Origin of the sequence: Rhizobacter sp. Root1221 (assembly GCF_001425785.1) — a bacterium.
GTDB lineage: Bacteria > Pseudomonadota > Gammaproteobacteria > Burkholderiales > Burkholderiaceae_C > Rhizobacter.
The window spans coordinates 1-57,671 of sequence record NZ_LMDI01000001.1 but is presented as its reverse complement, the minus strand read 5'-3'; the positions used below and the strand labels follow the sequence as shown (position 1 = coordinate 57,671).

The 57,671-nt window shown below is 65.4% G+C and carries 37 protein-coding genes, 2 tRNA genes and 1 riboswitch (1 of these 40 running past the window's edge); of the genes, 17 read left to right on the top strand and 22 right to left on the bottom strand.

Annotation, left to right across the window (positions count from 1 at the left end; genetic code table 11):
* Both ASC87_RS00195 and ASC87_RS32920 read right to left on the bottom strand, forming a co-directional pair.
* On the bottom strand, positions 1-41 hold the 5' portion of the coding sequence (locus tag ASC87_RS00195; RefSeq protein WP_056654859.1) for a PRTRC system protein B. The gene continues 688 nt to the left of window position 1, outside the view; only the first 41 of its 729 coding nucleotides appear in the window; its start codon is at positions 39-41; the stop codon falls past the left edge of the window.
* Positions 38-1,006 carry a PRTRC system protein F gene (locus ASC87_RS32920; protein ID WP_056654856.1) on the bottom strand — a complete coding sequence of 323 codons (969 nt, stop codon included), beginning with the start codon at positions 1,004-1,006 and terminating at the stop codon, positions 38-40. Before ASC87_RS32920 ends, ASC87_RS00195 begins: the two co-directional genes overlap by 4 nt.
* A 30-nt stretch (positions 1,007-1,036) precedes the next feature.
* On the opposite strand from ASC87_RS32920, the gene radC reads away from it, so the two are divergent.
* Positions 1,037-1,561 carry a DNA repair protein RadC gene (gene radC / locus ASC87_RS32915; RefSeq protein ID WP_056654854.1) on the top strand — a complete coding sequence of 175 codons (525 nt, stop codon included), beginning with the start codon at positions 1,037-1,039 and terminating at the stop codon, positions 1,559-1,561.
* A gap of 1,035 nt (positions 1,562-2,596) precedes the next feature.
* Here the strand turns inward: radC and ASC87_RS00175 are convergent.
* Entirely contained in the window at positions 2,597-3,070 is a 474-nt protein-coding gene (locus ASC87_RS00175) for a hypothetical protein (RefSeq protein WP_056654850.1), read from the bottom strand.
* A 491-nt stretch (positions 3,071-3,561) separates the two neighbouring features.
* Here ASC87_RS00175 and ASC87_RS00170 point away from each other — a divergent pair, with 491 nt between their 5' ends.
* A complete protein-coding gene (locus ASC87_RS00170; RefSeq protein ID WP_056654848.1) occupies positions 3,562-5,802 on the top strand; it encodes a hypothetical protein in 2,241 nt (746 codons plus the stop codon).
* A 338-nt stretch (positions 5,803-6,140) separates the two neighbouring features.
* On the top strand, positions 6,141-6,902 hold the full coding sequence (locus ASC87_RS00165) for a hypothetical protein (RefSeq protein ID WP_056654846.1): 762 nt from the start codon (positions 6,141-6,143) through the stop codon (positions 6,900-6,902).
* 239 nt (positions 6,903-7,141) lie between these two features.
* Here ASC87_RS00165 and ASC87_RS00160 read toward each other — a convergent pair whose 3' ends face one another.
* From ASC87_RS00160 to ASC87_RS00150, 3 genes are all read right to left on the bottom strand, one after another.
* Positions 7,142-9,643: a hypothetical protein gene (locus ASC87_RS00160; RefSeq protein WP_056654844.1), complete on the bottom strand. Its 2,502-nt coding sequence runs from the start codon at positions 9,641-9,643 to the stop codon at positions 7,142-7,144.
* Positions 9,644-9,955: 312 nt separating this feature from the next.
* Positions 9,956-10,714, bottom strand: coding sequence for a hypothetical protein (locus tag ASC87_RS00155; RefSeq protein ID WP_056654842.1), 759 nt, complete (start codon positions 10,712-10,714; stop codon positions 9,956-9,958).
* A complete protein-coding gene (locus ASC87_RS00150; RefSeq protein WP_200954269.1) occupies positions 10,711-12,312 on the bottom strand; it encodes an RNA-directed DNA polymerase in 1,602 nt (533 codons plus the stop codon). The genes ASC87_RS00155 and ASC87_RS00150 overlap by 4 nt, the downstream gene beginning before the upstream one ends.
* Before the next feature lie 241 nt (positions 12,313-12,553).
* Here ASC87_RS00150 and ASC87_RS00145 point away from each other — a divergent pair, with 241 nt between their 5' ends.
* On the top strand, positions 12,554-14,245 hold the full coding sequence (locus tag ASC87_RS00145; protein WP_056654841.1) for an IS1634 family transposase: 1,692 nt from the start codon (positions 12,554-12,556) through the stop codon (positions 14,243-14,245).
* Between the two features lie 349 nt (positions 14,246-14,594).
* Positions 14,595-16,283 carry an AIPR family protein gene (locus tag ASC87_RS00140; protein WP_056654838.1) on the top strand — a complete coding sequence of 563 codons (1,689 nt, stop codon included), beginning with the start codon at positions 14,595-14,597 and terminating at the stop codon, positions 16,281-16,283.
* Between the two features lie 350 nt (positions 16,284-16,633).
* Here ASC87_RS00140 and ASC87_RS00135 read toward each other — a convergent pair whose 3' ends face one another.
* Both ASC87_RS00135 and ASC87_RS00130 read right to left on the bottom strand, forming a co-directional pair.
* Complete coding sequence (locus ASC87_RS00135) at positions 16,634-17,947, bottom strand: metallophosphoesterase family protein (RefSeq protein ID WP_157603753.1); 1,314 nt, start codon at positions 17,945-17,947, stop codon at positions 16,634-16,636.
* Positions 17,948-18,026: 79 nt separating this feature from the next.
* A complete protein-coding gene (locus ASC87_RS00130; RefSeq protein ID WP_056654836.1) occupies positions 18,027-19,499 on the bottom strand; it encodes a hypothetical protein in 1,473 nt (490 codons plus the stop codon).
* 778 nt (positions 19,500-20,277) lie between these two features.
* Here ASC87_RS00130 and ASC87_RS00125 point away from each other — a divergent pair.
* On the top strand, positions 20,278-20,535 hold the full coding sequence (locus ASC87_RS00125; RefSeq protein WP_056654834.1) for a hypothetical protein: 258 nt from the start codon (positions 20,278-20,280) through the stop codon (positions 20,533-20,535).
* Between the two features lie 597 nt (positions 20,536-21,132).
* Here ASC87_RS00125 and ASC87_RS00120 read toward each other — a convergent pair.
* The 7 genes from ASC87_RS00120 to ASC87_RS00090 form a co-directional block, all read right to left on the bottom strand.
* The gene (locus ASC87_RS00120) at positions 21,133-26,442 is read right to left on the bottom strand and encodes a hypothetical protein (protein ID WP_056654832.1); all 5,310 of its coding nucleotides are present in this window, start codon (positions 26,440-26,442) and stop codon (positions 21,133-21,135) included.
* Positions 26,439-27,278: a DUF5677 domain-containing protein gene (locus ASC87_RS00115; protein ID WP_056654831.1), complete on the bottom strand. Its 840-nt coding sequence runs from the start codon at positions 27,276-27,278 to the stop codon at positions 26,439-26,441. The genes ASC87_RS00120 and ASC87_RS00115 overlap by 4 nt, the downstream gene beginning before the upstream one ends.
* Positions 27,279-27,625: 347 nt before the next feature.
* Positions 27,626-29,746 carry an ATP-dependent DNA helicase DinG gene (dinG, locus tag ASC87_RS00110; RefSeq protein WP_056654828.1) on the bottom strand — a complete coding sequence of 707 codons (2,121 nt, stop codon included), beginning with the start codon at positions 29,744-29,746 and terminating at the stop codon, positions 27,626-27,628.
* Positions 29,747-29,762: 16 nt separating this feature from the next.
* Entirely contained in the window at positions 29,763-31,955 is a 2,193-nt protein-coding gene (locus tag ASC87_RS00105; protein WP_056654827.1) for a DEAD/DEAH box helicase, read from the bottom strand.
* Positions 31,956-32,095: 140 nt separating this feature from the next.
* A complete protein-coding gene (locus ASC87_RS00100) occupies positions 32,096-33,466 on the bottom strand; it encodes a DUF1173 family protein (RefSeq protein WP_082568246.1) in 1,371 nt (456 codons plus the stop codon).
* Positions 33,467-33,494: 28 nt separating this feature from the next.
* Positions 33,495-34,406, bottom strand: coding sequence for a site-specific integrase (locus ASC87_RS00095; protein ID WP_157603750.1), 912 nt, complete (start codon positions 34,404-34,406; stop codon positions 33,495-33,497).
* A gap of 647 nt (positions 34,407-35,053) precedes the next feature.
* Positions 35,054-35,710: a hypothetical protein gene (locus ASC87_RS00090; RefSeq protein ID WP_056654823.1), complete on the bottom strand. Its 657-nt coding sequence runs from the start codon at positions 35,708-35,710 to the stop codon at positions 35,054-35,056.
* Positions 35,711-36,606: 896 nt separating this feature from the next.
* Between ASC87_RS00090 and ASC87_RS00085 the strand changes: the two genes are divergently transcribed.
* Together ASC87_RS00085 and ASC87_RS00080 are read left to right on the top strand one after the other, a co-directional pair.
* A complete protein-coding gene (locus tag ASC87_RS00085) occupies positions 36,607-37,029 on the top strand; it encodes a hypothetical protein (RefSeq protein ID WP_056654822.1) in 423 nt (140 codons plus the stop codon).
* Positions 37,026-37,211: an AlpA family transcriptional regulator gene (locus ASC87_RS00080; protein ID WP_056654820.1), complete on the top strand. Its 186-nt coding sequence runs from the start codon at positions 37,026-37,028 to the stop codon at positions 37,209-37,211. The genes ASC87_RS00085 and ASC87_RS00080 overlap by 4 nt, the downstream gene beginning before the upstream one ends.
* Here ASC87_RS00080 and ASC87_RS00075 read toward each other — a convergent pair.
* On the bottom strand, positions 37,208-38,197 hold the full coding sequence (locus tag ASC87_RS00075) for a site-specific integrase (RefSeq protein ID WP_056654817.1): 990 nt from the start codon (positions 38,195-38,197) through the stop codon (positions 37,208-37,210). The two genes, ASC87_RS00080 and ASC87_RS00075, sit on opposite strands and share 4 nt — an antisense overlap.
* Before the next feature lie 158 nt (positions 38,198-38,355).
* Positions 38,356-38,437 (bottom strand) — tRNA-Leu (locus ASC87_RS00070).
* A gap of 60 nt (positions 38,438-38,497) precedes the next feature.
* Positions 38,498-38,602, top strand: a riboswitch (TPP riboswitch).
* A gap of 60 nt (positions 38,603-38,662) precedes the next feature.
* On the opposite strand from ASC87_RS00070, the gene ASC87_RS00065 reads away from it, so the two are divergent.
* Together ASC87_RS00065 and ASC87_RS00060 are read left to right on the top strand one after the other, a co-directional pair.
* A complete protein-coding gene (locus ASC87_RS00065; RefSeq protein WP_056654815.1) occupies positions 38,663-40,816 on the top strand; it encodes a TonB-dependent siderophore receptor in 2,154 nt (717 codons plus the stop codon).
* Positions 40,817-40,867: 51 nt separating this feature from the next.
* Positions 40,868-40,943, top strand: a tRNA-Asn gene (locus tag ASC87_RS00060).
* A gap of 114 nt (positions 40,944-41,057) precedes the next feature.
* Here ASC87_RS00060 and ASC87_RS00055 read toward each other — a convergent pair.
* Positions 41,058-41,975 (bottom strand): nucleoside hydrolase, encoded by a 918-nt coding sequence (locus ASC87_RS00055; protein ID WP_056654813.1) that lies wholly within the window; start codon positions 41,973-41,975, stop codon positions 41,058-41,060.
* 540 nt (positions 41,976-42,515) lie between these two features.
* Here ASC87_RS00055 and ASC87_RS00050 point away from each other — a divergent pair.
* Together ASC87_RS00050 and ASC87_RS00045 are read left to right on the top strand one after the other, a co-directional pair.
* Entirely contained in the window at positions 42,516-46,418 is a 3,903-nt protein-coding gene (locus ASC87_RS00050) for a galactose oxidase-like domain-containing protein (protein ID WP_056654811.1), read from the top strand.
* Between the two features lie 43 nt (positions 46,419-46,461).
* The gene (locus ASC87_RS00045) at positions 46,462-47,040 is read left to right on the top strand and encodes an SCO family protein (RefSeq protein WP_056654808.1); all 579 of its coding nucleotides are present in this window, start codon (positions 46,462-46,464) and stop codon (positions 47,038-47,040) included.
* A gap of 27 nt (positions 47,041-47,067) precedes the next feature.
* Here the strand turns inward: ASC87_RS00045 and ASC87_RS00040 are convergent, their stop codons facing one another.
* Entirely contained in the window at positions 47,068-47,613 is a 546-nt protein-coding gene (locus ASC87_RS00040; protein WP_056654807.1) for a hypothetical protein, read from the bottom strand.
* Positions 47,614-47,923: 310 nt separating this feature from the next.
* Between ASC87_RS00040 and ASC87_RS33570 the strand changes: the two genes are divergently transcribed.
* The 3 genes from ASC87_RS33570 to ASC87_RS00025 all read left to right on the top strand — a co-directional run bounded on the left by ASC87_RS33570 (position 47,924) and on the right by ASC87_RS00025 (position 51,136).
* Positions 47,924-49,507, top strand: a complete 1,584-nt coding sequence (locus ASC87_RS33570) for a methyl-accepting chemotaxis protein (protein WP_056654805.1) — start codon at positions 47,924-47,926, stop codon at positions 49,505-49,507.
* A 204-nt stretch (positions 49,508-49,711) separates the two neighbouring features.
* On the top strand, positions 49,712-50,065 hold the full coding sequence (locus tag ASC87_RS00030; protein WP_056654802.1) for a hypothetical protein: 354 nt from the start codon (positions 49,712-49,714) through the stop codon (positions 50,063-50,065).
* 99 nt (positions 50,066-50,164) lie between these two features.
* Entirely contained in the window at positions 50,165-51,136 is a 972-nt protein-coding gene (locus tag ASC87_RS00025) for a hypothetical protein (RefSeq protein WP_056654800.1), read from the top strand.
* Between the two features lie 45 nt (positions 51,137-51,181).
* On the opposite strand, the gene ASC87_RS31420 is transcribed toward ASC87_RS00025, so the two are convergent.
* On the bottom strand, positions 51,182-51,340 hold the full coding sequence (locus tag ASC87_RS31420; protein WP_157603749.1) for a hypothetical protein: 159 nt from the start codon (positions 51,338-51,340) through the stop codon (positions 51,182-51,184).
* 112 nt (positions 51,341-51,452) lie between these two features.
* Positions 51,453-52,439: a LysR family transcriptional regulator gene (locus ASC87_RS00020; protein ID WP_056654798.1), complete on the bottom strand. Its 987-nt coding sequence runs from the start codon at positions 52,437-52,439 to the stop codon at positions 51,453-51,455.
* A 136-nt stretch (positions 52,440-52,575) separates the two neighbouring features.
* On the opposite strand from ASC87_RS00020, the gene ASC87_RS00015 reads away from it, so the two are divergent.
* Complete coding sequence (locus ASC87_RS00015) at positions 52,576-53,409, top strand: alpha/beta hydrolase (RefSeq protein WP_056654795.1); 834 nt, start codon at positions 52,576-52,578, stop codon at positions 53,407-53,409.
* On the opposite strand, the gene ASC87_RS00010 is transcribed toward ASC87_RS00015, so the two are convergent.
* Positions 53,396-54,826: an NAD-dependent succinate-semialdehyde dehydrogenase gene (locus ASC87_RS00010; protein WP_056654793.1), complete on the bottom strand. Its 1,431-nt coding sequence runs from the start codon at positions 54,824-54,826 to the stop codon at positions 53,396-53,398. The genes ASC87_RS00015 and ASC87_RS00010 overlap by 14 nt on opposite strands.
* Positions 54,827-55,179: 353 nt before the next feature.
* On the opposite strand from ASC87_RS00010, the gene ASC87_RS00005 reads away from it, so the two are divergent.
* The gene (locus ASC87_RS00005; protein WP_056654791.1) at positions 55,180-57,159 is read left to right on the top strand and encodes a 3'-5' exonuclease; all 1,980 of its coding nucleotides are present in this window, start codon (positions 55,180-55,182) and stop codon (positions 57,157-57,159) included.
* The last annotated feature ends 512 nt before the right edge of the window (positions 57,160-57,671 follow it).

Genomic DNA, 57,671 nt, shown 5'->3' with positions numbered 1-57,671 from the left:
GCCTCCTTGCCCGCGGTGATGTCGAACGAAACCTTCTTCATCGGAATCCCTTCGGTATGCGCAGCCAGTCTCCGGCCGACAGCTCGAAGATCAAGTTGTCCAAGAGGCGGATCCCTTCGAGACGCGGCTTCATCAGCTTCATCCACGCATTCACGGACGCATCCTCCTCCAGGTCGAAGCGATGCTCGCCGCACCAGTCGACGTACTCGGCTTGGCAAGCGTCGTTGCAAAAGTCGTCGAAGATGCGCGCGACAACGTCACCGTCCCGCCACACGAGCACCGGTCCGAAACCGATGAACGAGCCGTCTCCTTGAGGGCGGCACTCATCCTTCAGACGCAGGTGCTTGAGCGCGAGCACAAGCTGCGCTACCCGCCTTGCCTTTTGGCTGCGCGCCGTCTCGGCGACGCCGGCCAGCACACGCTGCGACACCTTCTTGCGGCGCTTCGGCCATGTTGTGGCCCACGCAGGGAAGGCCTCATCGATCATCTTGCGGGTCACCATGCCGTCGCGCATGGCCTCGCGTTCGGCCTCATCGGCTGCGCACATTTCGTCGAGCGCCACCTCCTCGTTCTGCTCGCCGTACCAGTAGTGCTCCTGGGCCACGCCCATCGCATCCCATGCGGTGAACGCCGGCACCAGCAGCACGCCGATCAAGTCGATGGTGGTGAGCACCGTCTGGCCCAGCCCCGGCAGCAGCGCCTCCAGCGCGTCCAGGGCGGGGCCTACCGTGAACGGCTCGCACTCGCTGGACCACAACGCCGTGACCATGCCCGGACCGGCCGGCCGGCCGCTGAACTCCTCGTCGGCCTTTCCCACCATCAGCCGCAGATGCAGGGTCAGGCACTGCATCCCCTCCACCTGCTCTTCGATCCAGTGCTCCAGGTGCTTCCTCGCCGTCTGGAGCGGCTCCTGCGCCGCGCGGGCTGGCGCTGCCTGGGGAATGACCTTCGCTTCGTACAGGCGTCGCGCCAGCAGCGCGGTGCTCGCGTTGGTGGACGTCAGCAACTGGAGGACATCCTTCTCGACCCGCCCCGGGTGGAGGTGCTTGCGCTCCCGTGTTCTGACAGCATCACGCTCGACTGCCTGCCATCCGGCCCGGCCGTTCGCTCAATCCGGATCCGGCACGCTCTCGCCGCCGCCCACGAACTGCTGGTCCGTTCGGCCAACACGGCGCTCGCTGGCCGCTGCGTGCTCGACAGCCCGACCCTGGTGAAGGACTACTTCAAGGTCCACTTCGCCGGCGTCGAGCGCGAGACCTTCGTCGTCGTCTTCCTCGATTCGCAGATGCGAGTCATTGCGACCGAGGAACTCTTCGCAGGCACCCTGAACCAGACCAGCGTCTATCCCCGCGAAGTCGTCAGACGCGCGATGCACCACAACGCTGGCGGCGTCATCCTCGGCCATCCGCACCCCAGCGGCCAGCCCCAGCCCTCCAGCGCCGACGAGTTCCTGACTCGGACTCTCAAGTCCGCGTTGAGTCTCGTGGATGTGCGCGTCCTCGACCACATGGTTGTTGCCGGGTCGAGTTGCATCAGCTTTGCGGAAATGGGCCTGCTGTGAAGGCCGAGACGACGCCGCAGCCGGAATGGATTGCGGCATGCGGCGGCACTGAGGCGCCGTTCACGACTCGCACAGGACGACGCCTGCTTTACATGTGGAACCCATTCACGGGTGAGCATGCGTACTACGACGTCGGCAACGACGTTTTCCTGTCCAACGACGAGGCCACCGCCGCCCTGGCGATGTGCTGATTCGACCGGGGCGCCACGGCGCCCCTTCTTTTCACAGAGGCTGTGAGGCTCAATCTCGCCGCCCTGAATCCCGAAGGAGCACCCCATGCCCCGTGCATTCGAAGCGCATCAAGTTCAGAAGAACGGAGACTATCATCAACGCCGCCGCGCTCTGGCGCCCGTAGTCGATGTCCTGCAGGGCGCACGATAGAGGTCCGTAAAGCGGCCACTCGTGGGCACCGGCAACGGCCATCAGCAGTCGACCGATGGAGGCGAGCGAGTGGCTGTTCAAGACTGGGTGCAGCCAGTCAGGATTCGCGGGCGAATGACCGCGGGCACCGATACTTGACTTTGGCCGGTTCGTCGGGCGGCTGACCGCTGTACCTCGGAACTTGCCCTTCTGCGGCGGCTGGTCGGACGGGCAAGTCAACCATCTGGTCGCGATGCCCGGCCAACGACTGCTCCCGTTGACGGCGAACTGGGACTTTCGATCCATCTGCGACATTCGTCGCGCGATTCTCAACGCCCGCAAGCAGTCACCGAACAAGGTACGGCGACGAGCTAGGCAGCTCAGTCGCGGTGCGCGCCTAAAGCCGCCTCAGTGCCCCGTGAGGCGCTAACCATTCATGCGCATCTGCGCGTACTCCTCAACCCGCTGCATCTTACGGTGGGCTGCGATGATGCTCCGCCCTCTTCAGAACTCATCGCGCAGGCGCCGATGCGCGTTTCGCCCTGACGACAACGCAGCGTTTTGCTTGCTCATCGGCCTTCGCATGCCGTCGTGAATCATCACCATGTTGAAGCCCCCGAGTCCCCGATCACAGTAAGCAGCCCGGCAACACTGCTTGGCGGACTGGCCACTAGTCTAGAAGCGATTCGGGAAAGGATCGTCCGGTAGCCTTTCTGGCATGCCCTCGGGCGGCGGCGGCGGCGGAGGCAGACCGTTCTTGCGCCAGTCCTGGTACGCAGAGTGAACGCGTGCGTACATGTCCATGATCTCGACCCAGATCGGGTTGACGGATTGCTCGTTGCCGCGAGCAATCGGCACCAGTCTGAAGTTGATGATCGCCACACCGACGAGGCAGGGGCCAAGTTTGTCGGCTACGCGGACGTGAATCGATCCAGCGCCATACGCGCTGATCTTCTTGGCGCCGGACCACTTACCGCGTGAGCCTCTAGGCCGTCCGAACGAGAACATGCCGGAGCCGAACTCGCAGACACGGTCAGCTGGACACAACAGGCTGAAGTCAGCCGAAAGCATCACGTACTCTTGGATCCATCGCCACTTGTCCCCTGGCTCTACTCGCAGCCATCGGTAGCCGCCGTACTCCATCGCCATGATCGCCTCCGCAGCCTAGCGGGGCACAGAATAGGATCAGCGGCAAGGACGCGCAAGTCGTAAACGGCAATGAAAGCTCGGCCGCAGACAAGCGGATGACTGGTCTGCTGCCAACGAGAGACGTTCGAAGCGATCGGCCGCGGCCGACCCGTTGCAGACGCAAACGCTACGCCAAACCGCGCTCTAAAGAATGCCGTTTAGCCCTTTAGTGCGCAAGCCAAAGGTTCGCCATGAACGCGCCGCCCGATACCTTATTGCGAAATCTCGCAGCTCTTGCCTGTCCACTTGAGCTTGATATGGCGCGGGAGAACTTCCAACTTCTTGAGCGGCACGGTGTCAAACGAACCGCCCCGACCTCACCCGGAGCGCTTACCGCGCGAGCGGTTTAGTCCTATGGAGTCGAAGGCGACCCCTACGTCTGTGGATTGCGCTCGGTACCCGCGTCTGGTCTACTGCATGGCGCTCCGATTTCTGCGTCCAGGGGAGGACCGATGGCGACCAACAAGCCGAGTGAGCCCGCAGGCGAGGCCCATGAAGGCGTTAAGCCGCTTCGCTCCGGAAGGGGGTCACTTGATACCCGCATCGACGCATGGGCGGCCCGCGCGATTCTGCGCCTTCCGAAGTGGTTGCAGCTCGTGTGGAAAAAGCTGCCCGGGACGGCGCCGCTGAAGCTTGGGGCTGCCGGCTGCACTGTGCTGGTCGTCGTGCTCCTGGCCGTCTTGTTCGTGTTCAGGCAGGACCCGCTGACGAAGTACCTGAACGCCAAATGGCCTCCGGTCACTCCGGACTCCATCCGAGCTGAATCGCTGAAGGCGAATGCTTCCGCCCTGAGTCGCCTGACGGGGCCGACGATTGCGTTGAGCGTGCAGCTGGGCGACGTGGAGAGCGCACTGTCGACCAAGGCCGCAACCGACCTCGGTCTCAAGAGCGCGAAGTTCACCGCCGACGACCAGGTGCTGCTTGTCGAAGTGGCCTTCGACCGCAAGTTCACAGAGAAGGATGCTGACAAGGACGACGAGAAGGCTCGCAAGCTGCTCAAGGAGTACGAACCGCACATCGCTGGCGTCATCAAGGTCTATGGGAGCATCGCCGGCGCCATGGCTGAGGACGCCGGCCAACCGAAGCTGGTCCTCAGGAACCAAGTAGGCTTGACGCATTTGACGGTTCAGAAGGTTGAAGTCGCCAAGTACGACGTGAAGCTTCTCGGCGAGGCGCTTGCCGGCGTGCTCAACCACTACCGCGACAACGTTGGAGGCTGGTTTGCGCAACAACCGATGGCCGAAGCCCACATCCCGCTGCTCTCCGCGGACCAGTACGACCCGAAGCGCATCTTCAAGCTCACAGGCGCCGGCTTGTCGGGCGCTATCGTCACGGAGGGCAACGCCCTGACGGTCCCTTTCCGGTTCGAAGGTCTGGCAGTGGTGATTGGTGACAGCAGGATGCGCGTCGTGGCCCAGATAGTGCCCATCACTCCTGATACTGCGATGCCGGCGGCGGGGCCGCTGCCCGTCGAGCCGACTTATGACGGCATCGGCAACCAGGTGTCGACCCTCGTGTCCGAGCGATTCGGGCTGGATCCGGACGAGGCGCAGAGCTTCGTCGCGATTCGCAAGGACGCCCTGGCGTTCGCGCTCAATCACGCGGTCAACCAGGTCGGCTTGTGCGTCGGCGCCCGCAACGCCAAAGCTGTTCTGCCGGAAGTTCACCAGACCTTGCGCGTGGAGCAGGACGCAGGCATCAAGTGCACCATGTCCCCCGACAGCTGCAGGTTCGACGCGGACGCTTGCAAGAACAACGCCGCGCAGGAGGACCCGTCCAAGTGCAATCAGTGCGTCCTCAAATCAGCGGGAATCTGCGGGCGCAATCCTCTCAACGGCAAGAAGACCTGCATCGGCGGAGGAAAGTGCATTCTGTCCGCGCCGGATGCCACCTGCGTCGCTTCAGTGGCCACGCGAAACAGCTTCAACCTCGCCGTCGCGACAACTCGTACCACGGCCTGCATGACCGAGAAGACCACGAAGAGCGCTTCCTGTGTGGCTGAGCAGTCGGCCAAGCGCCTGGAGTGCGAGACACGGCGCGAAACCGTGAAGGGCTTGCTAGGCGACGGAAAGCTGGCCCGCATCGGCGCTGCCGTGACCGTGTCGAGCGATGACGCCAAGATCTGCCTGACGGGGCTGCAGCTGTCGCCGGCGCTCGACACCGTGGCGGTGTCGGCTTCGGTCGAGGGGAACGTCGACGTCAGCCTGAAGTACAGCATCACGCCGATGGGGCTCGGACACCTTGCCTGCAAGTTTGCTGTCAGCGACTCGATGAAGGTCAAGGCATCGCTCGGCAAGCGCACCCTGGCGAGCTCGGGGACGCTGGAGTTCGTGCCCGACCCCGACGGCAAGAGCGGGGAGATGCGCGCGCGTATGAGCTCGCTGAAGTTTCATCCAACGCTCAAGCCTGGGCTTGCCGAACTCATGCTTAAGAGTCCGGCGCTGAACCTGTCGTGCACCGGCGTTGCTGAAATCACGGGCACGACCGTCGGCATGGCACCGTTCGCGCAGGAGCTGCGCGGCGATTTCGACTTCGAGGTCGAGAACCCGAGCATTGCGTACAGGCTGGACCCGTGGACACTTTCTGTCAAAGGGCAGGGCCTCCTGCTGACTACGCAGGTCGTGCCGACAACGAAGGCTCTGGCCGTGATGGCAAAGGTGCGTAGGTCCGCGAACGCCGCCTCCGCACCATAGGAATACGCGGGTGGGGGGCAACCGATGGCCCGGCACCCGGCGGACTAAGGTGAGTTCTGCCGCCTGGTACTTATCACCCGTGCAAGTCAAGCACCCGAAAGCTGCCAGCCGCCGAGAGCCGCTTCTGGCCGAGACTGTGAGTGCGAGGCCGTGCCAGGAAGCTGACTTTCGAATGGTGCGCGCGGCCGGCCAAGGTCAGCTGTCTGGCGCGGCCGTGAACTGGAAGTCCCGGCCATGAGCAGTCGTTCGAACGGTCGCGCGTCTGGAAGCGTGTCGACCTGGCGGGGTAGCATTGGCTGTCATTTACAACATGCCGTACGCGCAACGGCGCCCGCCCCATGGACACTCAACAACTGTTCGAGGAAGAGCTGCAGCGGCGCGGCATCGATTTCAGCATCGATCCCGAGTCAGGTCGTCATTCGTTGGACATCGGTGGCACCCGGATTCTGATCAACCTCACAATTCTGGACAGAGACCTTGCCAAGAGCGGTGACGTTGGTTGTGTGGCTCGCTTCGTGGATACCGTGATCGAATCGCGATCCGGCGCTATCGCCGATCTTTCCGCCGAGCAGCTTTACTGGGCGATGGAACCCAACAACTACGAAGAGCCGGCGGACTTTCGCGTTCCGCTGAGCGATCGGGTTGATCGTGTTCTCGTTCACCAGTCGTCCGATGGCTGTGCAATTAGCTGGGTCAGTCACGACATGTTGCAGAGACTGGGCCTGAGCGAAGCAGAAGCGGGAGGCAAGGCATTTACCAATCTGGCGCGGACCGTGCAGGAGGCCACTGTCGAATGGGAGGACATCGACGGTGTCCGGCTGGGTTATCTGGTCACCTCGTTACCCTTCAAGGCTTCGCTGTTGCTTGCGCCCAACCTTCGAGAGGTCGTGGAAAGCGTGACCGGATGGCCGGTCCTGGCCGTTGCTCCCGATCGCGACTTCCTCTATTTTTGGGCGGCCGAACACGCTGATTTCGTCGGGCGGCTTGGCGGCGTCGTGGTGCGCGAATACCAGGAAGCCGCCTACCCGATCTCAACAGAAGTCTTTGAAATCTCCGAGAGCCTATTTCGTGCCATCGGCGAATTTCCAATTCCGGCTTGATATCAATGTCGGCTCCGGGTCGTTGGCAGCCAACGTACCAAATGAACTCGCCGCCAGCAAGCCGTCATTGCTACTGATGATGCCGCTCAGCCGCCGCACCGCAGCCGACGGCCCGGGGCAGGCAGGAGCCGTCGATGCCATGGTGGGGAATCCCAGCGCTGATGGCCATCGACATTGCAATTCCGTGGCGAACTCCGCGTCAAGAGGTGACGGTGGCCTGCGCGCGGGTTGGATCCCCCTCATGTGCCCTCCTTCTCATGCTGCTTGGCCAATGCGTCGAGGTCGATGACCACGTCCGCCATCGCCGTGAGCTCCGGCGTCTGAGACACGTAGAACTCGCGCTCGTAGCCTCCGAGCCTGAGCACCTCGCGCTTCATCTCCATGAACATGCGCTTGTGCTCGGGATCCAGCGGCCCATCGGCCTCGTCTGAGAACAGCGCGCCGAATCGGCGTCCGGTATTGCCTGCCAGGTACAGCGCGATCGCCCGCGTCAGGCACTCGTTGATCCAAACCCGTTCGCCGCCGCTGACGAGCTTCAGGCTCTTCGACTCACCGCGAAGGCCATCGTGCACGATGATGTCGAAGTCCTCCCGCAGCTCGCCCTTGGCCGTCGCCGTCTGCGTGCAAACCTCCAGCGTGAAACGGGGCCCGTAACATGCCAGCAGCAGATCGTTGGCCAGCGCCGCGAACGTCGGTCCGGCGTCGTCGATGTCCAGCGCAATCACCCCGTCGTTGCTGAGGCACTTGGCAAGCAGGGACCACTGGCTCAGCGCCTGCTCGATCCGAGCCGCCCGGTCGTCGCACTGTGCCTGCTCGCGCTGCGCAGTTTGCAGCTGCAAGCGAAGTGCCGCGAGTTGCTCCTGCCTTCGGATCGCGTCTTGATGGCGCCGCTCGGCCGACTGCACCGCGCCCGCGGCGCTCGCCGCGGTGTTGCGTGCGGTCGCCAGCGCACGGGTGTCGAACGGCGCCGGTAGCTCTGCCAGCGCGCGATTCGCTGCTTCCAGCCGTGTGTTCGCGTCCGCTTGGGAGGCGGTTGCCTCGCCATGCAGGCGCAGCCGCGCCTCTTCGATCTCCCGCCGCTCCGCGCGCTCCTCTTCGGTCTCTTGGACCGGCTCGGCACCCATGCCGCACAGCTCCTCGTCGACCGCGGCCAAGCTCGACCGGGCCTGTTCGAGTTCGCCCTCGCGGGCCGCAGCGAGTCGCAGCTTGGTCAGCGTTGCTTCCGCTCGCTCGAGCCGTAGCTCCGCCAGGTTGCGTTGGTCTGCAGCACCCGAGAGACGGCCCAGCGCGGACTCGGACTCGGCCTTGTGCGCCAGCGCGTCCCGTTTGCGATCCGCGAGCTGGCCGAGTTGCCCGTCGACGCTCGGCAGCAAGGCTTGCGCCTCGCGGGCATCGCCGAGCAGTTGGCATCGCCCCTGGAGGTCGGTACCGGCGCACGGCACGCTGAGCGCCAGGCCATACCGCCGCTGCAGGTCGGACTGCCGAAGAGCCAGTTGTCCCGCTTCGCGCTCGATACCCGCCACGTCTTGGCTGCACCGACGCACCTGTTCCTTGAGGCGCTCTGCGTTATCCACAACGGCTTGCGCCTGAACCAGGCGCGCCCGCCGCTGCTCGACGACACGAACGGCGAGATCCTGCCTGCGCACCGCGCGGTCGATCGCACCCGCAAGCTCCCTGGTTCGCACCAGGCCAGCCCGCCGCACCTCCAGCTGCCGCACCCGCTCACGGTGCTGGCGCTTGCGAGCATCAGCGCGCTGGCGCAGCAGCGCTTGCCGTTGGTCCAGCCGGGCGCCCTCCTCTTGGGTGCGCTTCGCAGTGGCTTGGACTTGGCCCCTTGCCTTCGCGCGCTCGGCATGGAGATCCGCCCGCCGTCGCTCCGTACCTTCCGCGCTGACTGCATTCGCCTCCAGCTGCGTGATTCGTGTCTGCGCGTCGACCAGTTCGGCGGCTGCGGCCGCCTTGTTTGCCTCCGCCTCTGCAACGACCGCGGACGGATCGCCCGATGCTTCGACCTGCCGATTCAACCGAACCACCGTGTCGGCCACCTGGCCCTGCTCGGTGCGGACCACCGTCAGCCCCGCCTTGAGCAGGCGCGTCGTCTCCGCTGCGCGGGCGCCCTGCTCGCGGATCTTTTCGAGGCCCAACAGATCGCCGAGCAGCGTTTTGATCTCGGAGTTCTTGAAGGCCGATAGCGGCCGCTTGCCCTGCGCGGAGAACACGGATGTGAAGAACGTGTCGGCCGGGCCCAGGATGGCCGCCACGGCCTGCTCATAGGTGTCCACCTTGCCGTCGACCACCGTCCCATCCGCGAGCTGCACGGGCCGCCATGAGTCCGCGGCCTCGATGAACAGAAACGCCTCGGTCTTGCGCCGTCCGTTCAGGCGGAAGACCAAGTGGGACTTGTACCGCGCACCCGCATGACGCCACACCAGGATCTTCTCGCTTTCGGGCAGATACAGGTGGTCGTAGTACGAGAACGCACCAAGCCCGTCAGCGCTGGCCCGCGACGGCATCACGAGGTACGGGTGCAGGTTGTCGATGATGGTCGACTTGCCCCGGCCGTTGGCCCCAGAGAGCGCGACCAGGGTTGCGTCCGTGCACAGTGCTTCCAGGTCCAGCATCAGCGAATCCCGGCCGAGACCGCTTCGGATGCCCTTGAACCCCGTCAGCGTGATGTGCAGTGGGACGTAACCCGTACGATCACGGTCGGCCGCGATGACTGTCGTCAGTTCCGCTTTCATGTCCTGATCCAATCTGAGAGGATGAGCACTTGCTCAATCAGTCAACTCTCCGTCACCATCGAGAGGAATCAAGTCATCGCCGCATCGCGGCTTCACCGAGCCACGGTCCGGCTGCGGGATCCGCTTGCTCCTTGCTCGCACGGTTGGTGGCGTTCGAACCGGCGCATCGGCCGGACAGCATTGTGCGGTGGGGCGGTCAATCAGGTGAAGCATTCCAGTGGCCCTGAACGGCCAGGAGCGGAAATTCGGTCCGATGCTGGAAAGCCGCTGCTCGAAACGCACAGGGTGACCAGCAAGTCAGAGGGCGGATGCCTAGAAGGTTTGGTTGTTTACGAATTCGGTTGCCTGGACGAATTCAATCAACTCCCCGAGTACGTCGACGCGAGGCTTCCCACCGGAGATCCGAAGTAGCAGTGCATAGGCTTCGGCACGGTGACACGTTCCGCGTCGGGGGTTAAAGATCGAGACGTAAGTCCAGCGATGATGCCCGGCTGCCGCATCTAGTGCGAGGTAGGTAATGAGCTGCCTCAGGTCCTTACCTGCGACCTTGCGGGTCGTCGTCTTGACTTCCACCAACGTTCCATCGATGCCCAAATCGCCCTCAGCCGCGTTCAGGAATCCGCAGCCTTGAAACCTCGGGCCGAAGTCGATGTGCGCGTTGGGATCGCAGGCACGGTAGAGCGACGCGTAGTTCCTCGCCAGTGCTTGACCTTCGCGGAGCTCGCTGGCCGATAGCGGTCGGACTACGTCAGGCTTCACGCCTTCGTACTTCTGCACTACCTCAAATGCCCTTCGGCTCGCCTCTTGGACAATCGCTGAGTCATCGAGCAGGCCGCCCGCAGCCATGCCCCTATCGTGCAACAAGCGGGCACCCCAGAATGCGAACTCCGCGACAATATCAGTTCTGGTGCCGGGCCCGATCGGCACGGCCTGGAGCGGGATTCCTGCCTCGTCGACGAGGGCCTGCTCATAGGCCTCGTTGAAAAGACCCACAAACCGCGGCGTGAGTAGCGGCACTAGCTCCTGCCAGAACGAGGCGAACGACTTCGCGAAGGCGCGTTCGGAAATCACACCGGTACGCTCCTGTTGGTCTGGAATCGAGTAGAAAACCAATCGCGGGTCAGTAGTTCCGCTTCGGACCAACTACTCTTGACGTGATCGCGCCAGTGTTTGCCTTCGTCACCTAGGAAGTAGGACGCGATGATGAACGCACGTCGCTCGAAGATCGACATTCCACCGTATTTCAACTTCGCATCAGACAGCCAGTAGTGGCACGACCACTTGGCCATCACCAAGATAACCATGCGGCGAATCATCGGATTGGCGCTATCTTCGAAGATCTTGATAAGGATCTCTTCTTTCTGCTGGATTTGGTCCCCCGCCAACGCGCGGATGAAGTAGGACAGGTTGACTTCAACCGACAGCAGCGGAGATCGCTCGGTCCATAGCTTGCAAAGAGCTTCATCGATTCGCGCCCGAGCGTCGGCGGCCGAACTCGCGTATACATCGCGCACGACACGCATAACCGCCACAAACACCGGTGCGAGTGTCATGACGTTGTCGCCATCGAGCAGCATGCCCACCGCCTGCTGCTGTTGCGCCGGATCGAGGACGAGGATTGCCTGAACGGCCTGCTTGGCCACGGCCGAGTCGATCGTTGTCTTGGCGATCTCGCGACCGAGGATGCCGATGATGTCGAGATCCTGGATGGCGCCCTTGAGTTCCTCGTAATCCTCTTCGGCCGTCGGCGAATAGGGATCAAATCGCAGCGAGATGCTCAGCAGCTTTTGCTCTTCGGACGCAAGCGCGTTCGCCGCCTCGGCAGGATCCAATAGCTGAGCCGTCTCCCGAAACTCTTGTGCTGAGAGGATCCGCGTTTTCTTCTTCTGAAGAACCAGGCCTTCATTCGCCAGCTTCTCGGACAGGAAGACCAGTGTGCGATAGGCCTCGGCCTTGTCGGAGCAGAAGATGGCGTAGTCATCGGCGTATCGGCAGAAGCGCACGCCGCGCCGAATCAGCAGCTTGTCAACGCCGTCGAGAGACAGTTCTGCCAGGATCCTCGAAGCGGGTCCACCCACCGGCAAGCCGTAGGACACGTTCTGCGAGAACTGTTTGAGCAGGTCCATGACTCGCTTCGGCTGATCTCCCACGCCAGGTAGGCGCTGAAGTGCGTTTTCTATGCGGTGGTGGTAGATGCGGGGATAGAAGTCAGAAATGTCTGTCTGGACGACCACCGGGTAGGTCTCACTGAGCGTCAGGCACTGCTTCCTGAAGTCAACCCAGGTGCTGTCCTTGAAAATCTTGGCGTCGGCGTTCTGCCAGTGAAAGCGATAGGAGAACACCGTGCTAGCGGCTTCCGAGACGCGGACTGATTCGATCTTGTCCGCGATCGAGAGCACCAGCGACAAGTAGTACGCGTTCCAGAAGGGATCGACCAGCGTCGCCCAACGAAACCCGGCGTAGCCGACCTGGGTCAGGCTGCGGATGGTTTCGGGTGGATAGGTCGAAAGCCAGTGATCGGGTTTTGAGTGAATGGCTTTGATCAGGCCGGCTGCATACGACAGTCGGTCGCGGAACAGCAGGTTCTCGAACGGGAACGGGAAGATGTCCGTATCGCCGTGCTCGGCCACATTGCGAAGTGCTGCGGTGATCGCGTCGTCGATGTGCATTCAATCTCTGCCAGAGCATGGGGCGCTGGCGCCATGATACTGGCGTCAACAAGGTGGCACCCAGGGTTGCCGGGATACGTGATCGCCCGAGTTCGACACCAAATCGCTGTTTTCAGCGATTTCCGGTCGCCGGCGTCAATAAAATCAATGACTTAGGCGTGCATTTCTGGGTTTTCTGTAGTGGCACGTTTACATATGTGCGCGTGTTGGCATCTATCGATGTCTTGGCTACACTTGCCTCATGTTCATCAAGCTCACCCGATCCGGCGAACGCACCTATGCGCAACTGGTCGAGTCCTTCCGCGATGAACACGGCAAGCCCCGCCAGCGCACGGTGGCCACCTTGGGTCGCATCGACGAGAACGGAGGCCAGGTCGACTCTCTGCTCAACGGCTTGCTTCGCGCCAAGGGGCGTCCTGTAGCAGAGGGTGCTGATCCTCAGGTGCGCTTCGAGTCGGCGCTCTCCCTGGGCGATGTCTGGGCGCTCGACGCGCTCTGGCATGAGCTCGGCTTGGACGGCTTGGGGTCTGTCTTCCGGCGTGCTCGGTTCACCACCGCGGTCGAGCACGCGATCCGCGTGATGGTCTTCAACCGGCTGTGTGACCTGGAGTCCAAGTTGGGCGTGCTTCGCTGGCTGCAGACCGTCAGCATGCCCGGCATCGACGTGGCCAAGCTGAACCATCAGCACCTGCTGCGCAGCATGGATGCGTTGATGGACCACCAGGAAGCCGTCGACAACTGCGTGGCCCGGTTGCTGCGCCCGCTCATCGACGAAGACCTCTCGGTGGTGTTCTATGACCTCACCACCATCCGCGCCGCGGGCCACAGCCAGCAAGATGGCGACGTGCGCCACTTCGGCATGTCCAAGGAAGGGATCATCGCGCGTCAGTTCATGCTGGGCGTCGTTCAGACCGCCGACGGCATGCCGATCTACCACGAGGTCTTCGACGGCAACACGGCCGAGGCGCCGACGCTGGAGCCCACGCTCAAGAAGGTGCTGTCGCGCTACCCGCATATCCGTCGCCTGGTCGTGGTGGCTGATCGTGGTTTGCTCTCGCTCGACAATATCGAGGCGTTGGCCAAGTTGCACGTCGCCGGCGATCGAGCGCTGGAGTTCATCCTGGCAGTGCCCGGGCGGCGCTACGGCGAGTTCGTCGATCTCCTGGAGCCTATGAGCGAGCGTGCCGCCCAGGCCAGCGAAGAGATCGTCGAGGAGGCGCAGTGGCAAGGCCATCGTCTGATGGTGGCGCACAACCCGCTGCGCGCGGCCGAGCAGACCCAGGAACGCCTCGCACGCATCCATACCTTGCAGCAACGTGCCGACCAGTTGGCTGGCAAGCTCGATGCCCAGGACGAGGGCAAAGCCCAGCGTGGCCGCAAGCTCTCAGATTCCGGCGCCAAGGCCCGCTTCTTCCACGAGGTCAGCGACGCCCATCTGGCGCGCATCATCAAGGTTGACCTGAAGTCCGATCTGTTCACCTATGCGATCGATGAGACCGCACTCGCGCGAGCGCAACTCATGGACGGCAAGCTGATGCTGGTCACCAACGTCAAAGACATGACCCCGGCCGAGGTGGTCAAACGCTACAAGTCGCTGGCTGACATCGAGCGCGGCTTCCGGGTGCTGAAGTCCGAGATCGAGATCGCCCCGGTCTTCCATCGCCTGCCCGAACGCATCAAGGCCCACGCCAGCATCTGCTTCATGGCGCTGATCCTGTACCGCGTCATGCGCCAGCGTCTCAAGCTCGCCGGCAGCGACCTGTCCCCGGAATCCGCCCTGGCCGACCTGCGCCGCATCCAACGGCACACCGTCAGCATCAACAACACAGCGCCCATCCACGGCGTCTCCACCGTCCACCCACGCCAAGCCCAAGTCTTGGCCGCACTCCACATCAAGAAACCCGCCCACGACGCCCAAATGAGCCTGCTGTAGTGGCAATTTCAAGTCGCCACTTCAAGCAAATCAACCACTTGCGTCGGTTGGTGTCGAACTCGGGTGATCGAGCCGCGTTGCGCAACGGTCGGTGCGAACTTGGACTCAATGATGCCTGAACGTCTGCTCGGCGCCTTCCGGCGGCCTCCTCTGGGTCGAATTGGCCGTTGGTTTCGGCCAGCTGCGGCCATTGGCAGCGGTGGGACGAACCCCTGCGTACTCCTTGCTGCCCTTCATCGTCTCCGCGACAGCAGCAGCCAACCCGAACTGTGCCCTTCCCTGACTTAATTAGCCGCGACACACGGGTGGCGCTGCTGCAGAATCAATGACTCGCCAACAAGGATGACTGATGAAGGCCGTCGATCTCAATCACAACGCATTTTCCGAACACCATCTCAAGGCATATGAGAAACGAGCCCCAGATTTCTCAGGTCGCTTCATCAGATGGTTTTTGGAGCACATCTATCGACTGGAGGAGATAGACGCTGATGATGCTTGCGTGGATGCAAAGCATGACAAGGGCGTGGATGCCATCTATGTCGACGATGTTTCTGAAGTCGTTTTCATCGTCCAAGCGAAAACGAAGACCAAGGACGGCGCTGAGTTTGGCGATACCGATTTGAAAGAGTTCTTCGGGACTCTTCAGCAGTTCGATAGCAAGGAGAAGATCGCCGAAGTTCTCGCGGAGACAAAGAACGAAAAGCTGAAGCAGACGATTCTAAGAACCGGACTGGCAGCAAAAGTCGATGCGTACGACGTACGTGGCATCTTCATTAGCAATGCCCGAGCAAACGATGACGCAAAGGCAATTCTGACCAAGTTATCGAACATCGAGCTTTATGACGCAGACGCAATCGCAAGAGATTACGTCGATCTCAATGTCGATGGCGGTATCAAGGACGTCTATTACTTCGATGTCTCGGACACAGATGTCATCGAATACGACGCTGGCGGTGCAGCTGCCAGGATCTTTCTGGCGCCGGCCCTGAACCTCCTAAAGATGGATGGGATCATCGATGGTCGACTCTTCGAGCAAAACGTACGATTTGCCCTAGGCAACACTAAAGTCAACAAGGGGCTGAGGGCAAGCATCAAGGATAAGGGTGAGCATAAGAATTTTCCGCTGTACCACAATGGTATCAACGTTCTTTGCAGGAAGATCACCTCCGAAACGGAGGAGCGAATTGAGGTTGAGGACTATGTTGTGGTCAACGGTGCTCAAAGCCTCACATCGTTGATGGCGGAGAAATCGAAAATCACCGAGGACCTAAAGATTCTTGTAAAGCTCATCGAAACAAAGGGCAACACGCCTCTTTCCCAGGCGATCACGACCAACAGCAACAACCAGAATGCAATCAAGGCGCGGGATCTGAAGTCCAACCACAAGATTCAGCAGCGCCTGCAGGCTGAGGTTGCCGCGGTCAGCGAGGACTCTGTCGCCTATGAGATCAAGCAAGGCGAGGCCAACAAGGGTAAATCCGTACTGAGCAACGAGTCTGCAGGACTGATCCTGCTTGCAATGGATTTGGCGCAGCCGTGGAGCTGTCATCAGAAGTACAAAGTAATGGATGAACTCCACTCTCAAATATTCGGCAGGCCTGATGTGACGGGCGCCCGAATCTTTGGATATTGGGAAATTTTCAAGACTATTGAGTCGGCGCTTGAGGCGATCGACAACAAGCAATTTGCATATTACAACTTGACGAAGTACTTCTTGGCTTATGCAGTCGTCAGCCTTCTTCGAACTGATTCGGTAGGTGTGGCGATGCTTCAGAACATGGAGAAGATCATCGCGTCGAAAAAAATGAATGAACTTCTAGAGATCATCGAGAGCTTGGCAAAGTCGCTTGCGCTCGACCTAAACGCCGAGGTTGTTGGCGATGAAGGGGAAGCGTTCGACTACAAGAACGAACTAAAGAGTCCAACATGGTGCAAGAAGTTGTCGGCGAAGTTGGTCGCACAGTACTCCAAGGATGTGATGCGCAAGAAGGCCGATCCGATTGATGTGCTGTGTGCTGAACTAGCTTCGGCAAAGTGACATTTGTTCGACAGGCCGAAGTTCGCTCTGGGCGGGTCCGGCGGCTGCCTCAATGGCCAACGAGCGCCACCGCGCCTTAGCGATCGCTTGAGAAGCAACGCGAGCGACCGCAAAGGGTCGTCAATGGCCGCCGAAGCTGCCATCCCGGCCGACAGCAGTGCGGTTCTCAGCAGCCCTTCGGAAACGCGGGCGGCTCCTGTGTAGCAGCGCTCGCTTGCCCTGAAGCTGCGACCGGCAGCAGGTCGGGTGCGGCTTGCCCACGGTGCTGGCAGTGCTGGGTCCACGACCTGTATCGGTCGGAAATCAGGCGCGCAACCGGGCAGTGCCGCCCCGTGTGCCTCCGTCTCAGGTCAGAAGAGTTCCAGCGCCGCGGTCGCGCCGCCGCGCTCGGATGCAGGCGGCAGTTGCTGGTCGAGGTCCATGCAAACGCGTTGCTCGATCGCAGACAAAGGTGCCCGCATCGCCAAGACGTTCGCGGCGATGAAGCTTGGGTCGTGGCAATCCAATTCCGTGATGCAGTCAAGCAGTGGTTCCGCCTTCACCCCGGCCACCTTGCACCAGGCGCGAACCTTGTCCGCCAGGCTCGCGCTCTTGGAGATTCCCGCTGCCCGGCTGCGCACGATCGGCACCACGCGACCTTCGAGCTGGATGTCAGCCGCCCCATTCAGCGCCCGCCGGATCGCCTCGCGGTCCACTTGGTGCCTGTCCTCATCCGCGACGGTCCAGCGCACGCGCACGTGGGCACCCGCGATGGCCTGCGCCTCGACCGCGACCGTGATCTGCGCCAGGTCAGGCACTCCCTCGAAGACGAGGTCCAGCGTCCGGCGTGCCGGCGTGGCCACCAACTCGCACCGGGCGAGGGACGCGCCGACATCCCACAACAGGAACCCCTTGTCGCCGATCTCGCCGTGGTGGAAGCGCCCGATGGAGCCGGCATACGCCACGAGCCGCCCGCCATCCTCCCAGCTCTGGTGGCGGTGGATGTGACCTAGCAGGAACGCTTGCGCGCCAGCGCTGAATAGCGACCCAGTGGTGAACTCGTGATCGAAGCCGGCCATCGGCACGCCGTGCTCTGTGACGCAGCCGTTCACCGTGCCGTGCGACACCGCGATCGTCGGGATCAGCGACTGCCGCGCAGCGCCGTTGACGGGCGCGTAGCCCGCCAGCAGCGCCGTGAGTTCCTCGCCGTGGGCGATCGCCGCGTCCGCCGCGCCCACCGCGGCCGCGACGTTGGCCTTGTTCACGGTGGGCACGCAGGTGAAAAGCGCGCGGACTGCGGGGACCGTATCGAATCGCCAGCCCTCGCTTTCGGCCCAACTGCCGTCGTCGAGCAGGGCAAGCTGGCAGATGCGCTGGACCACCTTGATGGGCCACCGACCGCGCAGCATGCCGAAGGTGGCCAGCGTGCCGGGTGGCTCGTGCGAGAACGTACCCTGCAGCATCAGCACCGGGCAGTGGTCGGCCAGCCTGGCGACTTGGCGCTCCAGCCGCTCAACGGCCGGGTTATGCATTTCCAGCGCGTGGTCCGTCGCGTCGCCTGACAGCACCGCGACGTCGATGCCGCGGCGGATCGCCTCGTTGACCGCGAAGCCGAAGCAGCGGTCGGCCTCCTCGAGGTTCTTGGCGCTGTAGTGAAGGTCGGAGAAGTGACCGATTCGAATCATGGTTCGTCCTTTCGTGATGGGATGCTCGGGATGCCGCCGGCTGAGTAAGGATCCCGCCGGTGACGTTGCTCTCAACGGCTCAGCTGAACACTTCGAGCTCGGCCTTCACCTTCTCCTGGAAGCCGCCCGCGTCGTCCGCGAACGCGGTCACCTCGTCGAGCGCACGCTTGCGCCCGCCCGTGGCCAGCTTCCAGCCCTTGCCCCAGCGCTTCTCGGCGTACTGCTCGAAGCGATCCGCGGGGACTCCCAGGGCCACGGCGGCGTCGAGGATCCACGCGACATCGGCTTGCGCTACCACCTTGGCGCCCGCGACGGACTGCTTGGCGGCCGCGGGCGCCTCAGTTGGGCTCGCAGTACACCTCGCGTGTGGCTCACTGGCCTGCCGCGCGTCCGAGGCCGCGCGTGCCGCCCGCGGGGCCGTCGCCGCCTCGGGCATCGCAGACCTGCTTCCTGCATCCGAGCCCTTGCTCGCCGGCTCGTCCATGTCGATCACGCCGTCCTCGCTGACCTTGGGATCCGATGTCGGTCGCCCCTCGAGCAGCGCCGTCGCCTCTGCAGCCCGCTGCTCTAGCGCCTCCAGGCCGTCGTCGGGGCGCAGCAGCGCAGTGACGTCCGCCGGCGCCTCCAGCTCGATCAGCCACTGCGAGACGCGCGTCGGCCTGCCGTCGTCGCCGATGCGGGAAACCTCGACCAGCCGCTTGGTGATGAAAAACGGCGTGCGCTTGCCGTCGAGGAAGCCGGAGATCCGCCCGCCGCGCATGAAGCCGATGGCCTGGAACTTCTCGATCGCGGACTGCATCGCGTAGAAGCTGTTGGTCGGCAGATCGAACGCATCCAGCGTCCTGATGCCCGGGATGAAGAAAATGAAGCGTCCCGAGAGGTTGCACTTCTTCGACTGGTACTCGGGGCACGCCTCGGGCTCGCACAGGCCGTTGTTCTCCGGCCGCGGCATGGACTTGCGTCCACCGAAGATGCGGATCGTGCGCTGGCCGTTGCTCACCGGGATGGGCTGGTGGGTCATGCAGTAGCGCGTCTGGCCGTCCTCCGAGTATTCGGACCAGAACCTACGCTCGCTGGCGGTCCAGGTGACCAGTTCATGCGGCATCACGTTCTGCCACGCGTCGGCCGGGAAGATCACGGGAAAGCGGTAGAGGCACCGCACGCCGTCGCCGCGGTCCTCCGCGTACAGGTCCATGATCTGGCGCGCGATCTCGGGATTGGGGAAGTCCTCGCCACGCACCGTGAAGTACGGGACGTTCTTCGGCGTGAGTGGATTGCTCAATCCGTCGCACTTCGCGACGATGTCGCGCTCGATCGTCTCGAAGCCGCGGCCTTGCGCCACGCCTTCGTCGTAGATCCGCTTGGCCTCCGCGACCTCGATGGCCTTGCGCGTCAGGACCTTGATGCCGGCGCGGATGCGGCCGCCGATCGGGATGCGGGGTGCGGTCCGCCCCAGCAACGTCGGTGTGATCAGGGCACCGCCGCCCGGCCCCGTCGCGAGCGCGCGCCCGTTCGTGCCATTCGCGTCCTTCCAAATCGTGGTCGCAACCATCTAGAGGCTCCTTCGTGCCGTTGCCGGTGTGGAGCACTCATGATTTCACTGGCGTCGCCCGCATCAACCCTGCGTCTCGGCTTCGCGCTGGCGCACCCAACGCGCTCTCTAACCGCCGCGCGCCAGCTGTTGCGACCGGCCTACTGCCCACTTGCGTGAGGCCTTGGCGGGCAGCGCAATGGTCAATGAGGCTGGATCGCACAGCAACTGCGGTGCCCTCTAGCCGGTCGGCAACCTAACGGACAGCGGTCAGTGGGCGAGCGAGGTCGAATGTTGTCCGAACCCAAGCGGTCTTTCGACTCGCGTGTATTGGCGCCACAAAGCTGTTCGACCCGAGTACTTGACTAAACCGACGCCGGTCAGTCCGCGAAGGGCGCAGTAGGCGCACAATTCGACACATTGGCGAGCCCACAGGTTCATCAACGGCGCCTTTGGCGCGCGTGTCGCGCCTTCGGGCTCGGCAAGACGCACCCGCTCTTTCACAACTTAGCCTGTTGCAGGGAGTGACGCTTTGCTGCGTCATGGGCCCCTGCGCGCGCGGTGTCTCCCTCGACCGTCCCCTTCGGTTGGACCGGCTGACAGGCAGTGCGAAATTCCGCCCTTCCTTCACCCTCCGAACCCGGCACAGCCCGAAAGGAAGATTCCCATGAAACGAAAACAGAGATCAGCTTCGAAGCCAAAGAGAATGTCCTCGAAGCGCAAGAAGCGCTCTCACAGTCAGAGGCCTGTACGGACGCAAGCACGCCGTACTGGCCACGTTAAAAGCGCGCGCCACCCCATGCTGAAAGATGGTGGCGAAGTTGCAATCAACCTCTACATCTCGAACTCGGAGATCCATTTCTCACCTGCGCGCCCCATCGGCGAGCGTGCAATGAGGCCCACCGAGCGACGACCGCCCTGGACAGAAGTCCTACTAGCGATCGTCGATGCGATCAAGCACGTCACGAATGTTGCCATCCACGCCATGACGTGGCACCTGGCAATCAAGGTTGTCGGTGCGATTCTCTTGTCCGTCCTGCTGCTGGTGATCTGTTGAGATCTCCGGCGGGACGAAGGCGAAATCCAAAGCTGTCCCACCTGGGTTCTCGCATCCAATCCCCACTTGAGCAGTAAGAGCTAGCGGAGAGGCTTTGACCCTCTGAATTCCGAACAACAAGCGCAACGTGCGCCGAGATCCATCGCCTCCTTTGAGGTGGCTCTCCCTGGGCCACCTCATTTTTTTTTGCCGAAGTCACCACGACAGTTCCCGTTATCTGGGGCGCGTTGAACGATGGATCAAGATCCAGATCTGAGGGCAGCAGACCCACGAGGAAGAACCGGAACGCAGGAGAGCGGCCCTTCGTTGCCGACTGCTCTAGGCCGGCAAGAGTAGGCTGTCCAACGCGCTCGAGCGGCAGGTGATGATCACATAGCCGTCGCCCGCGTTTTGACGGGCTGCTCAGAGCCGCAATGCTGTCGGTCGGGATGGTAGCTTCGGCGGTCGTTGACGACCCACAAGCGACATCCACTGTACTGATCCAGCGGCCGCAAAGCCGCCAGTCGGACCCAAATGCCGCCCCTGAAATTCACCTTCAAGCCGCGGCCGCGGCCCATCCGCATGAAGTGCGAGGGACCAAGCTTGCGAGCGCAACGGTCAGCGCCGGGACTGGTCGCAGTATCCCTTTCGGCAGTCTGCGAGGCGCTCCTCGAGCGCCCTCGCCAACGGCGTACCGCATTGCAGCAAGGTGTCCACGATCGAGGTGAGTTCCGCGCTGTCAAGTACCGCCGGCGAGACAGGCGCAGCAAGTAACGCCTTATCGATCCAATCGCACAGGCGCCGCCCGATCCCTTGGTCGCTCCAGAACTCGGCATTCGCGCCCTGCACCCGCCACCACGCCGCCACCGCACGGGCCATGAACATCAGCCGCTCCGCGTGCGGCTCCACCTCCAGCAGTCCGAGGAACGCCATGCCGACGAACGCGGACCCGGCTGCCTGCTCGGCCAATGGCGTGAGCATTGGCAGGAGAAAATCAACACGCGCCGCTCCAGGGGGAAGCACATAGCAGCGGGACCCTCGCCCCATCTCATGCCGTCCCATGAACATCGCGGCGACCGCTCCGGCAACGTGAATGCCGATTCCAGAGGAGCGCTCGGACGCCAAGCGGCGCCATGCCCTGGTCGCCACGAGTCGCTTCGCCAGCGCCTCGCGGATCGACACGGCCGTGCTGTCGGACACCACGCCGCCGTTCAGCCACAGTCGATCCAGCTCATGCAGCACGGCGTCGGCGGCATTGAGGAATCGCTCTTCCGGCAATTGAGCGAGGGGCTGGAGCACGTACTCCTCAATGCCCGCGTCCCCGGCTGCGAGCGCGGCTGCGAGCGCGGCCACGAAATAGGCATCGTTCCATTCGAACGCGATTTCGCCGGGCTCCTCATCGAGCCCACAATCCACGCCATTCGCGCCGGCGGTCCAGTGCCAGCAATGCCCCACCAGCGCCCCCAGCAATTCGGAGCGAGCCGCGCGCCACAGTTCGACCGCAAGCGACAACCATTGGGCCGCTGTCGCCGCATCTAGCCCGAACTCGCGGGGCGGCACGGGTCGGCGTTTCGGCCTCTGCCGCGGCTTGCCCAGTGAGATGGCGTGTCGCTCCTTGGGCGGGTTCGGGTCGGGAAGCGCAGGCCAGCCCGGCTCCCGACCTTCGCCGGCGAGCCAGCGCAGTTCTTCTTCCACCGCGCCCTGCAGCCTCGCATTCTCGGCCTTCTTGCGCGCCTCCTCTAGCGCTTGCTTTCGTGCTCGATAGTCGTCAATGCTGCCGGAGTCATCGTCGTCGCGTTGCGGCACGGCATAGATGGCGGATGCCAAGCCGAGGCGAACCAACGACAGTTCGAGCTCGGGGCGCAATGAATGCCTTGCAGCTAGTTCTGCGCGCAGCACCGATGCCATGCCGGTATCCCGCCTAGCGGCCAGCTGAAGCAGGCTCCGCAAATCGGCATGTGCTCGATCGTCGCGGTATGCCGCCAGGAACCCGACCGCCGCGATCGCGGCTGAGTTGCACGGCAACTGCTGCGCGAACCCTCTGTCGTCTGATTCGCGCATCACGGCTTGGGTTAGTTGTGCCCGTGCCCACTCGCCATGTGCCGCTTTCACCTCCGGGGAGCCATCGCGCATCACCAGCGCGGCGACGGTGAACCGGGTGCGCTCGATCCAGCCCTGCTCGTCCTTATCCGCACCCTGCGACACTGACGCGTCGCCTGTCGCCCAACGCAAGCCCTGCTCGAGAAGTTGCGCCGGACAGCACGGTTCGGTGAGGGCTTGCATGAGTTGCCCGCGAATCGCAACTTCCGCGCCACCGCGCTGCGCCTTCTCCCGGAACTCGGCGACGAGCCGCGCTTCGTCGGCGGGGGGCACATACTCGATGATTGGTTGGCCACCCTCGTCCGCGCCCGCGGGCACATAGTTCGCTGCATCGAGCCGATTCAACGCGCTCATCGCGGCAAATCTCGGATCGGCCATGCCGCGGCTCTCAGCATCCGGCGCTCCGATTCGTGCCGCTTCGCCCCGCAGCGCCTGTCGCATTGCTTCGCGCATATCTGCGGGTCCGTGCAACCCGAATTCGAAGAGCACGGCATCGAGCGCCGTGCGGCGCGAAAGTCGACGCCGCAGATTATCCAGCCTGACCGCCCCGGCCGGCTCGGGGTGCACCCAGGCGGTGAAGATGCCGTTGCCGTTCACCTTGTCGTTGGCAATCCGCTGACGATCCAGCGCCAGCAACTCGGCCGATGCCGCGAACGGCCACAGGCACTCTCGCGACTTGGGCCAGTGCGACAGCATCACGTCGACCGCAACAAGCAGGTAGGCCGCGGGGTATCCTTCAGGGCCCAGCACGTCATCGATCACATCCTGCACGGGCTCCCCGCGCTCGATGCGCAGATGCGCCCACGCTTCCAAGGCCATCAGAGCCGACGCGACGATGTGGCTGTCCTGGGCGCGAGACCACGTGTAGGACTGGCGCCAGGGGAACGAGCGCGGCCCGCTGTGAAGCAGAACCTCGATGCGGCTGTCGCCTGGCTCGCGGCCGCGAGAGCGCCGTCGCACGGCATGCGCGACAATGCCGTGCACCAGCCGCAGCCCCTGCTCCTTGTTCGCCTGCAGCAGATCGAGGAACGGCGCGCGCGCCGGCGACGCGGGGAAGTACTCCAGGTCCCATGCCACGAAGGCATCTCGCATCCGCGAGCGCCGATCGTCTTCTTCAGAGTCCCCTTCGGGCAGTGCCTGCAGGAACAGGTCTGCCACAGCCTGCGGCGCCGCATAGGGCGCGGTGCCAACGAACGACAACAGCTGGCGGAACAGAACGTGCCGATGCGGATGGGCAGCCACCCCGCGCAGGTACGCCTCTGCGTCGGCCGGGCGGAGCTTGCACCACAGGAGAAAGACCGTTCGCAGCTCACTCTCCTGCGCTGTCGTCATCGACAACCCGGGCGCTTCCTTGGCGGCCATCCACGCTTGGAAGCCCGACGCCTTCGGGTGGTTCTTCGCCTCGACCTCGACCAGCCAGGCATGCAGGCGCGCTACCAGCAGAGGTGACAACGCGTCCTGCCCCGCAAACGCGCTGCACCAGCGGCCGTAGAGATCGACGAACTGCGGCACGGCGCCGTCATGCAGGCGGTCCCCGATGGCAAGCGACCAGGCAATCAGGTTGAACCATGCCGGTCCGCGCGGCGCGACGAAGTCATCGGTGAGCTTGCTCGTGTCGGCACCGAGCGCCGCCCAGAGCGGCGCAGCTGGCTGGGAGTCGACGGTGATGGCCGCACGGACGAGGTCCGAAAGCAGTTCTGCGTCGTCGGCGGCCAGGGTCGGCAAGCAACGATAAAGCGCTTCTTGCGCGCGCTCCGAACGAGCGAGGGCGAGCAGCACAGCGCGACGCCACGAGCCGTGTGCGCCGGGCAGGCTCACTCGATCAAGCAGTGCTCGCCATGCCGCCGCATCGTTGCCGGACTCCGCGTGCAACCGCGCAGCCAGCTCCACACCGCGCACCAGGCGCATCGGCGCCGGGCTCTCCAGCGCGAACGCAGCGAAATGCCCGGGCTCTTCATAGAGGAGGCATCCGATCGCCCAATCACGCAGCACGTCGTGCGTGGGCTCGACGCGGACCGAACTGACCGCTCGCAGCGAACCGCTCTCGGTCAGTGCAGCGATCGCCTCCGCCGACAAGGCGCTGCTGTCCATCGGCGCCGACGAGGCCAGCAGCGAATGCACGGCCAATGCCCGAAGCACGCGACGCCGATCCAGGCGACCTGTGGCGTCAACAGCGTCGCCCGAGGTCCACCACTGCAGGGCCATCTGCGCTTCGCTGAACGGCGCGGCGCCCTCGGCTGCCGCGCTGCGCACGAGCCGATTCAGGCGGTAGAGGTTGCGCGCCAGTTTCTCGGCGGGATGTCCGGGCCGCAGGAGCGCGGCTAGCGCAGGGTCGGCGTTCGCAAGCCAACTCACCTCGTCATCGCTGAGCTCATCGATGACCAACGGTGGCGCTTCGCCGAGTTCCTGCAGCGCCAGTGTCGGCAGCCACGCGCGCGCGTCGGCGTCGAAGTCCAGCCGCGCCGTCACCACCACCCGGAACCCGCGCACCTGCGCTGCCGCACAGATCAGGTCCGAGACGGTGGCTCGCTGGCCGGGATCATCGAAGCGGTCGAGGCCGTCGATGAACAGCGTTGCCCCACCGTCGCCCGCCAGATCGGTCAGAAGTTCACGGGCGTTCGCGTCGCAACCGAGCTGCGCTTGCAGCACCGCCCACCCTCCTCCCGGAATGCGATGCGGTGCGACGACGACGACGCGGGCCTCAACGCCGAGATGCTGTGCGAGATCTTTCAGGACTCCCGACTTGCCGACGCCGCCGGCACCACGAATCTCGAGGTACCTGCCCTGCTCGAACGAAGACAGTGCTGCGGCCACGCGGTTTCCACGGTCGAGCGGCACGCCGTGGACGCGCGTGCCGATGGTGGCCAGCGTGTTCTCCGCAGCCTCCGCGAGCCGGTCGCGTGCGACATGCAAGCGCCGGTCGCCGGTGAGCCGGTAGCGGAGCCCGCCAACAATTCGCTCACGCAGCGCCGTGGCGTCCAGGTCCCCGCCGACGGCATCGACCTCCAAGGCGATCTGCTGCAACGAGTCCCAGAGCTGGCCCGCGCGGCCCACTTCCTGTGGAGCGAGCAGCGCGGCACAGCGCTCACGTGCATACAGCGCGCACATCGAACCAGGCTGCTCGAAGTCGAACGCGAGGACCTGGAAGCGTCGCAGCAGCCGCCACACGGCCGCGTCGTCGTGCAGCGCGCCAGCCGTGCGCATGTGACCTCGGAAAGCTTCGACAAAGTCACGCATGCCCTGATGGGCGGTGCCGGCTTGGTTCAGACGCCGGAAGAAGTCCTCAGGATTCTGGTACTGGCGCGCCCACGTCAGCACGTCCTGGACGTGCTGCTCGATCTTGGTGGACGTGCGCGCGATCGCCACCGCGAGTTCGTATCGCGTCGTCTCGAACTCGGGCTTGGCCGCCGCGCGGCAGGCCAGCGCGGCCACGTCAACGAACACGCTGTCGCCCGCGGTGAAAGCGATCGTTCGCTTCGCCTGCAATTCGAGGGTGGCCGGCGCGCCTTGGCTGTCGTGCCCGGTGACGATGAGGTCGTCCATCGGGTGGCCAAGGCCGGCACGCTGGAACGCAACGCGCGTGATTACGACGCCCGGCAGTCCACGGGCTTCACCGCCCGATAGCAGCGGCAGCAGATACTGTGCACCGACGTGCCCCTCCAGCCGGGGGCCGGCCGGCCCCGCGGCGGCCGGGCTGGCGATCGCGGGCGCCTCATCGACGCGGCGCGGTTTGCGCTCGCGCTTGGTCGCGGCGCTTGCCCGCCCGACCACGCTCTTTCTGTTGCGCGTCGGCTTGGCCTTGGTCTGTTCCTTGCCCTTGCTCGTCATCGCGAGGGGCCCGGCGGCGTGGAGGCGTCCGACCTGCGCGAGTGCGCCTCGCGGTGACGCTCAATCCCTCCGCGCAGGCAGGTGGTCACCAGGCCGAGCAGCCAAGCCGTCCGCTTCGAGCTGGGCTCGAAGCCGAGATCGAACGAACCATCCGGCTGCGCGACGAAGTAGTCATCGAGGCTGCGCAGCGATGCGTGGGCGCCGGCGATGCCCAATCCTCGATAGGCGGTCTCGTAGTCGAGGGCGAGATCGGCAGCGCCAGCGGCTTCGAAGGCCGTGAGCCCAGTACCGGACGGATACGCCTCCGCGGCGATCGCCTGCAACTCGGCAAGTCGGTCCGGCGGCACGCGCGACGCTGCGCCGGCGGCGATCATCGTTCGCGCCTGCTTGATGCGCTCCACGTCGTGGCCGGCCTGAAGCTTTGCCATAAGCGCCGGCCTCCGCCACAGCGCACAGGCAAAGAAGAGGCACTCGAAAGCCGTGCGCAGGACCGGGAACGGCGCGCTCGGCAGGCCGCGCTCGATGAGCAGCACCGCGCCCTGGCAGCCTTCGAGGCAGCGCAGCCAGTAGCCGAGGCCAAGCAGGTACTCCTGGATGGACGCACCGCTGACCGCCTGCAACTCGGCCATAGCCTGCTCGGTCAGTGCCTCGACCTGAGCGAACTCGGCCGAGTACCGCTTGCGTAGTGCCCGCCGCTCGTGCTCGACGTCGGTCGACAGGAACCCGAGCGCCGCGAAGGTGTTCATGATCTTGCGCCGCAGGCGCGGCGGCCGGGACGGTTGATCGGGATCGGCACGGCACTCTCCTTTCCCCTTGCTCTCAAGGATTTGCACCATTATCGTTCCATGCGACCTGCCGACGTCTTTCTTGGCCTGTTGCTCAGGAGTAATCAACAGGCATGGAACCGGCGGCGAAAGCGCCAAAGAGGCATGCAGGGGCACGGCACTCGGCCCCTGGCGAAAGTCCGTCGACTCGGTGTTCAAGCGCCCCCCAGTAGCGGTGTGAAGTCCCTCGAGCTGTCGGCCGGTCGGCCCGACAACGATCATTCGTCGGTAGCTACTTGTGGCCGACTGAAGGTACCCAGCCGTTGCGCATGGCTGGCCGCTTAATGAGCGGGGCCAGCTATACGGCCTGTGTCAGCGCAAAGCTCTGACGCCGCGCGCTAGACCAGTGGAAAGGCGTTCTACAGCGGTATGCGCGACGGCCGCTCCATCACGCGCTCGAAGTCGGGAATGCCGCGCATCAGCAACGATCCCCAACGCTTGGTGATCAGGCGGCTGTCAAGCACTGTCACCACACCCCGATCCTCGGTAGTCCGGATCAAACGTCCCAGGCCTTGCTTGAAGCGCTGCGCAGTCTCCGGCACGGTCACTTCCATGAAGTAGGATCGGCCCTGCCCTTCGATCCACTCCCGCCGTGCCTCCTCCAGTGGTGAGTCCGGCACAGAGAATGGGAGCTTGGCCCAGACGACGTGCGTGCAGTAGTCTCCCGGCAGGTCCACACCCTCGGCCATGCTCTGGAGGCCGAACAGCACCGACCTGTCGCCCCGATCAATGGCCGCTCGGTGGCGCGCCAGCATCTCCATCTTCGGCATGGTGCCTTGCACCAGACTGATTCGCCGCAGTGGCTCTGGGAGTCCGGCAAAGACGGCCTTCATCTGCTTGGCCGAGGCAAAGAGCACCAGGGTGCCTTGGTTGTGCACGAGCTGCGGCATGCGCTCGATGACCTCGTCGGTGTGCGCCTGTACGTCGGTCGGGTCGCACTTCATCGCCGGGATGACCAGCTTGGCATTCGCTCGGTAGTTGAATGGCGACTCGACCTGCAGGAAGTGGAGCCCGCGATAGACAGTCAAGCCTGTCTGGTTCAGGAAGAGGTCGAAGCTCCCGCAGGAGGTCAGCGTTGCCGACATCAGCACGACCGCGCTGGCGCGGTTCCACAGTAGCTTGCGAAGCCGCTCGCTGCCGCCGATCGGCGCCGCACACACGAGGTAGTCTTTCACCCCGCCCTCGTCGTGCAGCTCGACCCAGCGAGCGACCGGGATCTCGCCCTCGCCTTCCTCCTCCAACATCAGGTCCCAGGTGGCGAGGAAGTTCTCCAACTTCCCCACGTAGAAGCCCAGAGCGCCGAGAACGCGGGTGACCAGGCTGCCCTCGGACGGCGCGCGCTCCAGCATGGCCTCGCGTAGCGCTACGAACGTCTTCTCGAGGCCTCGACCGGCTTCGCGGACCCGTTCTCCGCTCGCGCGCATCCACTCGGGCAGCTTGCCGTTCTTGAAGCGCCGCGCGCGCTTGTCCTCGAACGCTCGCATCGCGTGGATGCGCAGCCGAAGCTGCTCAAGCTCGTCGGCCGCGGTCACCGCGGACAACTGCGCGTCCCGCAGCAGCGTCTCGTCGAGGCGCAGCGCCAGGACGGCGTCACGGACCGCTTCAACGGCGCCATGGAGCCACTCCTGCGCGCCTCGAAGCGCATGCTTGGCCGACATGTGCTCGATGGCCTTGGCGGCCAGGCTGTGCGCCTCATCGAAGACGTAGACGGTCTCCGTCGGCAGCGGAAGGACTCCACCGGCCTCGACCGATAGCGCAGACAACACGAGGTCGTGGTTCGCGATGACGACGTCCGCGTCCTTCACGCGCTGTCGGGCCGCGTAGAACGGACACCGAGCGAACTCGGAACATCGGTTCCCCGAACAGCCTTGCCGATCGGTCGTGAGATCCGACCAGATCTCGTCGGGCACGGGGACAGCGAGTTCGTCGCGATCCCCGTTCCAGCGTTCGGCCTCGAACGACTCGGCCAGTTGAAGGATGATCGTGCGGCGCCGCCGAACGGCCGCGGTCTCGGGTGGGTTGCGATCAGCATCGTCGTCCATGTCGAGTTCGTGCTGGCCGGCATCCGAGGCTTCGCCGAGCAGCTTTGCGGTGCAAGCGTAGCGCCGGCGGCCCTTGGCCACCGCGAAGGTAAACCCCATGGGAAGCAGGCGCTGCAGCGTTGGCGCATCCTTCTCGGCATACTGGTGCTGCAACGCGACGGTGGAGCTCGAAACCACCAATCGCCGCCCTCGCGATCGGGCCATCACGAGCGCCGGCACCAGCGCACCAAAGGACTTGCCTGTCCCGGTGCCAGCCTCGATCACGGCGATGTGGTCCCCGTCGCCGGCGGGCTCGTCGTCGCCGCGGCACCGGCCCAGGGTTGTCGCGACGGTCGCCACCATCTCCAACTGCGGACGGCGAGACCGGAAGCCGTCGATGCCTCGCTTCAACGCATCCATGCCCTCCCGGATCTGCGCTTTCTCGTCGTCGTGAACCATGCGACCAGACTACGGGTCAGGTCGTCTGGTTCAACTCGTCCCGCCGCCAGCCCAAGAGCGAGAGGAACTGGTTCTCTTGCGCTGAAACCCTCGCCTGCAAGGCCGGGGACAGCAGTCGATGTACCGACGCGCTCTGCCGTTCCGCTCGAACTTCCTCCACCGGGAAGCCCTTGGCCTTGATCGCCTCCACGCGGGCCGCAAACCGCACGTAGCGTTCCTCGTGAGTCATGAGGATGCAGTGGTAGAGCGCCCGCTGGGAGTGCATCAGCCGACCCAGCCGCTGAAGGCTCTGAATGCGCGAGCCGAACAGCCCGGAGTGGTCCACCGTGACCTCACAGTGCGGCACGCTGATGCCGGCGTCGCCGACCCTCGACAGGATCACGCTCTTCGCACCTCTGAGGACCTGGAGCTTGTCCTTCGTGCGACTGCTGATGAACGGGATGCCATACCGCATCCGAAGCTCCTCCCCGTCCGCGATGGATTCGCAGAGAATGACCACGGAATTATGCTGCCGCAACAGCGTGCCCACGACCTCGTGCTTGTGCTCGACGTCGTCCACCAGTAGCACCTTGACGGGGATGCGGGGCACGACGCCTCCGTCCATTTGCTCGTTCCAGTCGGAACCGACGATCGCGCCGGTCATCTTGCTGACGAACACTCCCCGGCCATCGCAGCGCATGTCCGGCGTCGACGAGAGGCCGATGCGGTATTGCGTCTGCACGAACGCATGGCGGTGGGCCCGGCGGGCCGGCAGGCGGTGGACCTCGTCGAAGCAGCCAACCACCCACGGACCGTCGAGCTTGGCGCGCGTCTGGTAGCTGTAGATGTGGATGGCTGATCGCAAGCTGCCCGTGCGGTCGAACACGCGCACTTCGTGCATGGACGGCTTGGCGCGTCGGACCACTTCCACGTTGGGAGCCAGAGCCGTCAGCTTCTCTACCCACTGGTCTCGAAGCAGTTGGGCGTCCACCATCAGCAGGTGCCGGCCGGGAATGCGCGTCATCGCCATCATGCCCAGCGTGCTCTTGCCGAAGCTCATCGCATGCGCCGCGGTCATCGCGCCGGTGGCGACGAAGGACTGCAGCGCTTCCTCCTGGTCGGGCCGCAGCTCGAGCTTCAGGATGTTGTCGAGCATTACCTGCTCCGGCACCGCAGTCGTCGCTGCCAACGACAGGCCGACGTCGAGCAGCTTCTCGAAGGCCTTGAGCGAACGGCCAGCGCTCCGGGTGCCGTCGAACAACGCCGCCAGAACATCGCGGTCGTTCACAGTACGCCCCTCGGCATCGATCAACTGTCCCCACGCCCACTGCATGCCGAGCTTGCGCGCCTGGATCGTGATGACCTCGTCATCGCCCGGATCCATGTCGGTGAACAGCGCATCCGGCGAGTAGCGCGAGACCTGGCAACCGCACCGCGGGCACATCGGCAGGCTGTACAGCGGGCTCCAGTACGACGTGCCGCCAATCGTCGCGCAAGACCGCAGCCTGAACTGCTGCAGACGCTCTGCCATGGCCGGCGCGCCATGGGTCATGGTCCTGCCGACGGGCATCTGCCGTACCCCCGGTTGCCAGGCATCCGAGTTGCACACCACCCGCTTCCAAGCCGGTGCGTCTGGCAGGGCATCGAGCTCCAGCAGGCCACGCGCACGCTTCGGCGCGCCGCGGTAGTCGTAGATCTCGGGATGCTCGCGCAGCATCGCGTGCAGCGCCGTGATGGAGACGTAGGTGATCGGCGCAGCGCCGCACCGGCGCCGGCGCTTTCGCGCCTTGAGCCACCCGCGCGCGATGAAATCGCGCCACTGCCGATGGTCGAGCTTGGTCAGGACCTCCAGATCGCGGATCGTGAGTTCGTGGCCGTCGTAGCGGCCGATGCCGAGCCGCTTGTGCCGTAGGTTGACCGAAGTGAACGTGCGCTCGAGGCGCTGCGCGATCTCGTCGCCGGAAAGCCGGTGCCAGTTGTCCCGCAGGAACTGGTCCTCCGCGTCGGTCCACGCCTTGCGTTCCTTGCTGGTCTCGTACCCGCCGCGGCGTGCTGCCGCGGCGATGTTGTGCCGCTTCAGACCTGGCACGACCTCGCGCCACTCGGTCAGCAGGCGATCTATGGTCGTTGTGGTGCCGTCGAACTCGCCGGCGATCTGCCGGCACTGTTCGATCGTGAGCAGCGGTATGCGGCCGCGGTGGGCTGCATCGGAAGAGATGGTGTGCGTCATGGTCGGGTCGTCCTTGCCGAGCCATCGTCCCGCGACGACCCGACTCATCAACCCGCGTTGGTGATCCTCTCGTGACAGAGGGAAAAACAGCGACGCCACCTTTGGGCGAAATCGCGAGCCGAGATTCCGAAGTCCGGACCTCAACATGCGCCCTCCTGATCTCCGCCCTCGGTCGCAACCGAAGCCTCATCGGCCGTGGCGGCGTTGGAGTGGATCACAGTCGATCCACGACCGTCCGGAGCCTCTGCAACCGATTCCTGGCTGCTCCTGCGCGGCGGGTCGAATCGGGCGCTGTTCCGGCCAAACATGCCCCGTGGAGGAAACTCAGGAAGCGGCTTGTCCGTCTCCCAGATCCACGGCCGATGCGCGCTCGCCTTGATGGCCTTGTCCTTGACGGCACGATCCTTCACGTCCGCGAACGGACTCACCACGTGCATGGGCACAGGATGGGCGCCGGCATCGAGCAACAGAACGTTCGGGAAGCCCGCTGCCGTCTTGGCATCGAACTTCAGCGGCTTGAAAAAGGACCGTCCCTGCTGCTGCAAGGCTTCGATCAAGGGCAGTTCATACAGCCCATCCAGTGGAATCCACTGGTCGGTGACCAGCATCATGGTCAGCGAGTCGATCTGGTACAGGTGCTCGCGCTTCGCATAGATCAGCGCCGCCAAGACGATCCTCGGCTTGCGTTCAACATCCGCGTCCACCGCCTGCAGGATCGCTTTGTAGCCGCGCTCCGCCTTCTCCCAGGCCTTGGTGTCGATGTAGAGCGGCACATCCGGCATGTGCTTGATCGCCAGGCGTTGCCCGTAGGCAGTGGCTTCGACGCCGTTGAGCTGTCCGACGACGATGGCCATCTTGAACGAGACGTCGGACTCGGGCGACATCAGCATCGCAAGCTTGCGTCGCCGGCGCTGCCCGATCTCGTCCGCTTCCGCTGACCGAAACTGCTCGGGCACGTACAGCCTCTCCTCCAGCGTGCCGCCCTTGAGGGTGACGCCCTTGGCCGCAGCGGTCAGGTAGCGCTGGATGACGGCTTGCGATCGCCTGCCTTCCATAGCGGGATACCACCGGTTGAAGCCTGCCCGGTCGTACAGAAAGTGCAGCACCGCGCGAAGGCTCATGCGCTTGCGCGGCGCATTGACGACGACGGGATCGTCCACTGTTTCGCCCTTCGGCATCGGCTTGCCCGCGACCCTCGCGAGCGGGAACGCGGTCCGGATCTCCACCTGCTCCGGCGCGTGTTCGACGATCGCCTCTCCGAGCAGTTCACCGAGGCCGGACTCGCTTGCCTCGGGCTCGAAGGACGGACATGTCGCATGGTGCTGGTGCCCCGTGCCAGGCATCCGCTTGATCACGAACTCGGCATGGCGCGCGATGTACATCTCCACGCCGCCCTGCACGCACAGGCATCTGGGCCGCTCGGAGGACTCGTAGATTCGCGCGAGTGCTGCTTGCAGTTGCCCGTCGCCCGCCGTGAAGACGCGTCCTCGAACGAAGTACCTGGTTTCCATTTCATCTCCTTCTGGCAACCAGCAGGGGTCAGACCAGGTCCTTGACGAGGTCCAGCAGCGGACGTTGGCGGCGCTCGAGCAGGCGCTTCACCGAGCGCTCGCTGGTGAGCCCGAGCAGTTCGCCAAGCTGCTGCTTGTCCGCACCCTTGCCTGCCACGCGCTGGGCGAACAACCGACGAACGTGTTGTGTGTTGACACCTCGCCATCCCGCGCGCCTGAAAACTCCCGCAAAGGTGGCAAGCAGCACTGGGCAGGTCGGCCGGGGATCGTCAGGGCTGCGTGCCCTGATCCGAAAGGGTTTGCCGTTCTCGGTCAGGAAGAGCGCGCTGGGTGGATCCAATCCACGGAAAGCCGCGGTGAGCGACACGGCGATGCTGCGGCGCAGCCGTTCCTCGAGGTACGCATCGATCGCGTCGCACGTACGCTCAGAGTCGAAGTAGATTGCCCGTTCCCTACCCCTGGTCGCGGCGCCGCCCTGCAACCGGCTTTCGCGCCGCACCGTACCGTCGGCGCAGAGGTAGTCCTGTACCTGGAGCCGCGCGATCTCCAGCGGCTTCGCGCCGGTGCACAGCAGCGTCAGGAGCAACGCAACGTCGCGATTGGCGTTCTCGCTCAGGCGTCTGATCCGACGGACCCCCGCGAGCAGTTCGGCTTCGTCGAGGTCCGCCAGTGGGTCGCCATCATTCTCCAGGTTGGCGGATCGCACCGCGTCCATCACGACGCCGGCATGCTGTCGCAACTGGCTGAGCGAAGCGATGTCGACATCGGGCACGCCTGCGATCGGTGCGGTACGTGCAAGCTGCCACAGCAGCGCCTTCACCTGCCGCTCAACCGTCGAGTGACCGATGCCGTGCGCGCAGCCGACCTCTCGGTACGTCTGGCCGTGCTCGAGCAGCGCAGACAGCATCGAAACCGCACGCTCCCGCGTCCGCTCCTTCATGACGCCCTCCACTCGTCGGCGACCAGGTCGAGACCATCGGCATCCATGTGCATCGAGAAGGTTCGTCCTTCCATGTCGGTCCTCCCTTCTGGCCTCTGCGCTACCAGATGCACGAGGCCGAATGAAGATCTATTGGGATGCCACTGACGCGCCCAAAACCAACGGAAAAGCCGACTCCAATCGGGGACCACCTGGACCGAAGCAGCGGAGCGTTGCGGCAACAACTTCAGGCGAGGGGCTTGAACACATCGGCGCGAGACGCGCATATGCGCATGCGACAGCCGCGGTGGCAGCTTTACGCAAACGGCCGCCGCTATGCATACTCGGACCCGCATCCGGCGCAACGCCGATCCCGTCTCACGACGGTCCGACACCCCGTCGGCGGTAGCAGTCGTGGCCCACCCTTCCCTACTGGCCCGAGCAAGTGGTAGCGGTGACATCAAGGCAGCCGCTCACGCAGCCTTCGATCTGCAGGTAGCGTTCCGACGATTCCAGCGGAAGCGCCTGGACAAGCGCGCGTGAACGCGCAGTGCGCGGCGCCGAGCCTGCGGCCCCGTGGATCGTTCAAAAGGTTGGCTATGGTGGCAGGTGTCCGACCGAGAGACCCGCACAGGCCTCAATGAACGGCGTCGCTGTTTGTTTGCAGTTCAGGACTCGGTCGGCAGTGCATCGAGCCAAGATGGGCGCCTCTCGCCGGCCCCAGCATCCAGCGGCGCCCGATTGCCGTGGCGCCAGGCGAACGCATGCGCGCGCCTGACGTGCTGCATCACGCTGACGCTGTCGTCGGCGCCGAGGTTGATCTCAAGCCGCACAGGTCCCACCGGCTCGCGGTAGTCACCGACGAGCTCACAGTCGAGGGTGAGCGTCACATCCCGGTAGCCTGGGGCATCACCACAGGTCACAAGCTTGGCCTGGACACGGTCTTCGTGGCACAGGGTGCCGCGCGTGGCGCGCGGGCGCGGGAGCGGCCAGCAGTCACTGCCAGACTTCAGGCGTGCGATGTCGGCAACGCGATAGTCCGCGGCCAGGTCCTCGAACTTTCGCCCGCCGTTCGCAAAGTAGTTGTGGACCTCCTGGCGCGTGAGCCTCGCATCCATGCGAATGAGCGCCATTGCATCCTCGAAGAGCCCGACAGGCAACATCCGCAAATCGGTAAGGTCGAACGGAAACCGGTCGCCGTTGTAGAGCCCCAGCAGTAGCCTTGCGCACACGCCGCCGGAGTCCATCTCGCCACTGGCAGCTTCGCCATAGAGTCGCTGGAGAGCTTCGACGCCGGCCTTCTCCAACCTGCTCAAGTCGTTCATTCTTCGACCCCATGGATTCGTAACAGATTCGATCGCCAGCGTTCTTTGCACAAGCACCGGTCCGTGTGACCCATGCCTTCTGAGCGATCGCCTTTCTGCGGTCCCCAGTGTCGGCACGGGTGCGCTATCCGGTCCACCCCTGAATCCCGTGCACCTTGGCACCGAGAACTTGGCATGCTGATATTTGCGCTTATCAACAAGCGGCGAACACCCGGAAAGTCGAACTTCGAACGCGTCATGCCTGGCCGCGTCCAGCAAGCCACCGACGGTTGTGGCTGGCTCCCAACGCAGATCTCCTTGAAGCGCACTTGACGTGCCGTGGGGGCTTGCGCTTAAATTGCTCCGACGCGCATCGAGACTCACGTCCCGTCTCGATGCGAAGTCGATGGGTGCTGCCTCAACATCGCAGCCGTTAGCGGTCGTGACCCGCACAAGCATTGACCTCCGATGAGGTGCCGGATGCTTCGCACCGGCAGGCCTTGGGGCCCTAGAGTCCCAAGCGTGAATCCAGCAACAGCGCACCGCTGAGCCCTTCCCGGCGCACCCAACTTCCCCGTGCGTCGCGATGGCGGTGTCGCCGCCCGTTCAATTCACCCCTGCGGACGCGCTCAGTGCGCTGCCAACCTTTCGGCAGCCCTCGTGAACGGCCGTTCGGCACCTCAGCACAGACATCGGAGGTCACCATGGACCAGCTGCCGTCCTCCCAGCCACAGGAGGACTACTCACAGCGGCCAAACTCGCGCCGCATTCCCGGCGGCCCACGCGCGCCGAGTGGGCCACCTCATGCCGGCCCGTACCATCACGGAGGCCACATCGCGGACGACGACCTCGTAGTCCGTTCGCCCCTTGGTCGATACGTGCGACCCGCTGTCGCTGCGGCGGCCACCGGACTGACAGTGAAGGCCATCGAACGAAAGATCGAGCCGGGGCTGAAGCCGTACCGCACCGCGGCCGAATGCATCGAGGGTCAATCCCCTGCCCCAGCATCTTCGAGCACGGCAGACCGCCGGTCGACGCCACGCCGCGCCGGATCGACCAAGTCGTCCACGACTTGGCGCCCGAGCATCCGCATGCCCCGCTGGGCCAGGCGCATCGCCCTGGAGGTGACCGAAGTCCGCATCGAGCGGCCGCAGGCGATCAGCGAGGCCGACTGCATCGCCGAGGGCACGCCAGGCGGCCCCGGGGCCATCCCAGGCTACGGCTACCACGCTACGCCGGGCGAACCCTACCGCTGGCTCTGGAAGCAGATCAACGGGCCCGGCAACTGGGATGCAAACCCCTGGCTGCGGGTCGTGAAATTCAGGAGAGTCGCACCATGACCGCCATGCTCGACACCGCACAAATCGCCGTGATGCTGGGTATGACTCGCGAGTACGTGACCGACCGCCTGACCAAGCGGCCTGACTTCCCGAAGCCACGCCTAGCGCTCAGCCGCAAAATGAAGCGCTGGGCTGAGGCCGACATCCGCGAGTGGATGGAGAAGCAGCAGCAACCAGCCTAGATCCGAGCTGCGATGTCCTCCGAGGACTCACGGTAGTAGACGTTCAGCAACATCTGCAGGTCCTTGTGGCCACTGATGCGCGCGAGCGTCATGACGTCCACCCGGCGGGCCAGCCGGGTCAGCGCCTCGGCCCGGCTGTCGTGGAAGTGCAGGTCATCGATCAGCAGCCGCTTCGTGCACTTCCGAAACAGGGCGTCGAGCGAGGCCGCGGTAACGTCAAAGAACGCGCCCCGGCCCGCTCTGGCCTTCAGCAGGCGCGCACCGGCCCGAGTGAGCGGCACCGAGCGCAATTGGCCGGTAATGTGCTGCGTCTTGTGCGGCACCCTGGCCACCCGCTTCACGAGGTCGACGCGGTCATCGGTCAGGCTCAGTATCTCCCCCAGCCGCATGCCAGTGCGCAAGCCGATCAGGAACGCCAGCGCCACCTGTTGCTGCTTGCCGTCCACCACGCCGGTCCGGTAGCCCAGCCACCTGCAGATCAGCTTCACCTCGGACGGATTCACGCGCCGCGTGCGAGCCGGGTTGTCGTCCGGAACCTTGAAGCCCTTGAAGGGCGATTCGCCGCACCAGTGCCACTCGTCTCGGGCAACCGTGAAGACGTTGCGCAGCATGTTCGCCTCGCGCCGCACGCCGCCCGGGCTGACCGTCTTCAGCATCTTGTCGCGCCACGCCACTAGGTCGGGCGTGCGCACCTCGCTGACCAGCAGCGCTACCAGGTCGGGGAAGTCGCGCTTGATGCGCGCGATGCGCTTGATCTCGGCCGCCTCGGTCTTCTTCCGCGGGCTGGCCTCCTGGGCGTACCGGTCGAGCGTGTCGGCCAGCGTCTTGGGCGGGAAGCGGGCGCCGTCGGTGGTGATGATCTCGGCCTCCTCGACCGCGGCCCACGCCGTGGCGGCCGCCTTTGTCTCGAAGATCTTGGATTTTCGAACGCCCTTGCGTTCAACCTCTGCACGCCACTTGCCGCGCTGCTTCCGGATATAGGCCACGTCCCACCCCTACACATTCCGTTGAGCGGGAATCCGAGCGGGAAATGCGCGGGCCGCGCAAGCAGGATACAGCGGAAATGGGTGGGAACAGTGGGCACCGAAGTGCCGATTCTCATAGGTACAGCGGAAACGGAAACCAACCGTCGGAAATGCACTTGTACCCGGGACGGGGCTCGAACCCGTACGCCTTGCGGCCGCGGATTTTAAGTCCGCTACGTCTACCAGTTTCGTCACCCGGGCAGGGTGGCGGATTATCGGTCATTCGCACTCTGCAATAATCGCTGTGCTGCGCTGATGCGCAGCTTTCGCTGGGGGTGTTGTGTGCGGCATGCCGCATTCGACTGAGAGAGTCCCTTTGAACCTGATTGAGGTAATCCTCGCGCAGGGAAGCGTCTTGCCGAGGGGCCTCTCCAGCGTTCGACCACCCTCTGCACCACGCCGACCTGCCATCGACCGAGCATCACGATGGCACACCCACGCTTTTCCGCCCCCGCCCCCGCCCTCTTCCGCCGCAGCGCCATCGGCACGGCTTGCCTGACCGCCCTCGCCTCGGTGGCCCATGCCCAAACCACCGACGTCACCGCACTGCCCGCGGTGACGGTGCGCGCGCAGGAACCGATTTCACCCACCAGCCTCACCGGCTTCGGGAACAAGCCGCTCGTGTCGGTGCCGCTGCAAGCCACGGTCATCTCTCGCGGCCAACTCGACGAAACGCAGGCCCGCCGCCTGGCGGACATCCTCGTCTTCGAAGCATCCGCCACCGACGCCTACAACTCGCCCGGCTACTGGGACTTCATCGCCGTGCGGGGCTTCACGCTCGACCAGACCTACAACTACCGGCGCGAGGGCCTGCCCATCTCGGCCGAGACGGTGATCTCGCTGCAGAACAAGGAGCGCATCGAGATCCTCAAGGGCACGAGTGGCATCCAGGCCGGCACGAGCGCCCCTGGCGGCCTGGTGAACTACATCGTCAAGCGCCCCACGGCCGCGCCGTTGCGCAACGTCTCGGTCACGACCGGTGAACGTGGCACGCTGGGTGCCGCCGTGGACCTGGGCGGCCGGGCGGGTGACCTGGACCGCTTCGGGTACCGCCTCAACGTGGCGTACGACAACGCCAAGCCCGAGATCGCCCACTACGACCACGTCGAACGCAGCCTCGCGGCACTCGCCACCGACTGGCGCATCACCCCCGACTCGCTGCTCGAGGCCGAGGTCGAGTGGTCGCACCAGGTGGGCAAGAGCCTGCCCGGCTTCAGCCTCACCGGCAGCACCCTGCCCCAGGCACGCAAGCCCGACAACCTGAACAACCAGCCGTGGAGCCAGCCGAACCAGTTCGACGGCCTCACCGGCACCCTGCGTTTCGACCAGCGGCTCGCCGGCGGCTGGCGCTGGGTCTCGCAACTCGGCACGCAGCGCCTGAAGACCAACGACCGGCTGGCGTATCCCTTCGGTTCCGACTGCGGCGGGGCCGGCTACTGCGACCGCTACGGTGACAACGGCGACTACGACGTCTACGACTTCCGCAGCGAAAACGAACGCCGGCGCGTGCACGCCGGCCAGACGTCGCTGAAGGGCCGTGTCGACACGGGGGCCGTGCGCCATGAACTGAACGGCGGCGTGCTCGTGAGCCGCCTGCGCGCAGACATGCAGGAAGGGGCGAACAACTTCGTGGGCGTGGGCAACATCGACGGCACGAAGGTGACGCCTGCCAACCCGACGATCGGCTCCAACCAGGGCACTGACCGCACCGAACGGTCCGTCGAGTTGTTCGTGAACGACGCCATCGACTGGGGCCATGGCTTCAGCACGTGGCTGGGCCTGCGGCAAGCGCGCCTGAACCGCGAATCCATCCGCACCGACGGCAGCGACCCGACCCGCTCCAAGGACACCACCACCACGCCGTGGCTCGCCGGCTCGTACGAATGGCATCCGCGCCAGCACGCGTACGCCAGCTGGGGCAAGGGCGCCGAGTCGTACGCATTGCCTGGCAACGCCGGCGGAAACAACTTCGAGAACGCGGGCCAGTCGCTGCTGGCGAAGACGCGTCAGTGGGAAGTTGGCACCAAGGGCCAGCACGAGACCACCGAATGGGGCCTCTCGTACTTCGACATCAAGCGCCCGCCCGTCACCCCCGTCGGCACGGAACTCCAGTTCGACGGCATCCACCACCACCGCGGCATCGACGGCAACATCGCCCACGCCATCGGTCCGTGGCAGGGTCGTGTGGGAGCCATGTTCCTGAAGGCGCGCCACGAGGGCGCTGCGGACCCCACGCTCAACGGCATGCGGCCCACCAACGTGCCCGAACGCACGCTGAAAGCGCAACTGCGCTACCGCGTCGCCGCGGTGCCGGGCCTCGACTTGCAGACCAACGTCACCCACGAGGGGCGCCGCATGGTGCTGACCGACAACTCGATCGAGCTGCCATCGTGGACCCGCACCGACGTCATCGGCCGCTTCAGCCACCGGCTGGACGGCACCACGCTCACGTGGACGCTGGGCGTGCTGAACGTGTTCGACCGCCGCGCGTGGAAGGAGTCGCCGAACCAGTATGGCCACGTCTACCTCTTCCCGCTGGAGGCCCGCACGGTTCGCCTCACGATGCTTGCAGAACTTTGATGAAAGTACTTGCCTTCACCTGAAAAAGAAGGCTATACTGCGAGGCTCGATTCCTCAATAGCTCAGTTGGTAGAGCGCCGGACTGTTAATCCGTAGGTCCCTGGTTCGAGCCCAGGTTGAGGAGCCAGAATAAGCGTTAAGAATCAAGCCCTTGCAGCGATGCAAGGGCTTTTTCTTTGGTCGCTCGATACTCGAGTATGGAACGCTTTCGGAATGCGTTCCATATCCAGTGCTCCGCCGGCTACGGGAGCCTGGCGAACGCCGCGTGGACCGCATCAAGCAATGCGGTCGCGCGCACCGACATTGCCGCCAAGATGCTCGGCTGTGCATCAGCGTCATCGAGGGGGCCTATGAACGTGGCGATGGTTTTGCCTTCCATCGCACCCGGCCCGCACTCCACCGTGATCCCGCAACGTTGCACCTGGAACAGGCTGCGGTCGAGCAGATAGGCAATGGGGCAGACGTCGTGCAGCAACGGGTCGCGCGCTGCGTACGCTTGGAGCATCAACCCGGCCGCGCGCCCACATGCCGTATCGAGATTCGACAACGCGCCAATCCATTCGGCCGACATCACTGCTTGCTCGGTGACATCGAGCGGGAACAGAACAATCCGCGCACCAGCCTCCAAGACGATCTTCGCCGCGGTCGGATCGGCGTAGACATTGAACTCGGCCGCTGGCGTGATGTTGCCGCGGCGATGCAGTGCCCCGCCCATGATGAGCAGTTGCTTGAGCCGGCGCAGCACGCCCGGTGAGGTGCGCTCGGCCAAGGCCAGGTTGGTCAGCGGGCCGATGGCCGCGAGGGTCAGGCTGTGCTCGGGGTGCCTCGTCAACAGTTCGACGATGCGCAGCACAGCGCTACCGGGCTCGATGGCCATGGCCGGGCCGAGGTCGACACCACCGAGCCCGTCTTCACCATGGACCAGATTGCAGCGGGCTTGGTCGCGGTCGATCGGCAGCGCGGCACCGGCATACACCGGCACGCCGGCCATGCCGCTCAGGTCGAGAATCCGGCGGGCATTGCCGGCAGCGATCTCGACCGGGCGGTTGCCCGTCACGGTCGTGACCGCGACGATGTCGACGTCAGGGCTGCTGGCGGCCAGCATCAGGGCCAGCGCATCGTCGATGCCAGGGTCGCAGTCAATGATCAACTGGGTCATGGTCACTTGAAGAGGTGATGCGCGAACGTCCTGAGCCTTCGGCCAAGAATGCAACGGGGTTGAAGCGCCTGCGCGAGACGGTCGAACGCCGACCATGCAGAGCCTCTCTATCCAGTATGCCGGAATGCCAGGGATCCCAAGAAGGATCCTGCAAACTGACCCACGACCTGCCATAGCGATGGGGGCATGCTCATTCAATTCGCTTTGAAAGATCTCGCGGCAACTGCGAGGTCGACCGCAGCGGGAATGGCTGACGAAGGCAAGATGAGCCCGAGCCGGTCATCAAGGTGATGTACGGAACAACACCAGGACACGGTGCGGTTCCCCACGATCCGAACGACTTCGCCACGCGAGATCCACGAGGAAGGACACCGCCGGATCGGCGCTGGTTTCGATTCGGCGTCGCTTGCTCCACCCCCCAACTCGGCGGTGCCATCCCTCGAAGGCGTCACTACGATCTGCCCGTCGTTTGCCCGCGCCGGCCGTACTTGCGGACGTGCATGCGCTGAAGTCGCTTCGACCACCAGGCAGGGCATTCCAATGAAATCCACAAGCAACGACAGCACGGGCAATTGGCACGGCGCCACCCGCCGCATGGCGGTCGGCTGCTCGATCTGGCTCGGCGCGGTGGCCGGCTGCGGCGGGGGCGACGAAGGCAGCGAACAGCAGAGATCCCCGGCGCCATCCATGGCCACCGACCGTGCATCAGCGCTCGATGCGAGTACCTGGGTGACTGTGACCGCGCCGGCCGACCCCTTGCTTTCGAACCTGGACATCCCTGCCGATGCGCCCGCACGCGGCATGTGGTCGGGTGTGCAGAGCTGGCCCCTCAACGGTATCCACGCGACGGTGCTGCCCAGCGGCAAGCTGCTCACCTACGGCTCGACACCGGACGGCTGGTTCCAGGACGCACGCCACTTCGACCTGTGGAATCCGGCGCTGGGCTTCGCGCCCAAAGCCCACTTCACCAGTTGGGACGGCACCCGCCAGGATAGTTTCTGCTCGACGGCCACGTTCCTCACCGATGGCCGGCTGTTGATCACGGGCGGCAACGGCAAGGTCACCAGTTCCTTGTACACCCCGTCGAGCAACGCCACCGTCACGGCACCGGCGAACCTGGCCGACGAACGGTGGTACGCAACCATGATCACGTTGCCCGACGGCAGCCCGATCATCATGGGCGGCATGGTCCCGTTTCGCGAGGACATGCAGAAGTCCCCCGACGCCGCGGTGGCCCAGGGCTTGGCATCGATGACGCCTGAAGTGTATGAGAACGGCGCATGGCGCTCGCTGATCGGCGCCTACAGCCGCGATGCGTTCGGCCCCGATCATCTGCGCGCCTCATACCCGCGCGCCTGGGTGATGCCCTCCGGCCACGTCTTCGGCGTGTCGGCCGAGCGCATGTGGTCCCTTGATCCGGCCGGCAGCGGCACGGTCACCGTCCACGGTGCCTTCAAGACGGCGCCCGACAGCGAACTCGTCGACCCTCCCAACGTGGGCGCCACCAACACGGCGGTCATGTTCGACATCGGCAAGGTCCTGATCGCCGGAGGCCACGGCACCAACGTCGGCGACGGCTTGCGTGCGAGCAGGCAAGCCACCGTCATCGACATGAACAGCGGCAGCCCGTTGCTCATCGAACAACCCGCGATGACCTTTCCACGCCGCTTCCCCAACGCGGTCGTGCTGCCCGACGGCAAGGTGGTCATCACCGGCGGCAGCATGAAAGGCAACGAGAACGGCGCGAAGACCGTCTACGCCGCCGAAATCTGGGACCCGGCCACGGGCACCTGGGCCCTGGGCGCCGACGCCGCCATTTTTCGCGGGTACCACAGCTTCAGCGTGCTGCTGCCCAACGGTACGGTGCTGACGACCGGCGGCGGCAACCCCGGCCCGGTGACCAACCTGAACGCCGAGGTGTACTACCCGGCGCAGTTGTTCCGCACCGTCAATGGCGCCGCGCAACTCGCGCCGCGGCCCGTGATGCAGGGCATCAACGGCCTGAGCCAAGCCCATGGCGCGCAGATGCAGATCGACATGGCGAACGCCGCACCCGTCTCGAAGCTGGTGCTCATCGGCGTCAGCAGCGGAACCCACTCGTTCAACACGGGCCAACGGCGCATCCCCCTGGCCTTCACGCAAGACACCATCCGCTTGACAGCGACGATCCCGGGCGCCACCTTGGTGCCGCCGGGCTACTACCAGGTGGTGGCCATCGATGCGAACGGCGTGCCGTCGCGGGGCACCATCGTTGCCGTCGGCCAGGGCGTGAACCCGCCTCCGGCCCAGACCTCGCCTTACGCCCCGCCCGACCTCAGCGCCAAGATCAACGCCCCGGTCATTGCCCAAGGTGCCACGGCGTCGTACCCCTTCACCGCCGCCCCTGACACGCGCTACAGCTGGGAATTCGGCGATGGCACACCCGCCACGCCCTTCTCCACCACGGCGTCGACGAAGCATGCGTTCGCCCAACCGGGCCTGTACACGGTCACACTGACCGCGCGCACCACGGACGGCACGCTCTCGCGCCGCACGATCGTCCAGGCGGTGGCCACGCCGGCCACCGCACGCCGGCCGAACGCGTCCTCGAGCATGGCCCTGGAGACCCGCGCAGGCGCATCGGCGCGCCTGTGGGTGGCCAACCCGGACGGCAACTCGGTGGCCGTGATCGACATGGGCCTCCAGGCCCGCGTCGCGGAGATCGCGGTGGGCACCTCCCCGCGCAGCGTGGCGCTGGCCTCGGACGGCCGCGTCTGGGTGGTCAACAAGGGGGATGGGAGCATCAGCATCCTCAGCCCGACCACGCTCGCCGTGGTGCGGACCGTGCTGCTGCCGCGCGCCACGCAGCCACACGGGTTGGCCTTCGCGCCAGGCGGAGCAAGAGCCTTCGTCGCGCTCGAAGCCACCGGCCAGCTGCTCAAGCTCGATCCCACCAGCGGCGCGTCGCTGGGCGCAGTGGCCGTCGGCCCCCACTCGCGGCACGTGTCGGTGAGTGCCGACGGCGCCACGGTGCTCGTCTCCCGCTTCATCACGCCGCCGCTGCCAGGCGAATCCACAGCGACGATCGATGCGAGCACGGCCGGCGCGGAGGTCGTCGTCGTCGCCGCCGGTCCGATGACCCTGACGCGCACCGTCAGGCTTCGCCACAGCGACGCGGCCGACACCGAAATCCAGGGCGCGGGCATTCCCAACTACCTGGCCGCGGCAGTCATCGCGCCGGACGGCGGGAGCGCCTGGGTGCCGAGCAAGCAGGACAACATCCAACGCGGCACCCTGCGCAACGGGCAGAACCTGAATTTCCAGAACACGGTCCGCGCGATCAGCTCGCGCATCGACCTGACCACGCTGGCCGAGGACCAGGCACGCCGCATCGACCATGACAACGCGAGCGTCGCCAGCGCGGCCGTGTTCCATCCCAGCGGCGTGTACCTGTTCGTCGCGCTCGAGACGAGCCGGCAGGTCGCCGTGATCGACGCCTTCCGAGGCGGCCAATTGTTCCGGATCGAAGTGGGCCGCGCCCCCCAGGGCCTCAAGGTCTCACCGGACGGACGCACCCTGTACGTGCAGAACTTCATGGACCGCACCGTCAGCGTGATCGACCTCGGCCCGCTGGTGCAGAACGGTGAGCTGCGCACGTTGACGACGGCGACGGTCGACACCGTGCGCATCGACCGGCTGACAGCACAAGTCCTGCAGGGCAAGAAACTGTTCTACGACGCGCGGGACCCACGCCTGGCGCGTGACAGCTACATGAGCTGCGCAAGCTGCCACAACGACGCGGGCGGCGACGGCCGCGTGTGGGACATGACCGGCTTCGGCGAAGGCCTGCGCAACACCATCTCGCTCAAAGGCCGAGGCGGGATGAAACACGGCTTCCTGCATTGGAGCGCCAATTTCGACGAGGTGCAGGACTTCGAAGGCCAGATCCGCAGCCTGTCCGGCGGCACCGGGCTGATGACGGATGCCCACTTCAACCTGAGCCGTCCGCCACTGGGGACACGCAAGGCCGGCCGGAGCCTCGACCTCGATGCGCTGGCGGCCTACCTGGACGCGGAGGATGCCCCCTTCGCCTCCTCGCCGTACCGCGGGGCCGACGGCCTGCTGGCCGGTGATGCCGTCTTGGGCAAGGCGGTGTTCGAATCAGCCGGCTGTGCCAACTGCCATGGCGGCCCCTACTTCACCGTCAGCGCAGACGCGACGGCGCTCAAGAACATCGGCTCCCTCAAGACCACCAGTGGTGCACGGCTCGGTGCCATCCTGAACGGCATCGACGTGCCCACCTTGCGAGACGTGTGGTTCACCGCGCCCTACCTGCACGACGGCAGCGCCCCCAACCTGGCAGCCGCCATTCAGGCACACGCCGGCAACACCGTCGAAGGCGACCAGCTGCGCCAGCTCACCGCCTACGTGCGACAGATCGGCGGCGATGAGCCGGGTCAATGACTCATCGGCCATCGCTCCAAAGCGCATGGCAGGAGCACTGAGCATGATGATCACACGCCGTCATTGGATCGCCTCGCTGCTCCTGCCCGCCATGCCGGTGCCAGGCAAGACGCCGACGTTCGCGTCGAACTTCGAAGGCGCCATGCTGCAGGACCAGGAGGGCCGACCGTTCCGGCTCGCCGCTTTGGCGGGCAAGTCGATCCTCTACAACTTCGTCTACACCGGGTGCTCGACCGTGTGCCCGATGCAGACACGCGTGCTCGCTGAAGTGCAGCAAGGTCTGGCGGCCAAGGTGCGCGACCAGGTCCACTTCGTGTCCGTGTCACTGGACCCCCGGAACGATTCCCCGATGGTGCTGAAGGCGTTCGCCCTGCGCATGGGCGCCGACCTGGCGCACTGGAGCTTCGTGACCGGCCGCCCGTCCGACATCGAACGCGTGGCCGATCAACTGCGCCTGTTCAAGGCCACGCCCGAAGCACGCCGGCCGGACGACCATGCCACCAGCCTGTGGTTGGCGGACCGCGAGGGCCGCCTCATCCAACGCTACCCGGGCAACCCGCCCGACCCAGCCCGGCTCGTCTCCGAACTGACCCAGCTCCAAACCTTGGCGCTGCCTCGATAGAAGCCAGCGTCCATTTTTTTGGTACGCTCAGATGTGCTCATGCACAAGGCGATGGCGGTGCCCGAGTACGTCGGCGATGGCCGTGGCCAGCCGTCCCGTGATGGACCAGTTGTTGAAGCCGAACCCGAGGTTGCCGAAGCCCCACTCAAGCTCAAGGAAGTGCCACGCCGTGATGGGGCTGCCGTTGTTGCACGCGGGGCAGGTCAAGATGTAGTCCGGCTTCGCCTCAAACCAAGCCCCGACGGCGTCGCTCCATGGCAGCGCGTCGGGTTCATGTTGCGCCGAACACTTCGGGCAGCGAAAGCCTTGCAGGCCGTTGTCGCCGGTGTGGAACACCTTCCGCTCGCACCAAACCTCCAAGCCGCACTGGTCCACCTGCCGAATGACCTGCACCGACCACTGCTCGGCGCATGGGCCAGGTTCGTAGAGCGGGACCCGCTGCCACATGCTCTCCCGCGTCGAGCGCAGGATGATGCCCTCCGACACCAGCCAATCGACCACCTTGGCCGCCAAGCCGCCGGCTTCCTCAAGGGGAGTCTCGACGTCCACCACCCAATCGATCGCATCGCTCAATCTCATCTCCAACAGCCAAATGGGGCTACACGGTAACGCGCCATGCCGGCGACGTTCATCTCACGCCCCCAGGGACACAGAACGGCCACATCGAGCCTGGTCCTCAACCAGAGGCACCAGTCCGCGGGGGCGCCGGGGATGACAAGCAGGCGTCCTGATGCCTGTCCCGCGGAGGTGACCTTGCCGGTGTGGCCCCCCACGCTGGCCGGAGATCACAAAAACAGGTGAAAGAAAACACTTCAGGATCGCCGCTTGAGACCCGATACAGAGGTTACCCCTCGGCCGGTTTCACCCTCACCCAGCAGTCCACATGCGCCTCTCCTCTGTATTCACCGGTGGGTCGGCTTCGCTGACCCGTCGCTTCACCCTCAGCTTTGCCGCCATCCTGGCGCTCTTGTTGCTGGTCGCGGTCACGAGCCAGTCGATGCTGTCGGCACTGTCCGGCCGCATGCGCGACATCGTCGAGGTCAACAACCACAAGATGGCATTGGCCAACCAGATCATCGGCCAGGTCAACGAGATGGCCATCACGCTGCGCACGCTGACGCTGCTGACCGACGTCAAGGAGGTCGACGACCAGGTGGCGTCGCTCAAGAAGTCGCAGCAGGCCTATCTGGCTTCCGAGAAGGATCTGGCCGAGGCACTGGCAGGCGATGGGCCCGAGCGCGAACTGCTGGGCCGCCTGCAAGCGGTGCGTGAGAAGACGTTGCCGCTGATCGACAAGGCCGCCCAGCTGGGCTCCGACGGGGCGACGCCGGAAGCCACGCTCGTGCTGATGAAGGAGGTGCGGCCCGTCGAGCAGCAGTGGCGAGCCCTCGCCGCCGAGCTGGCCGCCGGCCAGTCGACCGAAAACGTCGCCGCCTACACGAGCGCCCGCCACGACGCGAAGATCGCGACCCTCGCGCTGGCCGGCGTCAGCCTGTTCTCCCTGCTGGTGGGCACGATCCTGGCGATGCGGCTGAGCCGCAGCGTCGTGCACCCCGTGAACGACACCATCGCGATCGCCGAGCGCATCGCCGCCGGGGACCTGTCCGGCACCATCCAGACCCGCCGCCGCGACGAACTGGGCCGCCTGCTGCTGGCCGTGGCGGCAATGCAGGACCGGCTGCGCACGCTGGTGGGCGACATCCGCCACACCGCCGAATCCATTTCCACCGCGTCGACCGAGATCGCGTCCGGCAACCAGGACCTGAGCCAGCGCACCGAATTGCAGGCCGCCAGCCTGCAGAAGACCGCGTCCAACGTGGCGCAACTGACGGGCACAGTGCGCCAGAACGCCGAATCGGCCCGCCACGCGGACGAACTCGCCGGGTCGGCCTCGGACCTCGCTACGCGCGGGGGCGCGGTCGTCGAACAGGTGGTCTCCACCATGACGGACATCTCCGCCAGCTCACGCCGCATCGGCGACATCATCGGCGTGATCGACGGCATCGCCTTTCAGACCAACATCCTCGCGCTCAACGCTGCGGTGGAGGCCGCCCGCGCAGGCGAGCAGGGCCGCGGCTTCGCGGTGGTGGCGAGCGAAGTGCGCAGCCTCGCCCAGCGCAGCGCCGATGCCGCCCGCGAGATCAAGGCGCTGATCGGCGCCTCCACCGAGCGGGTGGCATCCGGCACGCGCCTGGTGGCCGATGCCGGCCAGACGATGCAGGAAGTCGTCGCGTCGATCCGGCGTGTCTCCGGCCTGATGAGCGAGGTCAATGCCTCCAGCCGCGACCAGAGCGTGGCCGTCGATCAGGTCGGCGGCGAAGTGACCCAGCTCGACCAGATGACGCAGCAGAACGCCGCGCTGGTGGAGCAAAGCGCGGCCGCCACCGAAAGCTTGCGAGACCAGGCGTCCCGCCTGGCGACCGCGGTGCGCGCGTTCCGCCTCGACGCCGGCCACCCGACGCCCTGACTGGGTGAGGCAGGCAAGGCATCGCGACCGGGAACGAGGTGGATCGATCAGCCTCGTGCCCACCCACAGTTGAACCGCTGCGGCGTACCGGGTCCAGGGCGCCAACAGGCCTCCGCCTGGCGTCCTTATGCCACCCGCAGCGCCAGGGGCATGGGCCCGGGTGCCGTTGAAGATGCTCAACGTCTCAACCACTCGCCGGCCCCCATGCACCCCGTCCTCGCCAAGACCTTCGGCGGCTTGTCGCCCGCCAGCTACGTGCGGCACTTTCTCTTCGGCCTGCTCTTTCCCGGCCTGTTGTACATGGCCTCCGGCAGCCGCACCTTCCCACCGGCCGTGTGGGCGTTCGCCCTCGCCTGCTCGGTGCTGTACCCGTACGCACGCTTCGCATATGAAGGTGTGGTCGGCTACGTCGTTGGGCGCAACGCGTTCTTGACCAGCGCCACGGTGCTGCTGTTCACGAAGTTCGTCACCATGGGCGGCTGCTGGCTCTTCGCGCCCGTGATCGCGCCGCTGGGCCTCGCCTGGTTGTACTGGCACCACCGCGACGCCAACCGTTGAATACGTCACACACCGCATCGCCCCGGCAGGCAAACAGGACAGCACGCGGCACCGGTGTGTCAGGATGCGGACCCTCGTCACCTCCACCTCGGGCCGTTCATGATCGTTCCCGCCTACTGGGCAGAAAGCCGCAGCCAGCACCGTGAGAAGAACCGCCAGATCACCGTGCGCCGTTGGGGTTGGTCCGACACCGGCCAGGTCGAAGCCCAGGCACACGCCGACGAACGGGTTCGAGATGCGCTGGCCCGGCTGATCGCCGGTGAAGCGCTGCCACGGCGCGAACCGAAAAAGGCGTACAACGGCGCGCACGGCGTGCCCATCCGCGAAGAGATCGTGGAACGGCATGGCACGTCGGTGATCACGCGGAATGCCTATGGCGCGCGCTGCCTGAACACCCCCGACGTGCTGTTCGCCGACATCGACTTCGACACCGCCTCACCCGCCGGCACCGGTTGGGCGTGGATGCTGCTCGTGGCCGCGGCCGTGGGCGCGTGGTGGCTCATCGAATCCACGGTGCTGGGCGCGGTGGCCGCCGCCGTGCTGGCCGGCTTGGCCTTCGCGGCACGCCGTCGGGCCGCGCACCGCACGGCCGCCAGCCCGCAGCCCGAGGCACTCGCCCGCGAACGCATCGCCACCTTCATGGCGGCGCACCCGCTGTGGAAGCTGGCCGTGTACCGCACGCCAGCCGGCCTGCGCGCCATTGCGCTGCACCAGCGCTTCAAACCGGACGACGCCGCCGTGGCGTCCTTCTTCGACGCGGTGAAGGTGGACCCCACCTACCGAGTCATGTGCCTGAACCAGCATTGTTTCCGCGCCCGCGTGAGCGCCAAGCCCTGGCGCATCGGCATCGAGCGGCACCTGCGCCCTCGCCCCGGCGTGTGGCCCGTCTCCGGGGAACACCTGCCAGCCCGGCAGGCCTGGGTGGCGGCCTACGAGGCCGAGGCCGGCGCCCACGCGGCATGCCGTTGGCTGGAAACCTTGGGACAGGGGGCCATCGACCTGGACGCGAAGGCGGTGCAGGAACTGCACGACCAACTCAGCGGCGCTACCAGCGAACGCCCCATCGCCTGAGCGCCAGGGTGGCACAACGGCCTCAGGGGCCGCCGCGCCGAGGGTTCAACGGGACACGGCGGGCGCCGAGGTCGACGCCACCACCGCCGGATTGGCGGCGCCCCCCCGCACGGGTTGCGCGGTGGATTCGACCGTGACCATCACGGCCAGGGCCCAGAGCGCGAGCATCGCGGCGCTCATGGCAATTTCAACGAACGTTTTCATGACACGGACTGTAGGGACGATTGCCCTCGGGATAAATCCGTCCTGGCGGAACACGTTGTTCCGTCTTTGACAACAAAGCCGTGTTCCGGCCTCTTCTCAGCCTCTCAGCCTCTCAGTCGACCGCTTCGGCCCGCGGGCGGACAGCCGGCAGCCCGGCCACCGGGGCGGGCCGATCGGGCAATGTGCTCTTGCGCTGCAACAGGTCGTGTGCGCTGAACAGTTCCACCACCCAATCCACGAACACCCGCACCTTGGCGCTCAGATGGCGGTTGGGCGGGTACACGACGTGAATCGGGATCAACGGGGCATCCCACTCAGGCAGCACCAGCACCAGCGCCCCACTGCCGATCTGGGCCTGCACGAGGATCGATGGCGCGCACACGATGCCCAGCCCGGCCGCCGCCGCCGCCACGCTCGCATTGGTGTCGTTCACGGCGATGATGCGGTGCCCTTCGGCGTCCACCGTCTCGTGGTCCTTCGCGAGGCGGAACGGCAGCAGGCGGCCGGTGGGCTGCACCGAGTGGCGGATCAGCGTGTGGGTGGCCTCAAGGTCCTTCGGGTGGCTGGGCACGCCGTGGACCTGCAGGTAGCCGGGGCTGGCGCAGGTCACCATGTGCACGTCGCCCACGCGGCGGGCAATCAGCGACTGGTCGCGCAACTCGCCGCCCCGCACCACGCAGTCCACGTTGTCACCGATCAGGTCCACCGGCCGGTCACCGATGCCGATCTCGAGGTCGATGTCGGGGTATCTGGCGCGGAACGAGCCCAGCGCCGGGACGATGACACCGATACCCAGCGCACCCGGCATGTCGATCTTCAGCCGCCCCTTGGGCGCGCTGCGGGAGGCCACCACGCTCGATTCGAGTTCATCGAGTTCGCCCAGCAGGCGGCTGGCGCGGTCGTAGTAGGCCGCACCTTCGGACGTGACACTGACCCGCCGCGTGGTGCGGTTCAGCAGCTTGACCGACAGGTGCTCTTCCAGTGACTGGATCAGCCGGGTCACGGTGGGCTTGGGCAGCTGCATCGACTCCGCGGCCTTCACGAACGTGCCCGATTCGACCACCCGAAGGAAGGCCTGCATCGCCTGAAACTTGTCCATCACCCCTCTCCTCGCCCTTCGGTTCCAGCGGATTATTGCGGTGATGGAATACAGCATGAGCGGGAAGGCCCTTTCCCGCACCGCCAGCACGCGGTATCTTCCATCCAACGCACTGATATTTGCCGCAGGACACCGCATGACAGAACCCGCGCTTTCGACCACCGCCCAAGGCACCCTCCCGATCCAGTCCCCTTCGGACAGCATCGAGGTGTTTGCCGGCCGGCCCACGGCCGTGCGCCTGTATGGCCCCACGGACCGCAAGCTGGCCAGGCCGCTGGTGCTGCACTTCCACGGCGGCACGTTCACCAACGGCTCGCTCGACGACGGCGGGGCCGTGGCCCGGCTGCTTGCCGCGGCCGGGGCCTTCGTGACCTCCATCGACTACCCGCTGGCACCCGCCCACCCGTTTCCCGAGGCCATCGAGATTGGTTATGCCGCCCTCGACTGGCTGAAGGGCCAGCGGGGCCGCCGCCATGGCGCCGACACCCCGCTGTTCGTGGCCGGGGAGGAAGCCGGGGGCAACCTGGCCGCCGCCGTGGCCATGATGGCCCGCGATCGCGACCCCGAGGCGGTGCAGGGCCAGGTGCTGGTGGCGCCCGTGCTCGACCCGTGCATGGCGTCGGCCTCGTTGCGCGACGCATCCATCGGCGTGGGCGGCTGCCCGCTGGCCTGCGGCTGGCAGCAGTACCTGTCGTGCCCCGCCGACATCAGCCACCCGTATGCCGCACCGGCGGCCGCCGTGCGCCTGGCTGGCATGCCGCCGGCGCTGCTGGTGTCGTTCATCGGCAGCCCGCTGCACGACGACGCACGCCGCTACGCCGCCCGGCTGACCGGCGCCGGCGTGCAGGCCGACGAACTGGAGGTGGCGGCCGACCCGCGCCGCAACGGCGGCGCGTGGCCCGACACGCTGCAGTCGCAGGTGCGCCAGTTCCTGGCGGCACCCGTCACGCAGGCCGTCACAACTCGGTGACGAACTTGGTGGTGAGGTAACCGTCGAAGGTTTCCGTCCCGCCTTCGCTGCCGATGCCGCTGTCCTTGATGCCGCCGAACGGCGTCTCGGACAAGGCAATGCCGAAATGGTTGATGCTGACCATGCCGGCCTCCAGCCCGCTGGCCACGGCCTTGGCCGTCTTCAGCGAGTTGGTGAACGCAAACGACGCCAGCCCGAACGGCAGGCTGTTGGCACGGCGCAGGCCTTCGTCCAGGTCCTTGAAGCGCACCACCGGCGCGATGGGGCCGAAGGGCTCTTCGGTCATCAGCATGGAATCGTCGCCGAGCTCGGTGACCACGGTGGGTGCGAAGAAGCTGCCCACGGTGCCGATGCGTTCACCCCCGGTGAGCACCTTGGCGCCCCGGCGGTTGGCGTCGTCCACGAACGATTGCATCGCGGTGACGCGGCGGTCGTGGGCAAGCGGGCCCATCTGCGTGCCGTCGGCCAGGCCGTCGCCCACCTTGACCCCCTTGATCACGTCGAGGAACTTCGCGAGGAAACGGTCATAGGCCTTCTCCTGAACGAAAAACCGCGTGGGCGACACGCACACCTGGCCCGCATTGCGCAGCTTCGTGCGGGCGAGCATCTCGGCGGCCGGTTCGATGTCGGCATCGTCGAACACCAGCACCGGCGAATGGCCGCCCAGTTCCATCGTGACCCGTTTCATGTGCAGGCCGGCGAGCGACGACAGGTGCTTGCCCACCGCCACCGAACCCGTGAACGAGATCTTGCGCACGATGGGCGATTCGATCAGGTACGTGGAGACTTCAGACGGCACACCCCACACGATGTTCAGCACACCCGGAGGCAAGCCCGCATCCTGGAACAGCTGAGCCAGCGCCACCACTGCGCTGGGGGAATCTTCCGGGCCCTTGAGGATGAGCGTGCAACCTGCGCCGATGGCCGCCACCATCTTGCGGATGGCCTGGTTGAACGGGAAGTTCCACGGCGTGAACGCGGCGCACACACCCACCGGCTCGCGCAGCACGAGCTGGCGCACGTTCGCCTGGCGCGGCGGGATCACGCGGCCATAGATGCGGCGCGCTTCTTCCGCGTGCCATTCGGCATGCTCGGCGCACGAGCGCACCTCGGCCAGGGCTTCGCCCAGCGGCTTGCCCTGGTCGAGCGTGATGTTGCGGGCGATGGCCTCGGCGCGCTCGCGACAGAGCGCGGCCACCTTGCGCAAGATGTTGGAACGCTCGGTTGGCGACGACTTGCGCCAGGTTTCGAAGGCCTTCTGCGCGGACGCGAGGGCGAGGTCGAGGTCGGCCTTTGACGCATGCGGCAACGAACCGATCACCTGCTGGGTGGCGGGGTTGAACACGTCCTGGGTCTTGCGGCCCTCACCCGAGAGAAACTTGCCGTTGATGTAGAGAGACAGCGGGGGATACGACATGGCGGCTCCGGGGACAGGGACGGGGGGAATGGGAGGGCGGAATCGTGGATTCTGACCCATTCCGCACCGCGGTGCCGGACACCCGTTTTTCATTCCGAAATAGCGAAGGGCCACCGAGGTGGCCCTTGCTGATCCGGGGTCCGCACGCAGTGCGGCAACGGGTTTCGGCGTCGGGTACGGGTTCCGAGTTCTGCCCAGTGATGCAGCCGGTTTGTCGCCTTGAAGGTTCCCAGTGTACGGAGAACTGCCTGCCGCCGAATCCCCGAAATGACGGGGTTTCGCCCTCCATTTCGCAGGGGCCCCACCCCAACTCGCATGACAATCGGTCTCCACCTCTTTCGCCGCCCCAGCCCGTGACCGGTCCCCGCTTCACCCCCGACACCCTCCGGCCCACCGCCGAGCAGGTCGCCATCCAGACCGCCACCGACAAATACATCGTCGTGGAGGCCAACGCCGGCGCAGCCAAGACCACCACGCTGGCGTTGCGCATGGCGGAATCCGCGCAATGGGGCATCCCGCCCGAAAAGATCATCGCCCTCACCTACACCGAGCCGGCCTGCGATGCCTTGCGGGCCGCATTGAAGAAGCTGGGCGTGCCGCATGACACCGCACGGCGCTTTCGCATCGGCACGTTCGAGCAGTTCGCCACCAGTGTGTTGAAGCGCATCGAGGGGGGTGCACCGGACATGCTGCTCACGCCGCAGGCCTTGCGGCCCCACGTGCTGGCCGCCTTGCAGCACGTGGAAGACAACCCCGAGGAACGCCACCCCGACCACCTGCTGTTCCCCGCCGCGGGCGACGCGATGATCGAGGAATTCCTGCAGCAGTCGCTGCACCTGAAGGGCACCCTGCAGCTCGACGTCGAACTCGAGGAAGGTGGCATCACACCCGATTCGGCCGACGCCCTCGGCCGCAACTACGCGCTGCTGAAGGCCTTCCGCGTGTACGAACGCCAGCGCTGCCGGGGGTCGGTCGACCACCCGCTCTTCCGCGGCCCCGGCGACGCCACCTACGACCTGGCCCAGCTGATCTGGTCCGGCAACCTCGAGCGCAATGCCCCCGGCTGGCCCGTCGGCATCCGCACGCTGGTGCTCGACGAAATGCACGACATGAACCAGGCCATGTACGTCATCCTCGACCGCATCCTCGACACCAACCGCGAGGCATTCTTCTGCGGCGCGGGCGACCGCGACCAGGTGATCCACAAGGTGGCCGGTGCCGATGCCCGATTCATGGGCACCGCCCTCGAAGATGCGGGCCGCCGCAAGGTACGCCGCTGCCCGCTCACGGCCTCGTACCGTTTCGGGCGGCGCCTGGCGCAGGGGGCGTCGCGCCTGGCCGGCAAGCCATATGCCTCCAACGCCGAGGCCGACACCGCCGTGGCGGTGGTGCCCTACGACCGGGCCGGCCTGTGCGAGGAAACCATCGTGGCCGCCGCCCAGGCGTGGCGCGCGGAAAACCGGCGCCACAGGATGGCACAGTTCGCGGTGCTGCTGCGGCACGGGTACCAGTCGGTGGCGCTCGAGAACGCCCTGCTGAACGCCGGCCTGCCCTACATCACCGCCGGTTTCGACAGCTACCTGATGCGCCCGGAAGTGCTGCTGGTGCGCGGGCTGCTGGCCGTGGCCACGGGCGACTTCTCCAGCATCGATGACCCCGACACCCGGCGCCGCATCGTCGAGGCCTTCGTGTTCTTCGGCGACGTGACCATCACCGTGCGCGACCACGAGCAGGAAGACGCCCCCGCGCTGATGGCCCGCGCCGTGCGCGCCGTCACCGACGACCCGTCCATCCTGCCCATGTTCTTCGAGAACCAGGTGCTTCGCAACGCGGCGCCGGAAGTCCGCCGGCGGCTCGAGGCCGCCGTGGCCGTGGCCCGCGGCCACACCGGCCCGGGGGTGCTGCCAGCACTGCTGCAGGCGCTGCAACCTCGCGAACTGGCAGCGCGCGTGCTCGTGGGCGTGGGCCCGCTGCGCGCCGTGGAAGCCAATCTCGCGGGCCTGCTGCGCTCGGCCGAAGGACATGCGTCGGCTGCCGCATTTTTCCAGAGCCTGAACCAGGCCGAACGGCTGCAGCGCGAACGCCGCCAGGCCGATTGCCTCGTGATTGCCCAGGTCGAAGCCACGAAGGGCCTCGAATTCGAACACGTGCTGATCCCCCACCTGCGGCAAGACACCTTCCCCGACCGCGACACCCCGTTCGACGAGGAACGCAACCTGTTCTACGTGGCCATCACCCGCGCCCGTGAACGCCTGACACTGCTGGTGCATGCACAAGCGCCCAGCCGCTTCGTCGCCGACACGGGGTGGAAAGTGCCGGCAGCGGCGCAGTGACGAATGGGCCGGAGTGTTGCGCCATGCGTCCCAGGCGTGTCGGCGAAGGCCCACTGCTGTCCGGGGGAAAAACAACCTGTCGCCCCGGCGCAGGCCGGGGTCTCCACCGGTGCCGAGCATCCGGGCGGTCCTGGTTGTCTGGCTTGGGGGATCGCTGGGCCGCTGTCGTCGGGGTCTTGACGGAGGCGCTGAACAGGAGCCTCTTCCGCTGACAGGTGGGGATCCAAGGCTGCGCCCACTGCTGCCCGGGGAAATTCAACCTGAATGGCAGCGTTGCCAGCAGGCATCGGGGAGATTGCCTCAGCGACCGCGAAACGACTCAACTCTCGAACTGAGCACCGACGCTGTGGCGCGAGATGCGCAAGGCCAGACAAGTGCCAGGGCCGGCGTGCTTGGACAGGGTGCAGACCCCGGCCTGCGCCAATGGGATGGACGCCCCACCCCTAACGGCATCGATGTGCCAAAGTGGAAGTGTCTAAGCAACCACTGACGAAAGCGAGGCGTCCACCATG

Bases quoted from the DNA above. Each gene is read 5' to 3' on its own strand.
- ASC87_RS00175 (WP_056654850.1), bottom strand. From the start codon at position 3,070: ATGGCGATGGAGTACGGCGGCTACCGATGGCTGCGAGTAGAGCCAGGG.
- ASC87_RS00170 (WP_056654848.1), top strand. From the start codon at position 3,562: ATGGCGACCAACAAGCCGAGTGAGCCCGCAGGCGAGGCCCATGAAGGC.
- ASC87_RS00165 (WP_056654846.1), top strand. From the start codon at position 6,141: ATGGACACTCAACAACTGTTCGAGGAAGAGCTGCAGCGGCGCGGCATC.
- ASC87_RS00160 (WP_056654844.1), bottom strand. From the start codon at position 9,643: ATGAAAGCGGAACTGACGACAGTCATCGCGGCCGACCGTGATCGTACG.
- ASC87_RS00150 (WP_200954269.1), bottom strand. From the start codon at position 12,312: ATGCACATCGACGACGCGATCACCGCAGCACTTCGCAATGTGGCCGAG.
- ASC87_RS00145 (WP_056654841.1), top strand. From the start codon at position 12,554: ATGTTCATCAAGCTCACCCGATCCGGCGAACGCACCTATGCGCAACTG.
- ASC87_RS00140 (WP_056654838.1), top strand. From the start codon at position 14,595: ATGAAGGCCGTCGATCTCAATCACAACGCATTTTCCGAACACCATCTC.
- ASC87_RS00135 (WP_157603753.1), bottom strand. From the start codon at position 17,947: ATGATTCGAATCGGTCACTTCTCCGACCTTCACTACAGCGCCAAGAAC.
- ASC87_RS00130 (WP_056654836.1), bottom strand. From the start codon at position 19,499: ATGGTTGCGACCACGATTTGGAAGGACGCGAATGGCACGAACGGGCGC.
- ASC87_RS00125 (WP_056654834.1), top strand. From the start codon at position 20,278: ATGCTGAAAGATGGTGGCGAAGTTGCAATCAACCTCTACATCTCGAAC.
- ASC87_RS00120 (WP_056654832.1), bottom strand. From the start codon at position 26,442: ATGACGAGCAAGGGCAAGGAACAGACCAAGGCCAAGCCGACGCGCAAC.
- ASC87_RS00115 (WP_056654831.1), bottom strand. From the start codon at position 27,278: ATGGTGCAAATCCTTGAGAGCAAGGGGAAAGGAGAGTGCCGTGCCGAT.
- dinG (WP_056654828.1), bottom strand. From the start codon at position 29,746: ATGGTTCACGACGACGAGAAAGCGCAGATCCGGGAGGGCATGGATGCG.
- ASC87_RS00105 (WP_056654827.1), bottom strand. From the start codon at position 31,955: ATGACGCACACCATCTCTTCCGATGCAGCCCACCGCGGCCGCATACCG.
- ASC87_RS00100 (WP_082568246.1), bottom strand. From the start codon at position 33,466: ATGGAAACCAGGTACTTCGTTCGAGGACGCGTCTTCACGGCGGGCGAC.
- ASC87_RS00095 (WP_157603750.1), bottom strand. From the start codon at position 34,406: ATGAAGGAGCGGACGCGGGAGCGTGCGGTTTCGATGCTGTCTGCGCTG.
- ASC87_RS00090 (WP_056654823.1), bottom strand. From the start codon at position 35,710: ATGAACGACTTGAGCAGGTTGGAGAAGGCCGGCGTCGAAGCTCTCCAG.
- ASC87_RS00080 (WP_056654820.1), top strand. From the start codon at position 37,026: ATGACCGCCATGCTCGACACCGCACAAATCGCCGTGATGCTGGGTATG.
- ASC87_RS00065 (WP_056654815.1), top strand. From the start codon at position 38,663: ATGGCACACCCACGCTTTTCCGCCCCCGCCCCCGCCCTCTTCCGCCGC.
- ASC87_RS00055 (WP_056654813.1), bottom strand. From the start codon at position 41,975: ATGACCCAGTTGATCATTGACTGCGACCCTGGCATCGACGATGCGCTG.
- ASC87_RS00050 (WP_056654811.1), top strand. From the start codon at position 42,516: ATGAAATCCACAAGCAACGACAGCACGGGCAATTGGCACGGCGCCACC.
- ASC87_RS00045 (WP_056654808.1), top strand. From the start codon at position 46,462: ATGATGATCACACGCCGTCATTGGATCGCCTCGCTGCTCCTGCCCGCC.
- ASC87_RS33570 (WP_056654805.1), top strand. From the start codon at position 47,924: ATGCGCCTCTCCTCTGTATTCACCGGTGGGTCGGCTTCGCTGACCCGT.
- ASC87_RS00030 (WP_056654802.1), top strand. From the start codon at position 49,712: ATGCACCCCGTCCTCGCCAAGACCTTCGGCGGCTTGTCGCCCGCCAGC.
- ASC87_RS00025 (WP_056654800.1), top strand. From the start codon at position 50,165: ATGATCGTTCCCGCCTACTGGGCAGAAAGCCGCAGCCAGCACCGTGAG.
- ASC87_RS31420 (WP_157603749.1), bottom strand. From the start codon at position 51,340: ATGAAAACGTTCGTTGAAATTGCCATGAGCGCCGCGATGCTCGCGCTC.
- ASC87_RS00020 (WP_056654798.1), bottom strand. From the start codon at position 52,439: ATGGACAAGTTTCAGGCGATGCAGGCCTTCCTTCGGGTGGTCGAATCG.
- ASC87_RS00015 (WP_056654795.1), top strand. From the start codon at position 52,576: ATGACAGAACCCGCGCTTTCGACCACCGCCCAAGGCACCCTCCCGATC.
- ASC87_RS00010 (WP_056654793.1), bottom strand. From the start codon at position 54,826: ATGTCGTATCCCCCGCTGTCTCTCTACATCAACGGCAAGTTTCTCTCG.